Source organism: Pseudomonas sp. GM21 (genome assembly GCF_000282215.1).
In the GTDB taxonomy this organism is placed as follows: Bacteria; Pseudomonadota; Gammaproteobacteria; order Pseudomonadales; family Pseudomonadaceae; genus Aquipseudomonas.
The window spans coordinates 1-52,999 of sequence record NZ_AKJS01000070.1; the positions used below are offsets into that span (position 1 = coordinate 1).

A 52,999-nucleotide genomic window follows, 5' to 3' on the forward strand; every position below is an offset into this window, starting at 1 on the left:
CCAACTGAGCTACGCCCACCATATTGCGCTACTTGTGCCAAAGCTGCCTAATGGCGCACCCGGCAGGACTCGAACCTGCGACCATCCGCTTAGAAGGCGGATGCTCTATCCAGCTGAGCTACGGGCGCCTTGTTAATTTGTACTCTTGGAGGACTACAAACTAAGTGCTTTCCAGCCTCGCAGAACCGTGGTCCCGCTCGACTTTCCTAACCAGTGCTAGGCTGTGCCCGACAAGTGCGACGAATAGTATAGAGCCCCCTGAAGGTCGTCAAATCCTTTTTAAAAAAAATTCATTTAATTAAAGGAGTTAGGGGAATTTGCAGACCAAGCGCCTTTGCCCTCACCTCATGACATGCGAGAATGCGTTCTCTTTTTTTCCCCTCTCGATGGTTAATCACGCGCAATGACTGCACAACTAATCGACGGCAAATCGATCGCCGCCAGCCTGCGCCAGCAGATCGCCAAACGAGTCGCCGAACGTCGCGAGCAAGGCTTGCGCACACCCGGCCTCGCGGTGATTCTGGTCGGCAGCGATCCCGCCTCTCAGGTTTATGTCTCGCACAAGCGTAAAGACTGTGAAGAGGTCGGCTTTATATCCCAAGCCTACGACCTGCCTTCCGAAACCACTCAAGAAGCGCTGACCGATCTGATCGATCGCCTGAACGACGACCCGGCAATCGATGGGGTTCTGCTTCAGCTTCCCTTGCCTGAACACCTGGACGCCTCCAAATTGCTGGAGCGCATTCGTCCGGACAAAGACGTCGACGGCTTCCATCCTTATAACGTCGGTCGTCTGGCCCAGCGTATTCCACTGCTGCGCCCCTGCACCCCTAAAGGCATCATGACCTTGCTGGAAAGCACCGGTGTCGATCTTTACGGGATGGATGCCGTGGTGGTTGGCGCGTCCAACATCGTTGGCCGCCCGATGGCGATGGAATTGTTGCTGGCCGGTTGCACCGTGACCGTGACCCACCGCTTCACCAAGGACCTGGCCGGCCACGTAGGTCGCGCCGATCTGGTGGTGGTTGCCGCTGGCAAACCCGGCCTGGTCAAGGGTGAATGGATCAAGGAAGGCGCAATCGTGGTCGACGTCGGCATCAACCGCCAGGACGACGGCAAACTGGTCGGCGACGTGATTTACGAAACCGCCCTGCCCCGCGCCGGCTGGATCACACCCGTGCCGGGTGGCGTGGGCCCGATGACCCGCGCCTGCCTGTTGGAAAACACGCTGTACGCGGCGGAAACCCTGCACAGCTAAGCGCCAAAGCAGACGCACACAGTGAGTTGAACAACCCCGCCCTCGGCGGGGTTATTTTTTGCCCGAAGAAAAATCCGACCACCCGCCGGAAAATGACGTTTTTTTCACAACCCTGAAGACTTTAATCCCTTACTGGAACAACCATCGACAGTTATTCAGCCATACTCCAGAATGTCGCGCTTTTTACGAAATAGCCCGTTACATAACGGCTTAACAACACATAATGAGTCTGCCAGCGTGAAAATCCTTCTATCTATCCTGAGCCTATTTTTTGCAGTTACAGGAACTTTGATCACGCCAATCGCCAGCGCTGGCGATACGACCGCCGTCCCCCGAGACACGAAAAATCTCAAACTCGCGTCCGGCAGTTCATTGGTCATGGATATGCAGACCAACAAAGTCATCTTCGCCAGCAACCCTGACGTGGTGGTACCGATTGCGTCTGTCAGCAAACTGATGACAGGCCTGGTCGTGGTTGAAGCCAAGCAGAACATGGACGAAATCATCAACATCAACATCAGCGACACGCCGGAAATGAAGGGTGTGTACTCCAGGGTCAAACTCAACAGTGAAATGCCACGCAGGGAGATGCTCCTGATTGCACTGATGTCATCGGAAAACCGCGCAGCGGCGAGCCTGGCCCACCATTATCCGGGTGGCTATGCGGCCTTCATCGCCGCGATGAACGCCAAGGCCAGGGCGCTGGGCATGACCAACACCCACTTCGTTGAGCCCACCGGCCTTTCTCCGCGAAACGTGTCCACCGCCCGCGACTTGAGCAAACTGCTGGTGGCGGCACATAAGCACCCGCTATTGACCGAGCTGAGCACGACCAAGGAAAAAATCGTGTCGTTCCGCAAGCCCAACTACAACTTGCAGTTCCGCAATACCGACCATCTGGTCCGCAAGCAGGACTGGGACATCCAGCTGACAAAAACCGGCTTTACCAACGCGGCGGGTCACTGCCTGGTGCTGGTTACCAGCATGGGTAACCGCAAGGTTGCGTTGGTCATCCTTGACGCCTATGGCAAGTACACCCACTTTGCCGACGCTACCCGTATTCGCAATTGGGTAGAGTCCGGCAAGGCCGCAGATGTGCCTTCGGTAGCCTTGCAGTACAAATCCGATAAAAACCTCAAAAGTCGTCAGACCGGGGTGATTGAAGCCTCGAAATAGACAAGCGCGCACTCAAAACAAAGCCCCGAATATTCGGGGCTTTTTAATTGGGCGGAGGTCAGTCGTTGGGCAGCGGCATTTGATCGTCATCCGGAATGCCGTCCCCCGCGTTCGGGTCCCTCAAGCCCTTGGGATGCTCAGTCGGCACCACCACCGGCCTGGCCAAAGGATCGCGTAGCGGGCTGTCCGGATCCATCACCGGGTCCAGGTCCTTTTCGGGGGTTGTCGGCACACTGTCCGGACGTTTGTCATCGAAACTCGAATCGGTAGACATAAGCACCTCATCAGGCTCAGGGTTTCAGATCAGCGAGAGGGTCGTAAGGCTTCGCTGGCGCCTTTGGGTCGTCACCCGGCTTCACGTCCCTGGGCGCCTTGGCGGGACCGATGGGATCGACCTGAGGGTCGGCAAGATCCGGCGAATCGGGATCGAACCCCAACTCATCGCCCGAAGAATGCTCGGACGAGTGCGGGCCTTCAGGTGTAGTGGAATGTGCCATGGGCGCCTCCTTGGGTGTGGCCCGGATAAATCCGCGCGCTGTCCTTTAGAGAGCGAGTACGCACGGCAGTGCCCTGCGGAATGACGAACGGACATCTACTGCGCGGTCAGGGCCTTCTTCGCCCGCGCAGCCGCTTGCTCCTGGCCGGCCTGCCCCAGATCATTGGCCGCTTTGAGCCAACGCTGCTGATCGACATTGGCCGGAATCTGATTCGGCTTCTGGATCAGCACGGCCCAGCCGCCAGCGTCCTTGAACGAGGATTCAAACGAACTGAAGCTCATCAAATCCCGGCGATCCATCCCCACGCGCAGCAACACGGTCTGCTTCTTACGGTTGTAACCGGCGAGAATGGCGTAGCGCGGCCCAGACCAGAGCGGCGTGCCTTCGGTAAAGCGCACCATCACCGGAAAGCCAGCGGCGACCTGGGTCAGCAGCGCGGGCAATGTGCTGTCGAGGGGGTAGACGACCATCCCGTATTCACGGGCGAGGTTCTGCATGTTCTGCTGCAACTTGTCCTCGGCACCCGGCAAACTCAGGGGTTTTTCGAGCAAGCCCGGGGTAATCACGATGCCCTGTTGTGCCAGCAGGCTGGCCAGCACTTGCGGTCCGCTTTGAAAGGCGTTCCCACGGTAGAAGGTACCGCTAAGCTCCACCCGCTCCGGCAGACGCTGGACTTCAGGCGCAACGCTCCCGGCGCAGCCCGCCAACCCGGCAACACAGCCAACCACCAGCGCCGCCGCTCGAATTCGAGAAAATACCCGCTCCATCTTCACACTCTTGTTCAGACGCCAGGCAACAGGCTCCCGGCTTGGCCGTCGATCATAAGACGCCGCGTGACGGCGGTATAGCCTTAACCGGCAGTTGCGTGCTTCCAATAGAGCGAACTGGTTAGTGACAGGCGACCTTCGGTCAATTGCCTGACACACAGCAGCGGCTAGACTGTTAATTGCAAAACGTGTGTGCCCGATGCAGGGCAAAGAGGAGGCACGATGAGCCTGGCAATGACGATCGTGATGTTGATTTCTGGCTGGCTGGCCGTTGCCGCTGCCATGTTATGGGGAGTCCTGCGCATTACCCGGCGGCACCATCATCACCCGGTTCAATCGACACCTGTGACCGACAGCGAAAAACCGGCGGAACACCACGCCTCCGCGCACTGAATAGCCATTTCAGTCTTCAAAAAAAAGGCCGCCTGAACACATCGTATTCAGGCGGCCTTTTCATTTATCGTCGATCAAGCTTCAGTGGCCATGCGCTTCTGCCTGGCCCGGCGCGACATCATGTTCAAGCCCTCGATCGTTGCCGAGAACACCATGGCCGCATAGACGTAGCCTTTCGGTACGTGGGCGCCGAAGCCTTCGGCGATCAGCGTCATGCCGATCATGATCAGGAAGCCCAGCGCCAGCATGACCACCGTCGGGTTGTCGTTGATGAACTTGGCCAGTGGGTCAGCCGCCAACAACATCACCAGTACCGACACCACCACCGCGATGATCATGATCGGCAAGTGCTCGGTCATGCCGACAGCAGTGATGATGCTGTCGATGGAAAACACCATGTCCAGCATCAGAATCTGACCAATCGCAGCGGCAAAGCCCAGGGTCACGGTCGACGTCGCCGTCTTCGGATCTTCCGGTGCCGGGTCCATGCTGTGATGGATCTCGGTGGTCGCCTTCCACAACAGGAACAGGCCACCGGCAATCAGGATCATGTCCTTCCAGGAGAACGCCTGACCAAGGATTTCAAACACAGGCTCCGTCAACTGGACAATGAATGCGATGGTGCTCAGCAGTGCCAGACGCAGGATCAGCGCCATGCCAATACCGATTCGACGGGCCCTCTGTCGATGCTGCAACGGCAGCTTATTGGTCAGGATCGAGATAAAGATCAGGTTATCGATACCGAGCACGATTTCCATCACCACCAGGGTAGCCAGGGCGACCCAGGCGGCAGGGCTTGCAGCAAGTTCTAAAAGGTATTCCATGGGTCAGTCCTGACTCGTGTTAAACGTTAGATTTCCTGGGACGAGGAATTGGTTTTTTCTTTGTTTTCGCCCGATGGGTCTTTTTTGCTGATCAAGCCGCCAGTGGCGTCACTGAGTGCCTGTTCGGCGGCTTTGTGAGTGTCGTCAATCGCCTGTTTGGCGCTTTCGGCAGCCTTGCCCATCAGTTGTTGAGCGCTTTTTTCGGCCTGGTCGCAACCGGCCAATACCAGTAAAGACGCAAACAGCACCGCTGTGGTTGTGAGCTTCATGATGCTTCCCTCGTTAGAACAAACGGCACCAAAACCATGGCCCGCTGATAGCGACGCATTCTAGGGACGCAAACACTTCAGGAAAATTCGTATTTTCAGCGGTTATACTTCGGTTTTTACGAACTGTAGATCAGCATGCTCAATTATCGGCAATTGCATTACTTCTGGGTGGTGGCCAAGACCGGCAGCATCGTGCGCGCCTGCGAGCAGCTCAACCTGACCCCCCAGACCATCAGCGGGCAGATTTCCCTGCTTGAGCAAACCTACGGCATCGAGTTGTTTCGCAAGGTGGGCCGGCAACTGGAACTCACCGAGGCGGGCCGTCAGGCCCTGCCCTACGCCGAGCAGATGTTTCAGTTGGGAGGTGAACTGGAATTGATGTTGCGAGCACAGCCCAACGAACAGCAGATTCAGTTTCGGGTCGGTGTCGCGGACGTGGTGCCCAAGTCCATCGTTTATCGGCTGATCGCGCCGACCATGGAATTGCACGAGCCGCTACGCATCACCTGTCGCGAAGACAAACTCGAACGCTTGCTCGCCGACCTGGCGATCCAGCGTCTGGACATGGTGATTTCCGACAGCCCGATGCCCTCGCACCTGGACATCAAGGGCTACAGCCAGAAACTCGGGGAATGCGGGATCAGCTTCTTCGCCACGGCTGAATTGGCCGCGCGGTATGGCCAGGATTTCCCCCGCAGCCTGCACGGCGCACCACTATTGATTCCGGGGCCGGAAACCGTGGTGCGCAACCGCTTGCAGCGCTGGTTCGCCGAACAACAGATCCAGCCGCGCATCGTCGGCGAGTTCGATGACAGCGCGTTGATGCAGGCGTTCGGGCAGTCCGGCAGTGGCATTTTCATCGGCCCGAGCGTGATTGCCGATGAAGTGAAACGCCAATACGGCGTGGAAGTGATTGGCCAGACCGACGCCGTGACCGAGTCGTTCTACGCCATTTCCGTGGAGCGCAAGGTCAAGCACCCCGGCATTGTGGCCATTACCGAAGGTGCCAGACGCCAATTGTTTACCGAACTGTAAGCCTCAGGCGCAGACTTCACGCGGCTCGAAGGTCATCAGCGCAATCGCCAGCAGAATCGAGGCGAGGATAAAACCGGCCGCCGCAAAACCGAGGCCTTGCAGACCAACGCTGTCGATCACCCGGCCGCCGACCATGGCGCCCAGGCCGATGCCGAGGTTGGCCCCGGCGATGTTCAGCGACGCAGCGAACGCCGGAGCCTCGGGCGCGGCCTTGATCAGGCGTACATGGCTGACCAGGAACAACGCCGCCTGCGTCACGCCCCAAATCCCCATCGCCGCCGCCAGACCGAGGGGCGAATGAATGTTCGGCACCAGCGCCACCAGGCCGGCAATCATGAACGCGCAGAACATCACCGAAGCGATCAGCGGATGGCGATCCACCGCGCGGCCACCCAGCGAGTTACCGATCAGCCCGACCGCGCCGAAGCCCATCAGGCACCAGCCAACCACCGCGCCGTCGAAACCGGCCAGGCGTTCAAGAATGTCCGCCAAGTAGGTGTACGCGGTAAACATGCCGCTGAAGACCACGATCGACAGCAGCACATGGCCCACCATCAGCGGGCTGCGCAGGATTTTGAATTGCGAACGGAAACTCACTTGATGCTGGTGCAGGTCGGTTTTCGGCAGGTAGATAAACAGCAGCAAGGCTTTGGCAAAGGCAATGACCGCGAGAATGCCAAAGGCGCTGCGCCAGCCGAATGCATCGGAAATCAGCGTGCCCACCGGAATGCCGAACACCGTGGCACACACAATGCCGAAGCCGATCTTGGCGATGGCGCGCCCCGCATAGTCGGGGCCGACAATGTCCACCGCCGTTTCACTGGCCAGGGCCCAGAACACCGGCAACCCGAGTGCGGGAATCAAGCGGGCGAAAGCCATGACCCAGATATTCGGCGCAAATGCCGCAAGGGTGTTGGCCAGACCGAACATGATCAACACCGAGATGAACAGCTTGCGGCGTTCAAAGCGTGCGAAGTACGCGGTCAGGAACGGTCCGAAGGCTGCCACGGTAAAGGCGAACAAGGTCACCAGCAAACCCGCTTGCGGGATGCTGACTTCAAGGTCTCGGGCAATCGCCGGCAACAGGCCGACGATGACGAACTCCGTGGTCAGCACCGTGAAACCGGCGGCAGACAACAGAAGAATGGGCAACAGCATGCACAACTCCAGAAAACGACGACACCAGCGAATAGCCCGAAGGCCCACTGGCAGACTTGAAAAAAAGGATGGCGAATCTTAACAGAGTGTTTCCAAACCGGGTTGCACGAACCTGCTTATCTCGTTGGTTGCGCGGGTGGCAGATCGTCACAGGCCTGAAGGATCAGCCCTACGCTGTGATAAAATCCGCACCCTGAAAAACGTACACCCTGTGGCTCCTTTTCGGTTTCCTGCCTGCAGCCTGCCCTGTTTGTTGCTGCACACCTGCGAAAACCTGCACTTATAAAAAATCAGAGATGCCGTTTTATGAACGCTTCATCCCCTTCGCTATTGAAACGCCTGAAACGCTTGAGTCTGGTCACGCAAATCATCATCGGCCTGCTCGCCGGGATTGCCTTGGCGCTGTTCGCGCCGGACGTGGCCAAGTCCTGCGCCTTCATCGGCAAAGTGTTCGTCTCGGCACTGAAAGCCGTCGCGCCGATTCTGGTGTTCGTGCTGGTCATGGCGTCGATCGCCAACCATAAGCACGGCCAGGAAACTCACATCCGGCCGATTCTGTTTTTGTATTTGCTGGGGACGTTTGCCGCCGCCGTGGTCGCGGTGGTAGCCAGCATGATGTTCCCGTCGAGCCTGGTACTCGCCACCCACGACGTCGCGGTCACCGCGCCGGGTGGTATCAGCGAGGTCCTGCAAAGCCTGTTGCTGAGCGTGGTCGATAACCCGGTGAGCGCGCTGATGAATGCCAACTTTATCGGCATCCTGGCCTGGGCCATCGGCATGGGCATCGCCATTCGCCACGCCGGCGAAACCACCCGTGAAGTGCTGGGCGACCTGTCCAACGGCGTGACGCTGATCGTGCGGCTGGTGATTCGCTTCGCACCGCTGGGGATCTTCGGCCTGGTGGCCTCGACCCTCGCCACCTCCGGCTTTGGGGCCTTGATCGGTTACGCGCATTTGCTGGCGGTGCTGCTCGGCTGCATGCTGTTCGTGGCACTGGTGATGAACCCCGCCATCGTGTTCTGGAAGCTGCGCCGCAACCCGTATCCGCTGGTGCTGACCTGCCTGCGCGAGAGTGGTATTACCGCGTTTTTCACCCGCAGTTCGGCGGCGAACATTCCGGTCAACCTGGAGCTGAGCAAGCGCTTGGGCCTGCATGAAGACACCTACTCGGTGTCGATCCCGCTGGGCGCAACCATCAACATGGCCGGCGCGGCGATCACCATCACCGTGCTAACCCTGGCGGCAGTCCACACCCTGGGCATTGCCGTGGACATTCCGACCGCGATTCTGCTGAGCGTTGTCGCGGCGATCTGCGCGTGTGGTGCTTCAGGCGTGGCGGGTGGTTCGTTGCTCTTGATTCCACTGGCGTGCAGCCTGTTCGGCATCCCGAGCGAGATTGCCATGCAGGTGGTAGCGGTCGGTTTCATCATTGGTGTGTTGCAGGATTCGGCGGAAACCGCGCTGAACTCGTCTACTGACGTGCTGTTCACCGCCGCTGCTTGCCTGGGTGAAGAAGAAAAAGCCCAACGAGTGGCCTAACCCAAATCCCTGTAGGAGCGAGCCTGCTCGCGATAGCGTCGTTACATTCAATATCAATGTTGACTGACACAATGCCATCGCGAGCAGGCTCGCTCCCACATGGAACTGCGGTGTAGGTGAAGAATGCTTACACATGAAAAAGCCCCCGCAACCCAAGGCTGCGGGGGCTTTTTTGTACCCGGACGGTTTAGAACGCGCCCATGTAATCGCGCTTGCCCACTTCCACACCGTTATGACGCAGCAATGCGTAAGTGGTGGTGACGTGGAAGAAGAACTGCGGCAGGCCGTAGCTCAGCAGGTAAGCCTGGCCACTGAAGCGCTTCTCTTTAGGCGTGCCCGGACGGGTCACGATCTCGATGCCTTCCTTGCCGTTGATCTGCTCCGGCTTGATCTCGGCGATGTAGGCCAGAACCTTGCTCAGCAGCGCTTGCAGCTCGGCGAAGGTGGTTTCGGTGTCGTCGTACTTCGGCAATTCAACTTCGGCCAGGCGCGAGGAAACGCCTTTGGCGAAATCAACGGCGATCTGCACCTGACGCACCAGCGGGAACATGTCCGGGTACAGGCGGGCTTGCAGGAACGCGTTCGGGTCGATGTTCTTTTCGGTAGCGTGCGCTTCTGCTTTTTTCAGCACGTCACTCAGGGCGGTGAGCATTTGCTTGAAAACAGGAACGGAAGCGTCGTACAGGGAAATGGTCATGGCAGTCTCGTGTGGTGACAGGAGGGGAAAACGTCGGCCGATTATAGCCATCCCCGCCCCTTCCGGGACGGGTCTTTTTCCGCTGTCGCGCACCTTCCCCGCTGCAACGGCCTTCGTCATCATCGACACCGTGACCGTGGGGCACAACAAATTCTGTTGCCATTGGCGCCCGTCAATCTAAAGTGCATTCACGCAAGTGAACAACATGAACCGGGTAAGGATGCGCCACCATGAGCACTGAGCAAGAAACAACCTTCGACGAGCCGCGGCTTAACAGCACGGAAATCCGCATTCTGGGCTCGCTGATCGAGAAACAGGCCACCAGCCCGGAAACCTATCCCCTGACCCTCAATGCCCTGGTGATCGCCTGCAACCAGAAAACCAGCCGAGAACCGGTGATGAACCTGACTCAGGGCCAGGTCGGCCAGAGCCTGCGGGCGCTGGAAGGACGCGGCTTCACCAAACTGGTGATGGGCAGTCGCGCGGATCGCTGGGAACACAAGGTCGACAAGGCCCTGGAGCTGGTGCCGGCGCAGGTGATACTGACCGGGTTGTTGTTCCTGCGTGGGCCGCAGACGGTCAATGAACTGCTGACCCGCAGCGGCCGCATGCATGAATTTGAAGACACCGAACAGGTGGTTCATCAACTGGAGCGTTTGATTGCTCGGGGGTTGGCGTTGCTGATCCCAAAACAGGCCGGACAGCGAGAAGACCGGTATATGCATGCGCTGGGGGATCCGGCGGATATCGAGGTTATCCTCGCGGCACGGCAGAACCCGGTGGAACGCGGCGCTGCCAGCGGCGTTTCGATTGAACGAATCGAAGAACTTGAAGCGCGCATCGCCGCGCTGGAAGAGCGCCTGGCACGCCTCGAATAACAACCCAACCCCTTGTAGCAGCTGCCGAACAGCGCGAGGCTGCGTTCGGCGGCGCAGCCGTCGTAATCCCGGCAATTGAGTGTTGTCAGGCATACCGCAGAAGCAGCCTCGCGCTGCTCGTCAGCTGCTACAGGATCTGCGTACGCCAGGCTATTACTCACCGTCCCAGTAATCCACCCCATCGCCCGGGCGGGCGATGGCGACAAAGCCTGAAGCATTGCCCTCGGCATCCATCTTGAAATCATCCATCACCGCGTATTTTCCGGAATCGGGGTACTCGCAGATCTCCGGCGATTGCTGGGTGCTCACCGCCAGATAACGCAGCTCAGCGTTGCTGGTGTTGATGATCTGGTGCGCCGCTTCCGGACCACCCGGCGGGCACGCGATCACGTCACCGGCGCGAATCGGGAAACGCTCGGTCCCGAGACGAATCTCCCCTGCCCCGGCCACGACGTAAAACATCTCCTCGTTGACGCGATGACTGTGAAACGGACTGCCTCGCATGCCCGGTTCCAACACATACAACCGATACCCGAGTTTCTGAGCGCCCAGTTGCTGGCCCACGCGGGCTAACCGTTGTTGGTATCGGCCAGCCGTGTCCCCAGTGGGGGCCATCGCTTCGGGCAATGGTTCAAGATCGATCTGATTCAGGTTGAGAATGCGCGGATGCATGGGGCTTCTCCTAGCTGCGGGCAAATTCCACGGCTTTGTGGAACTGCTCATCTGTCGGTCTGACGCCGGTATACAGCACAAATTGCTCCAGGGCCTGGATGGCGACCACTTCCAGCCCGGTAATCACCTGCTTGCCTTCTGCGCGTCCCCGCACAATCAGTGGTGTTTCCGAGGGGATCGCCACCACATCGAAGACCGTCTCGGCAGCGGCAATGGTTTCAGGATCGAACGCCAGTTGATCGGCCTCCGGGCCGCCCGTCATGCCGATCGGTGTGACGTTGATCAGCATGTGCGGGCGCTGTGCGCCCAGTTCCGCTTGCCACTGATAGCCCAGGGAGTCAGCCAATGCACGCCCGGCGCGTGCATTACGGGCGATGATCAAGCCGTTTTTATAGCCTCCGTCGCGCAAGGCGCTGGCCACCGCTTTGGCCATGCCGCCGCTGCCGCGCAGGGCAAAGGTCGAGTCCTTGGGGACTTCGTGGGATTTGAGCAGTTGCGCGACGGCAATGTAATCCGTGTTGTAGGCCTTTAAATGGCCATCCGTGTTGACGATGGTGTTGATCGATTGAATGGCCGCCGCCGAGGCGTCCAGTTCATCCACCAGTGCGATGCAGGCTTCCTTGAACGGCATCGACACGCCGCAGCCACGAATACCCAGGGCCCGAATACCACCCACGGCACCGGGCAAATCCTGGCTGCTGAACGCTTTGTAGTAGAAGTTCAGGCCCAGTTGTTCATACAGATGATTGTGAAACCGCAGGCCAAAGTTGCCGGGGCGCGCGGACAGCGACATGCACAGCTGAGTGTCTCGGTTGGGGTTCATCTGCATGAAACTTTCTCCTTCAATAGCACTTTCAGATGGACGGGATTAGCCATTCCATCGGGTCTGATCGATCATTACTGTACAGGCAGCGCGAGATAGCGCGGGCCGTCAGGAAACCGGTACAGACCTTACACAAAATTTACCTGACGACTGTGCTGATTTTCGAAGAAATGCTGTCTTAGAGGTATCCCCCGCGAGAATCCTTGGGTCTATTGCAGACGCAAGCGCCGGGTCGAGGAGCCGAGGAATTATCATGATTCGTTCAATTCCTGCAGTTGCCTTTCTGATCGGTGCACTCGCAATCACAGCGCCGGCGCAAGCCCATGGCGGTGGTTGTGGTAACTGCTGGCAAGGTCCAGCGATTTATGGCGCGATCGTCGGTTCAGCCCTCGTCGGTTCGGCCCTGATTAACGCCAATCGGCCGGTCTATGTACAACAACAACCGGTCTATTACCAACCGCCACCGGTTTACTACCAACCAGCGCCGGTCTACGTGCAACAACCCGTCTATTACGCCCCTGCACCGGTTTACTACGGTCCACCGCGTTACTACGGCCCGCCGCGTTATTACGGCCCGCCACGCGGTTACTATGGCCGTGGCCACGGTAATGGTCACTGGTAATCACCCGGCCCCGCCTTAGCAACGGGGCTTTTTATGACCTTTTATCAGCGAACGTCCGGATAAATCGCTTCAATGTCGCTGTGGGAACAGCATCGGCGGTTCAAATTGGCAATATTGACTTGAATCACCCCCGTCTTGCGCCAAACGGTCATATTTATGTCATGTCAGGTCCGCAAGCTTGGATCTGTCCGCAAACAACAGGTCAATAACAACAAGGACGACCTCATGCCCACACAAAACCCGCACCGCATTGTCGGTTTGTGCACTTCCAGCAAGGTGTACAACGCTTTGACCGAACTCAAGCACCTGGAAGGCCATCGCAGCGCCAAGTTCCTTTCCCTGCTGGCGGAAAACCTGGTGCGCAAAGGCCTGCTCAATGAGCACGAAGTGGTTCATATGCTCGATCTGGTCGTCGACTGAGGCGAACAGTCATCGGCGTCAATGACGACTATCGAAAGCGTTGATTTTCCGTTTTTGAGCCGGGTCCGTAAGGTAGCCCCATCGATTGATGGAGGTACTTATGTCCCAGGTTCAAATCATGTCCGTAATTGGCAGCGCCGTTCCCGCCCCGCTTAGAGCGCGGGGGCTGCTTGCCTGCTGGTATCTGGTGCAGGACGGCGAGGCCATCAGCGGTCCGCTCACCTCGCTGCCGGACGCCCAGGCCTTGTCACAGCGTATCGACCAAGGTCGGCTCAGCGCCTAAGGCAGCTGCACCTTCGGTTTGGTTTCAAGGAAAATGGCCCAGCTCGATATGAACAAGGCGGCGATCAGTGGCCCGATGACAAAGCCGTTGAGGCCAAAGACTGCCAGCCCGCCCAGGGTCGAGATGAGGATCAGGTAGTCCGGCATCTTGGTGTCCTTGCCCACCAGGATCGGTCGCAGCACGTTATCCACCAGGCCGATCACAAAAATCCCGTACAGCCCCAACACCACGCCCTGCCAGATCGACCCGCCGAGCAGGAAAAACGCCGCCGCCGGCGCCCAGATAATCCCCGCCCCCACCGCTGGCAACAGCGACAAAAACGCCATCAGCACCGCCCAGAGCAACACGCTCGGGATGTCCAGAAACCAGAAAATCAAACCACCCAAGGCGCCCTGTGTGATCGCCACCAATAAGTTACCCTTCACTGTGGCCCGCACTACCCGATTGAACTTGAGTTGCAACCGACGTTTCTGGTGTTCCTGCAACGGCACGGCCGCGCGAACCTGGCGTGCCAGGTCGGCACCGTCGCGCAAAAAGAAATACAACAGGTAGAGCATGATGAAAAAGCTCACCACAAATTCAAATGTTCCCTGGCCGAAACTGAACACCTGAGTGGCAATAAACTCGTTACCCGTTACCGCACTCTTGATGATTTTTTCCCGCAGCCCGCTCAGTTCACCCACCCCCGCCCGATCGAGCAAATGCTGGAAGTACGGAGGGAGGCTGTGTTTGAAGTGGGACACATACCCCGCTATGTCCAACTCCCCACTTTCGATGTTTTTGTACAGTACCGCCCCCTCTTGAACCAGGAAGAAGGCGAGGATGATCACCGGCAGGATCGCAATCACCAGGCAGATACTCAGTGTGAGCAGCGACGTCATGTTGCGCTCCCAACCCAGCTTCAATTGCAGTCGACGCTGCATCGGCGCAAAGAGGATGCCAAGGATCACCGCCCAGAACACCGCGCCGTAGAACGGCAGCAAGATCCAGATGAACGCGACAGTGACCACCCCCAACAAAATCACCAGCGATTTATTTCGTACGGTTTTTTCGTTCATGTCCGATCCGTGTCAGTGCGCAGGTGCTTATAAGTTGAGCTGTCCTAATGCTTAGTCCTCCACGGTTCGCGCGAGTGCCATGCGTTTGTTCACAAAGCCTGGATCCAGATCAATAAACTCCCTGGGCAAGGCGCCTATGCTCTCAGCCTTTTGCGACTGACATTGCCATGACTCCCCTTGCCCCCGAACTGCTCGCCCCCGCCGGCACCTTGAAAAACATGCGTTATGCCTTCGCCTACGGCGCCGATGCGGTGTACGCCGGCCAGCCGCGCTACAGCTTGCGGGTGCGCAATAACGAATTCGATCACGCCAACCTGGCCCTTGGGATCCAGGAAGCCCAGGCGCATGGCAAGCGCTTTTATGTGGTGGTGAACATTGCGCCGCACAACGCCAAGCTCAAGACCTTCCTCAAGGATCTGGCACCGGTGATCGCCATGGCACCGGACGCGCTGATCATGTCCGATCCGGGTCTGATCATGCTGGTGCGGCGGCACTTCCCGCAGATGCCGATTCATCTGTCGGTGCAGGCCAATACCGTCAATTGGGCGAGTGTCGAGTTCTGGCAGCAACAGGGCGTGAGCCGGATCATCCTGTCGCGGGAACTGTCCCTGGAAGAAATCGCAGAAATCCGCCAGCAAGTGCCGGCCATGGAGCTGGAGGTGTTTGTCCACGGCGCGTTGTGCATGGCGTATTCCGGACGTTGCCTGCTGTCGGGTTACATGAACAAGCGCGATGCCAATCAGGGCAGTTGCACCAACGCCTGCCGCTGGAAATATTCGGCGCAAGAGGCCACGGAAAACCAGCTCGGCGAGATCGTCCAGCAGTATCAGCCTGAACCGACCCTCGGTATTGGCGCCCCAACCGATCAGGTGTTCCTGTTGCAGGAAGCCAATCGACCGGACGAACTGATGCCGGCTTTCGAAGACGAGCACGGCACCTACATCATGAATGCCAAGGACCTGCGCGCCGTTCAACATGTCGAGCGTCTGACGCACATGGGCGTGCACTCGCTGAAGATCGAAGGACGGACCAAATCCCATTTCTATTGCGCGCGCACCACGCAGGTGTATCGCCAGGCTATCGACGATGCCGTCGCCGGCCGTGAATTCGACCGTAGCCTGATGACCGATCTGGAGTCATTGGCGCAGCGCGGCTACACCGAAGGTTTTTTGCGTCGGCATGTGCATGACGAATATCAGAACTATCAGCACGGCAGCTCGGTGTCGGAGCGCCAGCAGTTTGTCGGTGAATTGACCGGTGAGCGGCGTGAGGGGCTGGCGGAGGTCAAAGTGAAGAACCGCTTTGGCCTGGGCGATCACATGGAATTGATGACACCCCAGGGCAACTTCCATTTCGACTTACATCAATTGCAAAACATCAAAGGCGAGCCGATTGAAGTCGCTCCGGGGGACGGGCACACGGTGTATTTGCCGATCCCGGACTCGGTGGACCTGAAGTTTGGCTTGTTGATGCGCGATGTCGGTGCTAGCCAGTAATGATCGGCCTGTAACACTGACTTAGTGACGAGGGAGGTTGCCCGCCAGTGTGGCGTTCGCTAATCCATCTCGACTGATTGGACTAGCCAGTCTTTGAACGCCGTCATCGCCGCCGTTTCTGTGCGCGACTGCAAGCGGGTCAGCCAGTAGCTACCGGTGGTGATTCCGATGCCAAAAGGTTGTTCGATGGCACCCGAAGCCAATTGCCGAGAAAACATCAGGGGCGGCGCCAACGCAATGCCGGCGCCTTGGAGTGCGGCTTCCATCATCGCCAGCGAAGAATCGAAAACAATGCTCTTGGCGGACGGCGCATTGGCTGGCAACCCACAGGCCAAAAACCACTCAGGCCATTCGTCTGTGCGATAGGAACGTAACAAGGTCTGTTTCAGCAGATCCTCAGGCGATCGCAATTGCCGGGCGAGTTCGGGAACGCACAACACCGACAACGGCGCATCGATCAACCGCAGCGCTTCAATCCCGTGCCACGCGCCAGCACCAAATCGAATCGCGTAATCCAGACCTTCAGCGGCCACATCCACCCGGTTGTTATTGGTCGACAGTCGTAAATCTATAAATGGATGTTTCGCCTGGAAGTCCGCCAGCCGTGGCAACAGCCAACCGACCGCAAAGGTCCCCACTGCTCCCACCGTCAACACCTCTCGATAGTGTCCACCTTCAAAGCGCTCAAGCGTTTCGGCGATTCGATCGAAAGACTCGCGCAACACCGGCAGCAAGGTTTCACCTTCACTGGTCAGCAGCAGCCCGCGTGGCAAGCGCTTGAACAGCGTCACATTCAACTGGGCTTCAAGACTTTTGACCTGATGACTCACTGCCGCTGGCGTGACGAACAACTCCACTGCCGCGCGTGTGAAACTCAAATGACGTGCGGATGCCTCGAAAGCGCGCAATGCATTCAGTGGCAAGTGAGGACGAATCATGCCGACTCCATAGTTTTTCTAATGGCTAGCCCGAAATATCGTCGTTTGCCGACGCTCGGCAGACTGCCTAGATTTGGCCCGCCTGTTCGCTAGCCCGTTTTGCATGAGCGCATGGAGTGTAGCGGGTTACCATCATCACAACTCATGAAGAGTGGATCAGACATGTACACAGACAAACTGCCAAGGCTTGGGCTCTACAGTGCTTTTGCACTCACCCTCGGCGCAGCGCCGTGCATCGCCGCGACACCGTCCGAGCAGCAGCTCGAAACGCTGGTCAATGCCGCCGTCGTTCCGGTGATGCAGCAACAAAACATTACCGGGCTCGCTGTGGCGATCACCCAAAATGGCCAGCCGCATTACTTTAATTACGGTGTAACGTCCAAAGAGAACCGCAGACCGGTCAGCCAGAACACCCTGTTCGAAATCGGCTCGGTCAGCAAAACCTTCACTGCCACGCTGGCCGCTTACGCGCAGGCCAACGGCAAACTATCCCTGTCCGAACCTGCCAGCGCTGTTTTGCCGATATTGCGAGGCAGTGCATTCGACCACATCAGCGTGCTGCAACTGGGGACCTACACCGCCGGCGGATTACCGCTGCAGTTCCCTAGTGAAGCTGACCATCCAGAGACAATGCTGGGTTACTTCAAGCAGTGGACACCGGTTTATCCGGCGGGCACCCATCGCCAGTATTCGAACCCAAGCATAGGGCTGTCCGGTTACCTCGCCGCCTACAGCATGGGTCAGCCGTTCGATGTCCTGATGGAAAAGACCCTATTACCGAAACTTGGCCTGAAGCACACCTACCTCACGGTCCCCCAAGACCAGATGGGGCTATACGCTCAGGGTTACAACAAGGAAGACAAGCCCGTGCGCGTCGGGCCGGGCGCGCTGGACTCCGAAGCCTACGGCGTGAAAACCAGCACCTCGGACCTGCTGCGTTATGTTGATGCGAACATGAAACCCGGCAAACTGGAAAAGCCGTTGCAGCAAGCCATCGCCACAACCCATACCGGTTATTACACCGTGGGCGACATGACACAGGGGCTGGGTTGGGAGCTCTACCCTTACCCGGTCACGCTGGATCGACTGCTCGCCGGGAACTCGACGGAGATGGCGATGAACGCTCATACCGTCCATTGGCTCAATCCACCGCAAGCTGAACAAGAAAGCGTGTGGATCAACAAAACCGGTTCAACCGGCGGCTTCGGTGCCTACATCGCATTTGTCCCCTCGAAGGACATTGGCATCGTGATTCTGGCGAACAAAAACTACCCGAACCCGGAGCGAATCAAGATCGCCCACACGATATTGAACGCCTTGATGGAGTAATCCACTGCGCTTGACGGTGGCGAGGATTCGGAATCGACGAAAAATGGGCGACCCCTTCAAGGTCGCCCATTGTCGTTATTGCGTTTGCTCAATGCCAGGTCGGCGTCTGGCTGGCAGGTGCATCGTCTCGCGGATAAAGATTGTCTCGCACCTGATTCAGCGACATCTCGGCGACCGTCGCCAACTGCTGGATCGACAGCAGTACATTGAGATTCGGGCCGTCCAGCTTGCTGGCAAAATTGGCGATCAGAACATTCAGGGTGGCGAGCATTTCGCAGGCCTCATTCAGCAGGGTCAGTGTGTCGACGCCGGGGATAATGGCGAATATCTGCCGGGGCGAGGGAATATGCTTGGGATGCGGAGTGACCACCGTTTTCGCGGTATCGCACACTTTCGCAGGGGCAGTATTATCGGCTTGGATTTGGGTTTGCAGTAGTTGAGACTTGTTGAACTTTTTCACAGGCGAGGCTCCTTCTTTCCACGGATGTTTTCGTCCTTAAGTCCCTAAATATCGCGGACTTCCATGAAGGCTAACGGTGTGCGCTGTAGGGCACTAGTTCATCAAGTGCTACGCAACTTGAATGAAACTTCCGAAGCCAGCAAAGACGGATACTTCACGCGCAAAAAAAATGGGCGATTGTTTAGATCGCCCATTGTCGTTACTGAGGCTGCAATCGTCGTCCGATGACATCCATCAAATCACAACCGTCGCGCAGCGGAATCGCCAACACCCGCGCAAAATCCTGTAACAGCAAAGCATCACGGCCCACTCCCTCCGCGACGGACAAGGTTTCCAGCAGTTGGGTCACGCTACGAATGCGATACGCTGCGGTTTCATGTAACACATCCACCGGAGCATCCGTATCAATCAGCAACGAAGCAATTTGGCAATCGATGCCCGTAATCGGCATGTATCTAGCCATCAGTGATCCCCCCCTCTCAATGCCGTACAGGTGGATGAACGACAGGCGCACCTTCGGGTGGGTCAACATTATCCAGCGCCTGGTTCACCAACAACTCGGCGATGACCGCCAATTGCTGTATCGATAGCGCAACATTGCGTTTCGAGCCTTCCAGCTTGCAGGCCAGATCCGTAATCAGGACATTCAGCGATGCCAGGGTTTCGCAGGCATGACATAGAAGGGTTGGTGAGTCGACGTCTGGAGTGATCGTGAAGACGTGGCTAATTGGGTCGGCGTGGCCGGGGTTTCGCAAACGCGCGCTGACGGTGCGCTCTGTGGTTTCTGAAAGTTGGACGGGATCGAGAGTTTCAGCTTCTGCTGAGACTTGGGGGGGATTGGGACTTAGTTTTTTCATGTGCGAAGAACCTCGGTAATTAAATAAACTGCCGATCTCACTTCCACAGAGAGGGTGGCAGCCGTACGCAGGTGTGGAAGTCCGGGATACCGAGAGAAACCCAGTGCACTCAAGAGTGCTCCTGCGCAAAGCTGCCATAAGCAACAATGTTGGCATAAAAAACGCAAACATGTGTTTACAGGTGCATACGCGTTCTCGGCAACCACCGGACTTCCACATCCGGCCGCTGATTTTGCAGCGGCCCGACAGAGGTTATCGATAGTGAGGGAGACGCAACAGTTCATGAAGTACGACGCGTCTTGCAGGAAATGTCCGAAGCCTTCGCAGGCCAGCGCACATGATCCTAGGACGCCCCGATTTTTTAGGAGGGTTCAGTCATCAGGCATTTCCGGCTGCTTGGCGGTTTTACCCGATTTGCCAGGCTTGGCGGCCTTGGTGCCTTTGGCATCTTTGGCCGGTTCGGCTGCAACAGGGGTCGCTACCGTGGGCGGGGGCGCTTCTTTCTCCGCCGCGGGCAACGCGTCGATGGTCTCGAATATCTTCTTCAAATCGACTGACTTTGATTCTTCCCCCGAACTCTCAAGCTTCTTTTCACCGTCCTTGCCGATCAGGATCACTTTGGGCAACGCCCCCGCACCCAGTTTGAGGGCGCGGATCAGTGCCATGGTGTCCTGTTGACCGAGATCCTTGCCGTCGAGCTGCCCGAACATGTTCAGCACGGTGTACACCCTGATATTTCGCTGGGCGATACCCTCCTTGTTGGCGGGATCGTTCAGAGACGTTTTCAGACCCGTCCAGACGGGGTCGACGGTGCTGGTCGCGATGACAATCAGTGGCCGGGACCGGCCTTTGTCCATGTCCAACGGTGAATCGCTTTCGGCTGCGAGCAAGGGACCGGCGAAAGCCAGCAAGGTTGTCAGGGTCAAAAACCTGATGAGCATGCGCATCTCCTTTTGATAACCACGCTCTAATGATTGCGCATCGCGGCGTTCGTTCCGGGTGACGTACCGCAATTGTGTTTCGCCTTGACCCAAGCTTAGGTCAGGGCGGTCATTGCGCAACAGGCTGGGCTAATCTCAAAGCCATAACGATCCACCTGAACCGCCGTGAGGACTTCTCCATGAGCGCTCAGCTGAACCACACCATTGTCTGGTGCCACGACAAGCAGGTATCGGCGAACTTCCTCGCCGATCTCCTCGGGCTGCCCGCACCCACGCCTTTCGGCCCGATGTTGATCGTCACATTCGACAACGGCGTGTCGCTGGATTTCTACAACAACGAGCCGCCGATTGCATCCCAGCACTATGCGTTTTTGATCGGTGACGACGACTTCGACAAAGCCTTCGCGCGCCTGCAAGCACGCGGCCAGCCGTGGTGGGCGGACCCGGGCAAGCAGCGGCTGAAGGAAATCAATGATTACGCAGGAGGACGGCGGGTGTATTTCGATGACCCTGATGGGCATCTGCTGGAGATATTCACCCGCGAGTGACACTGGCGAATCAGTGGGAATCAGAACGCCAGTTTGTAACCGATCAGCACCAACATCGTCGCCAGGCACGGGCGCAACAGTTCATCGGAGATCTTGCCGGTCAGATGACTGCCCAACCAGATACCCGGCAGCGAACCAATCAGCAGGTAACCCAGCACATGCCAGTCCATGTTGCCCATGCTTGCATGGCCAAGCCCGGCGACCAGGGTCAACGGTACGGCGTGGGCGATTTCCGTACCGACGAGGCGACGGGTCGGCAGCAGCGGATACAGGATGAACAGGGCCACGGTGCCAAGGGCGCCCGCACCGATGGACGTCAGTGCAACCATGGTGCCCAGCACCAGGCCGGTGATCACCGTCATCACGTTGAGGCGCTTGCCGCTGGGGTTGTAGTTGCCGCCGGCGCGATTGTGCGCGAACTCAAGCAGGCGCTTCTTGAAGAGAATGGCCAGCGCCGTGGCGAACAGAACGAAGCCCAGCGCCTGTTTGATGATGGCATTCATCGTTTCGGGAGCGGTGTGCAAGCTGCTCAGGAACCACAGCGTCAACGCCACGGCCGGCACGCTGCCCAGGGTCAGCCAGCCGGTAATCGCCCAATCGATGTTGTTGTTTTTCCTGTGAACCAGCACGCCACTGGATTTGGTGATCGCCGCGTACAGCAGATCGGTACCGACCGCCGTCGCCGGGTTGATGCCGAACCACAGCAGAATCGGGGTCATCAACGACCCACCACCGACGCCAGTCATGCCAACAATAAAGCCAACCACCAACCCGGCAACGACCAACCCGATGTTCACTAAATCCATTGATACGTCCACAAAAGCACAGGAGAAATCTGGCCCGCAGCATAGCGATTTTTCTTATAACCACTTATATCGATGCGGACTATCGTTATATCCGAGACGTAACCACCACCCCAATTCCTGTGGGAGCGAGCTTGCTCGCGATAGCGGTGTATCAGGCAACATCGATGGTGGGTGTCAGATTGCAATCGCGAGCAAGCTAGCTCCCACAGGGGAGTGGTGTCAGCCCTATTGCACCGGCAGGAAGTTCAGAAACAGCAGGCTCTGCGCGTAGTTCAAGCCGATGCGTCGGTACCGTTCGTCCAGCATCTGCGTCAGCAAATCCAGGCGCGCAACGATCTTGCCGAACTCCACGGCAAAACTCAGGTTACTGCCCTCCTCCGAGATCTCATTGGAAAACAGCAACGGTTCGCCTTGTTTGTTTTGTCGTTGGCTGAGAATCCACGTGGCGATCTCGATGTTGCGCGCGGCATTGCTGACGAACGTCGGGTTGATCGCATCCGTCATGTAGAACTCCAGACGATTGCCGTGAGCGGTCACCAACATGCTGCCGATGGCATAAATGAAGGCACCGACCCGGTCACCGAGAAACTCCGGACTCATCGCATACCTGAGCGCCGCCAAGTCTTTTTTGCCGCCGAGGGTGGGCAGTGGCTGTTGCTCTTCGATGGCCATGCGTACTTGCTTCCCCGCCGTTCGGGCGTCGAGGAAGCCGGATTTCTTCAGCTCATCGGGATTGCGCAGGTAGAGCTTGCTCATCAGCACGTAGAGGCTGTTGAGGTTGTCACGCATCGCCAGCGTGGCCATGCGGTCAACGCTGGTCTGGAGAAACTCCTGGGGGCGTCCTTCGCGGAACTGGCTGACGATGTCATTGCCCTGCTGCTGGCTGCAACCGGTGACAAAGAGCATCGCCAGGTAAGCCAGGAGCAAGCAACAGCGGTGGATCGCTCGGGTGATTAGGGGTAAAACTTGAGCCATGGGTTCTTGAACTTGGCATGGGCCAACGGAGGGGATCGCCATCGGCTGCCCAAGGATAGAGCCACCAAAAGCAAAAAAGTGCGGTGCCAACGGTCCGCCAATCCAGTATTCACCGAGGCACAGAGAGGAGGTTTACATGCGCACGCTTGAATTGGCCGGCGTCAATGTACCGGTCGTCGGCCAAGGCACTTGGCGTATGGGTGAGGATCCCTCGGCGCAAGCGCGTGAAGTCTCGGCCCTGCGCCTGGGCATCGAGTTGGGCATGACACTGATCGATACCGCTGAGATGTACGCAGAAGGCGGTGCCGAGGAAGTGGTCGCTGAAGCCATTAGCGGCTTGCGCGACAAGGTCTTTCTGGTCAGCAAGGTCTACCCGCACAACGCCAGCTGCCAAGGCATTCCCCTGGCTTGCGAGCGCAGCCTTCGGCGCTTGAAGACCGATTACATCGATTTGTACCTGCTGCACTGGCGCGGCCAGTTTCCCCTGGAGGAAACCGTTGAAGCCTTCGAACGCCTGCGTGAAGACGGCAAGATTGGCCGTTGGGGCGTGTCCAATTTTGATCTGGACGACCTGCACGAACTGAGTTCACCGGCCTGCGCCACCAATCAGGTGATGTATAACCTGGAAGAGCGCGGCATCGAATTTGATTTACTGCCCTGGAGCCAACAGCAGCGGCAGCCATTGATGGCGTATTGTCCCATCGGTCAGGGCGGGGAAATGCTGGCCCATCCTGCGCTTGAAAAAATTGCCGCCCGTCACGGGGTGACACCCGGCCAGGTCGCGCTGGCATGGATTCTGCGGCAGACCGGTGTGATTGCCATCCCCAAGGCGGTCAAACCTGAACATCTACACTTAAATGCACAAGCCCCGCAATTGCAGCTCGATCCCGGGGATCTGGAGGCGCTGGACCACGCGTTTCACGCGCCACAACGCAAACAGCGATTGGCCATGGTCTGAGCCCATCGACGTATTGTCAGAGGGTTTCTGCATGAGAAGCACCGATGCGCTCGATGCTTTTAACCTGCCACGTTTCATCAAGGCTCAAGAGCCGGTATTCGAGTGGGTCCAGGAAGAACTGAGTGCCGGTAAAAAACGTCGTCACTGGATGTGGTTCATCTTTCCGCAACTGGCCGGCCTGGGCGGGAGCGAAATGTCCCGATACTTTGCCATTAGCTCCGACGAGGAAGCCGTGGCGTATCTGGAACATCCGTTGCTGGGTCCACGACTGCGAACCTGCACGGAAATGGTCCTGAACATCAAACAGCGCTCGATCGCCGAGATTTTCGGCCATCCCGATGACCTCAAGTTTCACTCGTCAATGACCCTGTTTGCTCAGGTCACCCCAGAAAACAGCGTTTTTCATCAGGCCCTTGCGCAGTATTTTCACGGCATACCGGATGCCTGGACGCTGTCGTTGCTGGACTTAAAACAGGCCCAATTGCCCACCAATCAGGGTTGAGAAGTCGTCGTCCACGAACGGCAGGATCGCGTCTGCCACCGGTTGCAGTTGCCGGGTGACGTAGTGGTCGTAGTCGATAGGCGCGCTGCGAATCTCCAGTGGTTCGGGCCCGGCGACGGTGATCACGTAGCTGATCCAGCCGCCGTTCTGATACTGACGCGGGCGGCCCTGCCGGTCATTGAAGTCATCGGCGATGCGCGCGGCGCGCACATGGGGTGGCACGTTGCGCTCGTAATCATCGAGGGTGCGCCGCAGACGCTTGCGGTAGATCAGACGCTCGTCGAACTCGCCGGCGAGGGTCTTTTGCACGTAATCGCGTACGTAATCCTGATAAGGCTTGCGATGGAAGATCCGCGAATACAGCTCTTGCTGGAATTGCCGGGCCAGGGGCGACCAGTCGGTGCGTACGGTTTCCAGGCCTTTGTAGACCATTTCATCCGTGCCATCGGCGCGGGTGACCAAGCCAGCGTAACGCTTCTTGCTGCCCTCCTCCGCACCACGAATGGTCGGCATCAGAAAGCGCTTGTAATGGGTTTCGAACTGCAATTCCAACGCGCTTTCCAGCCCGTATTCCTCACGCACATGTTCACTCCACCACTGGTTGACGTGGTCCACCAGCGCGTGGCCGATTCGCGCGGCCTCTTCCTGGCCGTGAGCGCGGCGCAGCCAGACGAACGTGGAGTCGGTGTCGCCGTAAATCACCGTATGGCCCTGGGCTTCGATCAGCTGTCGGGTGCGCAGCATGATCTCGTGGCCGCGCAAGGTGATGGACGATGCCAGGCGTGTGTCGAAGAATCGGCAGCCACTGGAGCCGAGCACGCCGTAGAAGGCATTCATGATGATCTTCAGCGCCTGGGACAGCGGCGCATTGTGTTCGCGCTTGGCGGTTTCGCGGCCTTCGGCGACCCGGGCGACGATGGCCGGCAGGCAATGCCGGGATCTGGAAAAACGCGCCCCGCGAAAACCCGGTACCGAGTCGCTGTCATCAGGATGCTGCAAACCCTCAATCAGCCCGACCGGGTCGATCAGGAAGGTGCGGATGATCGACGGATAAAGGCTTTTGTAGTCGAGTACCAGCACCGATTCGTACAGGCCCGGTTGCGAGTCCATGACAAAACCACCGGGGCTGGCCTGTGGTGACTTGCCGCCCAGGTTCGGCGCCACAAAGCCCTGACGGTGCATCAGCGGCATGTAAAGGTGGGTGAACGCCGCCACCGACCCACCGCTGCGGTCCGCCGGCAAACCGGTGACGCTGGCGCGTTCCAGCAGGAAGGTCAGCAGTTCGGTCTTGGCGAAAATCCGGGTCACCAATTCGCAGTCTTTGAGGTTGTAGGTGGCGAGGGCCGGTTTGTCCTCGGCGAACATGCGGTTGATTTCGTCCATGCGCTGATACGGCGTGCTGATGGCCTTGCCCTCGCCCAGCAGGGTTTGCGCGACGTTTTCCAGACTGAACGAGGGAAAATTCCAGGTCGCCGAACGCAAGGATTCGATGCCGTCGATGATCAATCGTCCCGCCGCTGCCGCGAAGTAATGATTGCGGCTGCCATGCTCACGCCACTGCATCTCTTCGCCACCGCGTCCAAGCTTGAGCGGTACCGCCAGGCGCCGGGCGTGTTCATGCAGTATACGCAGGTCGAACTGCACCACGTTCCAGCCGATGATCGCGTCGGGGTCGTAGCGGGCAAACCACTCGTTGAGTCTTTTCAGCAATACGGTTCGCGAGTCGCAGTATTCGAGCTGGAAATCCACCGCGCTGGCGTCGCCGTTGGGTGGCCCGAGCATGTACACCTGGCGCTCGCCGCAGCCTTCCAGAGCGATGGAATACAACTCGCCTTGAGCGGTGGTTTCGATGTCCAGTGAGACCAGCCGCAACTTGGGCCGGTAGGTCGGGTCAGGTTTCATCTGCGCGTCGAGCAGCAGGCCCTCGCCATCAGGCGTACCGCCAAAGATCACCGGCGCCGTGATGAAGCGCTCCATCATGTAGCGCTCCGCCGGGCGAACGTCGCCCTCGAACATATCGACCCCGGCCTTGCGCAGCGCGGTTTCCAAACGCATCAACTGACCGTGCTGCTGGCAATACAGGCCAAGAACCGGGCGGTGTTCGAAATCCAGCAGGGCCAAGGGCTTTAGCTCGACGTTTTTCTCGCCGTACAGCACCTGTTGCGCTTGCTCGCGCTGGACGGCCGGAATGAACGCCACCGACGGTTGATGAGGCAGGCGGATACGCCGGGGACCCGTATCGGTCGCCAGCCAGAATTCGACTTCCGTGCCGGCCGGGGTGTCGCGCCAATGCCGGGTCAGGACGAAGCCCTGCTGTAAATCCACCACTGCAACCTCACGTATTGATTCAGGCTGCAATTCTACGCGTCATCAAGGGTCAGCGGGTCATGCACGCCACTTTCGACTTCTCTCTGCGGTTTCCACGCGGTTTACCGAAGAAAAACCGCTGAATGGCGTTTTTTGAGTGTTATCTGCCGCTTTCTTCCTTGCCCTGCGCGTCAGGGTCTACGATTCTTCAAGAACAACGACAACACCCGAGAAGCCACCATGAAAACCGTTGCCCAACTGCTCAAGCTCAAAGATCAGAAAAATCAGGAAGTGCACCAGATCAAACCTGATCACATGGTGCTGGAAGCGTTGATGAAGATGGCCGAGAAAAACGTCGGCGCCTTGCTGGTGGTGGAAAATGATGAAGTGCTGGGCATCATCAGTGAACGCGATTACGCACGCAAACTGGTGCTGCATGGCCGCTCTTCGGTGGGCACGCCGGTTCGCGACATCATGGTGTCCCCGGTCATCACCGTAGACACCCACCAAACCGTCGATACGTGCCTGGGCATCATGTCCGATCGCCGCCTGCGCCACCTGCCGGTGGTGGAAAACGGCAAGCTGATTGGCTTGCTGTCCATCGGCGACCTGGTCAAGGAAGCCATTGCTGAACAGGCAGAACTGATTCGCCAGTTGGAGCAATACATCCGCGGCGAATAACTAGTACCCACCGAAAAACCCTGTGGGAGCCGGGCTTGCCCCTGCTCCCACAAAAGCCCCACAGTTTATCTCCTTATCTTCAGTGCTCAGGCGGCCAATGCCGGGCGAAGACCGGTGCCAATGTCGGGTGTCGGTCGATGCGTTCCAGCCACGCGAAAAAACCGGGTCGGGCGCTGCGTAAATGCTCTCGACTGCCGGCCCATCGAGACACTACCGCCGCCAGCACATCCAGCGCGCCCGGCGCTTCATCGCCCAGATACAACTCGCCGGAAAACTGATCGGCAAACACCTCCCAGCTCCAGTGCAATCGCGCGCGGGCGCCGGCCAAGAGGTTTTGCCTGGACGCCTCATCTGTCTCGGCCAACCAGCGTTCGGGGTAATCGATAATGCCGATGGCCACATAACAATTGCTGACGATGTACGCCAGTCCCCGGATCGCCTGATCACGGTCAGCGGGCAGTTTCGGCAATAGATTCGACTTGGGAAACGTCAGCCCCAGATGAATCAGAATCGCCGCACTTTCGGTGAGAACGCTGCCATCGGGCAGTTGCAGGGTCGGAATCTGCTTGAGCCGGTTGAGTTTCTCCAGTGTCTGGGCGGCCTCCGAGGACAGCTCGACGTCGATAAAGCGGTAAGGAATGTCGCACAACTCCAGCGCCGCTTCTATCGCCGCCGCGCCAGAGTTCTGGTGTCCGTAAAGCTGGTACATGGTGCGGCCTCCTGGCGAGACAAGAATGGGGTCATAAGAGGCGTCATCTGCTGGTCACGCTCCCAGTGTAGAAGCGGCGGCTGACCCCATCCGCACCTTCCGTCGACTGAACCATCCCGCCCGCGTGGGGCCACTCACGCCGCCTATCAATACCGTCGATGTTCACCATCACATCAATGAAGTTCTCATAAAAAATCCTCGGCGTAACATCCGCTCCATACCAACCAATAAACACCCCGGAGCACACCATCATGAAACGCCAAACCCTCCTCAGCATCGCTTTCTCGGTCTTTGCAGTTAACGCTTTTGCCGCTACCTCTGCTCAACCTGTAGTCGCTGAAGGCGGCTCGGATCGTCTGATTGAAAGCCGTGTGGCTGAAGGGGGTTCGGATCGTTTGATCGAAAATCGCGTGGCCGCTGACGGTTCCGACCGACTGATCGAAAACCGCGTAGCCGCTGACGGTTCCGACCGCCTGATCGAAAACCGTGTTGCCTCCGATGGTTCCGACCGTCTGATCGAAAACCGTATTGCCGCTGACGGTTCCGACCGCCTGATCGAAAACCGTGTTGCCGCTGATGGCTCCGATCACCTGATGCAGAACCGCGTTGCCGAAGGTGGCTCCGACCGTCTGATCGAAAGCCGCGCGGTGTAAATGAAGGGTTTTACCGCAGTACTCAACGAAAAACCCGGCCTCACCCGCCGGGTTTTTTTATGCCTGTTTTTTGCATCGGGTCACTTGCCAGCCCGCACCATGCAGCGCTGATAACGCCCGTCGACCCGATTGGCAAACCACGCGGTGGTGAGTTTTCGGGTGATTTTCGGGCTCTTCAGCTCGATCCCCGGCAACACCGCGCGGGGCAATGGCCGGCCCTCGGCGTGATCGGCCAACGCGAACACGCGCTGGTAGAGTTCGGTCTCCTCGAAGCTGAGACTTTTGCCCTCCTCCAGTTGATTGCGAATGGTCATATTGCGCATCCCCAATTGCTTGCCGAGGCTGCGCACCGCCAGTTCGGTGGTGCCGGCCATGATCGAGTCATAGCGGACCAGATCGCCATCCAGCGTCAACGGGATGCCTGATGCCCGACTCACCGCATTCTGAAACGCCGCATTGCGGCTGGCGTACCAACCGGCATTGAAGTCCGCGAAGCGATACAGCGGTTCTGTGTAGCTCACCGGATAACCGAGCAAGTGGGCAATGCCGAAGTACATGCCACCGCGTCGAGTGAACACCTCATGCCGGATCGAACCCTTCACCGGATACGGGTAACCCCGCGATTGCTGCTCGGCGAAATCGATGCTGACTTGCATAGGTCCGCCGGTGTGTACCGGGTTGAAGCCACCAAACAGGGTTTTGCCCATGGGCACCATGCCAATGAACTCATCAAAAATCGCGCTGAGTTCCTTTTCGCTGCGCGCTGCGTTGAGACGATCGCTGTAACTCTTGCCATTGGGTGATTTCACCTTGAGCGCAGCGCTGACCAGCAGGTCGGGAATGTGGGCTTTCTCGGCGCGACGGTCGATTTCCTCCCGAGCGATCTTGCCCAGGCCCGGCACAGCTGGGTCGACCTGGAAGGTGGATTCCTGCTCGGTAACGGCGAGCACTGAGCACAGGTTTTGCGTGGACGGATAAATGCTCTGCGCGGCGAATGCGGCGTAGATGTCCGTGGCCCAGCCTTGGCGATCCGTGGTGCTGGCCGGCAGCAGGCGCACGATTTCGGCCTTGACCTCGGCGGGCTTGCGCACTGGCGGTTCCTGTGTCCGCTGAGTGCCGCAACCGGCCAGCAGCAACAGCGCCACAACACCGGTAATCAATCGATTGGCTTGCATGGTGCTCCATCAAATCCGTTGAGCCGGGTTAACCATACGATCAATGGCATGGCGCAGGCTATGACTGCGGCCGTCGCAGCCTGTTCCATCGACACGCCTGTCGGGGCATTTTCCGTTGGGCAGCCAGCCTGCCCGCGCTTTGCGACTGGACCATACTTGAGCCAGGCACCGAGGAGAACAGGCTGATGACTCGTAGCGACGTACTGATCGTCGGCGCCGGTCCGACCGGGCTGGTACTGGCGCTGTGGTTGAGCAAACTGGGGATCCGCGTGCGGATTCTCGACAAGACTTCCGCCCCCGGCACTACGTCCCGGGCACTCGCGGTCCAGGCGCGGACGCTGGAGCTTTATCGCCAGCTCGACCTTAGCGAGGCCGTGGTGCAAAACGGTCATCGGGTGGCGGCGGCGAATTTCTGGGTCAAAGGTGAACCGGTGGCGCGTTTGCCCCTGAGCCGCATTGGCGAAGGCCTGACGCCTTACTCCTTCCTCGAAATCTACCCGCAGGACGAGCACGAACGACTGCTGATAACACGCCTTGAGGCGTTTGGCATCCACGTCGAGCGCAACACTGAGCTGGAGTATTTCGAAGACTCCGGCGCTGGCGTCACCGTCCAACTACGCTTGCCCGACGGTCAACTGGAAATCTGCCAGACCTGCTACCTGGCGGGTTGCGACGGCGCCCGGTCAGTGGTGCGCAAGACACTGGACACGGGGTTCCCGGGCGGGACCTATCAGCAGATTTTCTATGTCGCCGACGTACAAGCCAGCGGGCCGACGTTCAATGGCGAATTGCATGTGGACCTTGATGAAGCGGACTTCCTTGCCGTGTTCCCCCTCGCTGGTACGGGTCGCGCCCGGTTGATCGGCACGGTGCGCGACGAGCGCGCGGACCAGGCTGAAACCCTGCGCTTTGAAGACGTCAGCAGCCGGGCCATCGAACACCTGAACGTGCAGATCGAACAGGTGAACTGGTTCTCGACCTATCGCGTACATCACCGGGTCGCCGACCACTTTCGAACCGGGCATGCGTTTTTGTTGGGCGACGCGGCCCACGTTCACAGCCCGGCCGGTGGCCAGGGCATGAACACCGGGATTGGCGACGCGATAAACCTGGCGTGGAAACTCGCGGCGGTGTTGAGTGGCGGCGCCGAGGCCAATCTGCTCGACACCTACGAAACCGAACGCATCGCCTTTGCGCGCAAGCTGGTCGCCACCACCGACCGGGTGTTCACTTTCGTCACCGCCGAAGGGCGCATGGCCGATGTACTGCGTACACGGCTGGCACCGTTTTTAATCCCCAAAATGGCTTCGTTCGAGACGTCCCGCGAGTTCCTGTTCCGCACTGTCTCGCAGATCACCTTGAACTATCGTGGTATGCCATTAAGCACCGGTGTCGCCGGACACGTTCACGGCGGCGATCGCCTGCCTTGGGCGCATGATGGTGAAGGCGACAACTTTGAATCGCTGAGAAATCCGGTCTGGCAGGTGCATGTTTATGGCGACACCAGCGACGAAATGATCGCTTGGTGCAATGAGCATCATCTGCCGTTGCAGGTGTTCTACTGGCGGCCGGCGTTTGAAGCGGCGGGGTTGGGACGCAACGGGTTTTACCTGTTGCGGCCGGATACGTATGTGGCGATTGCCGAGACGTGTTCCGATCCGAAGGTGATTGAGCGGTATTTTCAGCATCACGGGATTCGGCCTTACTTCGGCGCTACCTGATTCAACTCAAATCAACTGTGGGAGCGAGCCTGCTCGCGAAGGCGTCGTGACAGTCGACATTTCTAACAACTGATACACCGCTATCGCGAGCAGGCTCGCTCCCACAGGGGGAATGTGTTGGGGATCAGATCCCGGCCAGGGCCAGGTCCATCGCGAAGTAAGTGAAGATCAAATCCGCCCCCGCTCGCTTGATCGCGCCAAGGCTTTCTCGCACCACGCGACCCTCATCAATCGCCCCCGCTTGCGCCGCGAATTTGATCATCGCGTACTCGCCGCTGACCTGATACGCCGACAGCGGCAAACGCGAAACCTCACGGATGTCGCGGATGATGTCCAGGTAGGCGCCGGCCGGCTTGACCATCAGCGCGTCAGCGCCTTCCTGTTCGTCCAGCAGCGATTCGCGCACCGCTTCGCGGCGGTTCATCGGGTTCATCTGATAGCTTTTGCGATCGCCCTTGAGCGCGCTGCCGCCGGCTTCACGGAACGGGCCGTAGAGCGCCGAAGCAAACTTGGTCGAATAGGCCATGATCGCTGTCTGACTGAAACCCGCATCATCCAGCGCCCGGCGAATCGCCTGGACCTGCCCGTCCATGGCCGCTGACGGGGCAATCACATCGGCGCCAGCCCGCGCCGCAGCCACGGCTTGTTTGCCGAGGTTGATCAGGGTCTGGTCGTTATCGACTTCGAGGTTGTGCATCACACCGCAATGACCGTGGTCGGTGTATTCGCAGAAGCAAGTGTCGGACATCACAATCATCTCCGGCACGGCATCCTTGGCGATTCGCGACATGCGCGACACCAGCCCGTTGTCGCTCCAGGTGTCACTGCCGCTGCTGTCCAGATGATGCGACACGCCGAACGTCATGACCGACTTGATGCCGGCGCGGGCGTAGCGCTCAATCTCGCCGGCCAGTTTCGACTCCGGAATACGCATCACACCGGGCATGCTGTTGATCGGCACGAAATCGTCGATCTCTTCCTCGACAAAAATCGGCAGCACCAGATCGTTCAGATTGAACTCGGTTTCCTGGAACAGACTGCGCAGGCTCGCGTTGCGGCGCAAGCGACGAGGACGTGCTTCGGGGAACTGACTGGACATGGGCATTCCTGAAAATCGGAGGATGAGACGTTCGTCGTAGGGGGCGAAGCTTATGCCCTGCAAGGCGCAAGGCACAAACCCGGTGCGCGGAAAAAACCCTTACCGCTTCGGCAATAATCCCCACCTGCAATACACATCTTGTAGCAGCTGCCAAGCCCGCGAGGCTGCGTCCGGCCGCGAAGCGGTCGCTAAACCTGCCACCGTATTCTTCAGTCAAGCCGCGGTAACCGGACTGCGACCGCTTCGCGGCCGGACGCAGCCTCGCGGGCTCGGCAGCTGCTACAGGGCGGGTTATAGCGTCAGGGTGCCGCTGATACACGTCACCACCGCACCGCCAATCCAGATTTCATCGCCCACTTGATCCACCTGAATGCGCCCCGCCCGGCCCATCGTCAGGCCCTGGCTGACCACATAAGACGCTGGCGCCAGCCCCTCGGCGAGCAACCATTGCGCAATCCCGGCATTCAAACTGCCGGTAGCCGGGTCTTCCGGCATGCCGTCACCGGAGATGAAGGCCCGTACTTCGAACTGCGCGTCATCGCCATCACGCTCGGGATTCCACGGCGCGATCACGCCGACCGCCAGGCCAAGCATCTGCGAGTGATCCGGTTGCAAATCCAGCACCTGCTGGCGCTCCTCGACCATGACCGCCAACCAGCCAGCACCGTTATCCACCCACTGCGCCCGGACAATCGCGCCGACCTCCAGGCCGAGCCCGCGTCGCACGCGCTCCACCAGATCGGCGTCCACCGGCCCGGCGTTGATCAGGGGCGGCGCGAGAAACGCCAGTTCCGCGCCTTGCCGGCGGACCCGCACCAACCCGACGCCACACTCCTGAATGATCTCCTCGCCCTTGGGCACGCCGCCCGCCTCAAGCCATGCATGGCAGGTGCCCAACGTCGGATGGCCGGCGAAGGGCAATTCGTTCAGGGTGGTGAAGATCCGCATGCGGTAGTCGGCACGTGGATCGCGCGGTTCCAGCACGAAGGTGGTTTCACTGAGGTTGGTCCAGGTCGCGAACGCGGCCATGCGTTCGTCACTGAGCTCGTCCGCACCGAACACCACCGCCAATGGATTGCCCTTGAGGGCGACGCGGCTGAAAACATCTACTTGTTTGAAATCGAATGAGCTCATTGCCTGCCTTGGTCTTGATGAAGTCAAAAGGATCTACTTGGGTATTTCCAGCCCGCGCATCACCGCCGGCCGCGCCAGAAAGCGCTCCAGCACCCGCGTGACGTTCTTGAAGTCCTTGATGCCCACCAGATCGCCAGCCTCATAGAAGCCGATCAGGTTGCGCACCCACGGGAACGTTGCGATGTCGGCGATGGTGTAGCGCTCGCCCATGATCCAGTCGCGACCTTCAAGGCGTGCATCCAGAACCTTTAACAACCGTTTACTTTCATCGACGTAACGGTCGCGGGGCCGTTTGTCTTCATAGTCCTTGCCGGCAAATTTGTTGAAAAAACCGAGCTGGCCAAACATCGGCCCGATGCCGCCCATTTGAAACATCAGCCATTGAATCGTCTCGTACCGCGCTGCCGTTTCCTGGGCCAGCAGTTGCCCGCTCTTGTCGGCGAGGTAAATCAGAATCGCCCCGGACTCGAACAATGGCAGGGGTTTGTCGTCGGGACCGTGGGGGTCGAGGATCGCCGGGATTTTGTTGTTGGGGTTCAGCGAAAGAAATTCGGGGGACATCTGGTCCTGGGTGTCGAAGCCCACGCGGTGCGGTTCGTAGGGCAGTCCGATCTCTTCGAGCATGATCGACACCTTGACGCCGTTGGGGGTCGGCAAGGAGTAAAGCTGGATCCAGTCGGGGTACTGAGCCGGCCATTTTTGAGTAATCGGGAATTTAGACAGATCGGTCATCGGGAGCATCCATCGCCAAAAGAAAGGCTTGAGCATAATCCAGGATCACCGCCCACCGGTTGCGATTTTTTCGCGTTATCGAAACCGCTGATGACCAGGATCAATAGCATTCAGCGTTAGCCAGCCCCTCTAGCGCGTACCCTGTCCATAATTTCGCAACATTCTGTCGATAACCTTTGCTGCAACCCGTTCAAGCTTGTCGATACAGTGCCGCCCCCGCCGGAATCGAACCAAAAGGGCTTCAGAGGACTCTGAGCAATGCCCTTTCGGACACGGACCGGCTCAAAGACATGGAAAACACCCCGAAGCTGGAAGCTCGCGGTGTAAAGGTTTGTCAGCCTTAACTGAATGCGCTGAAGATCACTTATTCACATGATGAACCTTTCAAATTTCGCTAAACGCCTCAAACACCGTGCGTATGTATTTCTGCCAGCAATGCTGGTGACGAGCGCGTTGTTTTTGTCACTGGAGTCCAGCGAAAGCCGCGCCCAACCGGCGGATGGCACCCAAACGCTGGTGTTCCTGCGTCACGCTGAGAAACCCGCCGGCGGTCTGGGCCAACTCAATTGCCAGGGCCTCAACCGCGCCATCGACCTGGCCACCTTGTTGCCGGAAAAATTCGGCAAGGCCAACTACGTGTTTGCCGCCAACCCGACGCGCAATGTCGAGGAAGGTGAACTGGACAATTCCTACAGCTACATCCGTCCACTGATGACCATCAGCCCCAGCGCGATCAAGCTCGGTTTACCGGTGAACATCAAATACTCGGCCAACGACACCAGCGACCTGGCGGACGAATTGCTCAACAACAAGTATCACAACTCCATCATCTACACCGCCTGGTCCCACGGCTACCTGCCAGAGTTGATCAACAAGGTCGCAGCAGAAGCCGTCGGCAAGAAGCAGGACATCACCGAGGACTGGGAGTCCAGTGACTACGATTCGGTGTATGTGCTGACCCTGACCTGGCACAACGGCAAGGCCAGCCTCGACAGCCACAGCTACAAGCAAGGGCTGGATAACGGCTCGCAGACGTGTCCGACCTGAGCGGTCAGGGCTGTTTTGCTTAAGATTTGTAGCGCCTGCAAGGGCGCTATCGCGAGCAGGCTCGCTCCCACAGTGGATCTCGGTCGTACACAAATTCTGTGTTCACTGAAGATCTAATGTGGGAGCGAGCCTGCTCGCGATGGGGCCGGCAAAAACGGCCTTGCTGTTACTGACTCACCCTCGCCCGCAAGTATTCAAGAACCGCCGCCTTCTCCCCCGCAAACTCAATCCGCGCGCCTTTTTTCTCCCGCTGAAACGCATACATCGGGTCGTAGTACTCGCCAAGCAATCCTTCGATCCAGCCTCGGTGCAAGTCCACCGCCCCGCTTCGGCCCTGCTCTGCCAAGGCCTCTTCCATCATGATCAGCATCCGCCGATGGCGTTCACCACCCAGACGTTTCTGCACGTTGTTCAGGCTTTCCAGCAAGCGCTCGGAAAACCGCGCAAACCCTTCCTCGCCATGCACGCCAATGAACTCGGCACACAAGTCCACCACGTAGTCGCGCAATATCCGCTCGACGCGCCCTTCAAGGCTGTCTTCCAGCCAGACCATCGAAAACTGCTGCATGCCCTGATACAGCGGCAACGGCAAGGCGCAACTACCGACCGCCCGACTCTCGTCTTCCAGCACAAACTGCTCGATACCGTGGGCGCGTTTTTTCAGGACATCCACTGCCAGACGGTTTTCGAAATCGATGTTAGACGGTTGCCCGGTCGCGCGTTTGCCAAAGCTGGAGCCACGATGATTGGCGTGGCCTTCAAGGTCGAGTCCGTTGTTCAACTGCGTCAGCACTTCGGTCTTGCCGGTACCGGTCATACCGCCCAGCAAGACGAAATCGCACTGGGCAACGGCCTGATCGAGGGTGTCGAGCAGGAAGGTGCGCATGGCCTTGTAGCCGCCACCGACCCGGGGATAGTCAATGCCGGCTTCGTCCTTGAGCCACTGCTGGACGATCTGCGAACGCAAACCGCCGCGAAAACAATACAAGTAGCCCTCGGGGTTCGCTCGGGCGAAATCGGCCCAGGCCTGGATGCGCTCAGCCTTGATTTCGCCGGACACCAGTTGATGCCCCAGTGTAATGGCCGCCTGCTGACCTTGCTGCTTGTAACAGGTGCCGATGCGCTGGCGCTCGCTGTCATTCATCAGCGGCAGGTTGACCACGCCGGGGAATGAACCCTTGCTGAATTCCACCGGCGCGCGGGCGTCCATCATCGGCCGGTCGTTGAGAAAGATGTCGCGGTAATCGGTGAAGTCGCGTGACATCAAAACACCTCAACCGCGTGTGTCTGTCGCTCAACCAGTTCACCGATGGGTTCCAGGCTCAGACCCAGTTCAGCCGCCACCGCGAGGAACCGTTCGTTGCCCTCGGGTGTGACCGCAATCAGCAGGCCACCGCTGGTCTGCGGATCGCACAGCACGCGTTTGTGCAGCTCCTGAAGTCGTCCCAGTTTGCTGGCGTAGCTGTCGAAGTTGCGCAGCGTCCCGCCTGGCACGCAGCCTTGGTCGAGGTAGTACTCGACACCCGGCAGGCGTGGCACGCGGTTGTATTCGATGCGGGCGGTCAGATGGCTGCCATCGGCCATTTCTACCAAATGCCCCAGTAGACCAAACCCGGTGACGTCGGTCATCGCAGTCACGCCGTCGAGCTTGCCGAAACGGCTGCCGGGTTTGTTCAGGGTGCACATCCAGTCGCGGGCCAGACCGATATCGGCCGTGCGCAACTTGCCCTTTTTCTCGGCGGTGGTGAGGATGCCGATGCCCAGTGGCTTGGTCAGATAGAGCAGGCAACCGGCCGTGGCCGTGTCGTTGCGTTTCATGTGGCGCTTTTCCACCAGACCGGTCACGGCCAGGCCGAAGATCGGCTCCGGTGCATCGATGGAGTGACCACCGGCCAATGGAATCCCGGCCTCATCGCAGACCGAGCGCCCGCCGCGAATCACTTCCCGGGCTACTTCCGGCGCCAGTACATTGACCGGCCAGCCGAGGATCGCAATCGCCATCAGCGGATCGCCGCCCATGGCATAGATGTCGCTGATGGCATTGGTGGCGGCGATGCGGCCGAAATCGAACGGGTCATCGACGATGGGCATGAAGAAGTCTGTGGTGGAGACCACGCCGCGTTCGTCATCAATGGCGTACACCGCCGCGTCGTCGCGCGAAGCATTGCCGACCCAGAGTTTCGGGTCCAGGTTCTGCGCCCCGCTACCGGCCAGAATCACCTCCAGCACCTGGGGGGAAATCTTGCAGCCACAACCTGCGCCGTGGCTGTATTGGGTCAGACGAATCGGCTCGCTCATGGGGTGCACCTAATGGGATCAATGCGGCCGATTCTAGCAGACGAGATTGATGTCGACTGTTAAGCCCTCATCGCCAGCAGGCTGGCTCCCACAGTAGATCTTCAGTGAACACAGCTATTGTGTATGACTGAGATCCACTAATGAAATGGCTACCCCCGCTGCCCCTGTGATCGCCCACTAAGCTTTCACAGGGGGCCTACCGGAGACCGTTGCCATGAACAAAGTAGCTATTGCCGCCATCGATCTTGGAAAACATACCTTCCATCTGCATGCCCAAGATGATCGAGGTCATGAGCTTTACCGAAAAAAGTTTAATCGGGTGGCGCTCGCTCAACATTTGGCGAACCTCGAACCGTGTACGGTCGTAATGGAAGCCTGTGGCGGTGCCCATTTCATGGCGCAGGAAGTCGCCAAACTGGGACATACGCCCAAGCTCATTGCACCTCATCTGGTACGCCCTTACGTGAAAAGCAACAAGAACGACTTCGCCGATGCCGAAGCGATCTGCGAGGCGGCAACTCGCCCCACGATGCGCTTCGTGCCCCCAAAAAACCAGGCTCAACAGGCGTTGGCGATGCTCAATTCGGTGCGTGAGTCCTACATCAAAGACCGTACCGCCACCGTCAACCGGATTCACGCAGCCCTGCTGGAAGTGGGTGTCAGCCTGGCTCCCGGCTTTAAATCCATCAAAGAGCTTCCAGCGTTGCTTGAGATGAGTTCATTTTCCGGCTCCATCAAAAAAATTCTGATGGGGCTGCATGAACACTTCAACTATCTGGATGGGAAGGTCAAGGCGCTGGACAAACACGTGGAATGCCAGGCCGCTGAAGATGATCTGGCGTCTCGCTTGATGACCATGCCCTGCGTCGGCCCGATCACCTCCAGCGCCCTGGCTGCCGAGCTGGGCGATGGCAAACAGTTCAAATGCGGCCGAGGCTATGCGGCGTCGATCGGGCTGGTACCCAAACAACACGGCACGGGTGACAAAACCGTGTTGCTGGGCATCAGTAAGCGCGGCGATCGAAACCAGAGACGCCTGCTCATCCAGTGCGCCCGTGTTTACCTGATACAACTGGACCGACAGAAAGGAGCCCTGGCGGACTGGGTCCGCCAGCTATTAGCGTCCCGCCATCACTCCAATCTCGTGGTCTGCGCGCTGGCCAACAAGCTGGCAAGAATCGCCTGGGCAATTGCGGCCCATCACACTGAATTCGATGCGGGGCCAGCCGCGATGAACGCCTGACCCCGCTGTCACCCGAGCACCACCCACCTGGTTTTGCGATGCTGGATAACTGATGACGTGAACGGCCAACCGGCCTGACGACAACCCTGAGCTCCCACACGGCTGAAAGGCCGTTCCACTAATTAGGATCGTCGGGCATCGATTCTCATCGAGGCGCGGGGCCACAACCCCACTCAGACGCCGGATAGATGAAAGCAAGCCAAACACGGCATCAAAAACAGTATTGCAGAAAAGGGGGTAACCATAGATGTGGGAGCCAGCCTGCTGGCGATGGGGCTATTCGCTTCACCCAATAACCAACTGACTCACCGCCCGACCATCGACCGGGCATGATCCCGCTTGCCCGATTGACGGGTAATACATAAAAGTCCAGTATGGAATTACAAGTACAAAAAACCTGTTCACCGTTTCAGCTCTTCCTTCTGTCTTGCCAAACCAACAACAACCCGCGAGAGAACGAACATGAAGAAATTCCCCCTCATCACCGGTCTGGCCCTGAGCCTGTTGGCGTGCAGCAGCGTGTTTGCCGCCGAAAAAGCGCTGCGCATCGGTATCGAGGCGGCTTACCCGCCGTTCGCCTCCAAAACCGACGAGGGCAAGATTGTCGGTTTCGACTATGACATCGGCAACGCCCTGTGTGCGCAGATGAAGGTCGAGTGCGTGTGGGTCGAAGGCGAATTCGACGGTCTGATTCCTTCCCTTAAAGTGAAGAAAATCGACATGGCCTTGTCCTCCATGACAATCAACGATGACCGCAAGAAGTCGGTGGATTTCTCCCACAAGTACTACTTCACCTCGTCGCGTCTGGTGATGAAGGAAGGCGCGGTGGTCGATGACCAATACGCCAGCCTCAAAGGCAAAACCGTTGGCGTGCAGCGCGCCACCACCACCGACCGTTACGCCACTGAGGTTTTCGAACCCAAGGGCGTCAACGTCAAGCGCTACAGCAACAACGAAGAAATCTACATGGACCTGGCTGCCGGTCGCCTCGATGCGATTTTTGCCGACACCATTCCGTTGAATGACTTCTTGTCGATGCCGCGCGGCAAGGGCTACGCGTTTGTCGGGCCGGAGTTGAAGGACCCGAAATACGTGGGCGAGGGCGCCGGGATTGCGGTGCGCAAGGGCAATGCTGAATTGGTCGGCCAGCTGAACTCGGCCATTGATGGCATTCGTGCCAATGGCGAATATCAGAAAATCTCGGACAAGTACTTCAAGTCAGACATCTACGGCGATTGATAAATCGCCTTCGCCGGCAAGCCGGTCTCGCTCCCACATTTGATCTCCGCATGACGCAGATTCAGTGTGGGAGCGAGCCTGCTCGCGAAGAGGCCAGATCAAGCAACACAAACTTCCGAACCTAGCCCTTCAATTCCTTCAAATGCTTGTAAACCGTCGCCCGTCCCATGTTCAGCACATTGGCCACATAGTTCGACGCGCTCTTGCCCTTGAAAGCGCCTTCGGCATGCAGCGCCAGCACCAGTTCGCGTTTGTGATCGCGTGTCAGCAGGTTCAGGCTCAGTTGACGTTCACGCAGCCAGGCGTGCAGGAAGGTGTTGATCCGCTCCTGCCAGTCATCACGAAACAGTGAGTCCGGTTGCGGAATCAGTTTGCTCGGCGACAGGAACAGGTCGAGCGCCGCTTTGGCATTTTCGAACAACGAAATGTTCAGGTTGACGCACAGGAGGGCCAGCGGATGACCTCCGCTGTCGCGCAATACCGTGCTCAAGCTGCGAATCTTCTGACCATCCCAATTGAGCTTTTCGTACGGCCCAATGTTGGTTTCGCTGACATCGTCGCTGAGCATGTCCTCCAGCGCGGCGTCATCGCCGATTTCCCGTTTCGACAGGTTGTTGGCGATGTAGTCGATCTTTTGCGTGCGCAGGTCGTGCAGCACCACCTCGGCATGGGGGAAGAACAGCGTGGCGATGGCATCGGCAATCGCTCGGTAGTTGTCCAGCGCCGGGTCTTTTTCAGGTGCGTTCATACAGTGGAACTCCAGGCAGCGTCAGCGCCCCGCAAAAGGGGCGCTGGAAGTTTGCCGTAATCGTGTGGGCACGTCACCTGACCAGTCGATCAGCCCAGGCGGGCGGGGGAGAGCATGCCGGCGTCCAGCCCGAATCGCGTGAGCTGCTCGGGCAAGTTTTCACCGCGTACCAGCGCAGCACTGGCCTGGCCCATGGCCGGCGATGTCTGGATGCCATAGCCCCCTTGCGCCGCGACCCAGAACAGGCCGGGCACCTGCGGATCGAAGCCGGACAGTAAATCACCGTCGCTGACAAAGCTGCGCAACCCGGCCCAGGTTCGTGTCGGGCGGCGGATGGTCAGGGTGGTGGCTTCTTCGATCTGGTAAATGCCCATGGCAATGTCCAGTTCTTCTGGCTGTACGTCGTGCGGATCCACCGGGTCGGCGTTGGCCGGTGAGCCGAGGAACATGCCGGCGTCGGGTTTCATGTAGAACGATTCGTCGAGGCTGACCAGCATTGGCCAGTGATGGATATCCACGCCCTCAGGGCCGGCGAAGATGAAAGCCGCGCGGCGTTTCGGTTGCAGGCCCAGCGGCCGGGCGCCGGCCAGTGCACCGATTTTGTCCGCCCAGGCACCGGCGGCGTTGATGATGATGGGGGCGCTGAAGGTCTGGCCGTTGGTGGTTACGTGCCACACACCCTCGGCATCGCGGGTCAGGCCGAGCACTTCTGCGTCGGTGACGACTTCACCTTTGTTGCGACGGATACCGCGCAAATAACCCTGGTGCAGGGCATCGGTGTCGATGTCACTGGCGGTCGGGTCATAGATCGCGCCATGGACTTTTTCCCTGCGCAGGATCGGCATGTGGGCGCAGGCTTCGTCGGCGCTGAGTAGTTGCATCTCGGGCACCGTGGCTTTGGCGCTGAGGTACTGATTGTTCAACTCGGTGGGGTCGCCGGTGAAGTCCACGGTCATCTCGCCGCGTGGCGTCAGCAACGGGTGTTCGCAGAAACCGGCGGGCGGAGCGTCGAAGAAGTCGCGACTGGCCTGGGTCAACGCTCGAACCTGAGGTGTGCCATAAGCAGCGGTGTACAGCGCTGCGGAGCGGCCGGTGGAGTGATAGGCCGGATGCGATTCGCGTTCGAGCACAATCACCCTGGCCTGCTGCGACAGCCAGAAACCGGTGGAAGCCCCGGCAATCCCGCCGCCGATGATGATGAAGTCTGCCTGGCTCATGAACGTCTCCTGATGGGGCGCAAATGCCGTTGATATAGAGGAACCCTGTGGGAGCCGGGCTTGCCCGCGATTGCATCACCGCAGTCTGCCTGACGGAGCGAGGCGCCTGCATCGCGGGCAAGCCCGCTCCCACAGTGAGTTGTGGGGTTAGTGCTGCAGGTGGTAGATGGCATTGGCCAGTGCGATGTCTTCCAGGCCCAGACCGATGGAGCGGAAGAACACCGGCCGGTCGTAGTCAGGGCGTTGTACCTTGCCGCTCAGCAGCTCGGGCAGGTCGCCCAGAATCAAGCGCAGGTCCCAGCCATGTTGTTCGCCTGCGATCAGCATCTCACCTGCGGAGCCCGGCGTGGTCAGGCGATAGTCACAGAACACTTGCATGTCATTGAGGCTCTGCGGTGGCACTTCGTGGGCGCGCGGGGCGTTGGTGCTGATGGAGGTGATCAGCGCCGGTTTGCTCAAGCTTGACGGGTCGATCACCGGGCCTGCGGACGAGGTGCACAGCATGATTACGTCGGCGTCCTGAATTGCCGCTTCGTGACTGTCGACGATGGTCAGGCGTGGATCGAGGCTGTTGATCTGAGCCAATGCTTCAGGATTCTTGTTGCTCAGGCTCGGCGAATACAGGGTGATGCTTTGCCAGTCACGCAGATGCTTGACGTAGTGAAGATGCGCCTGGGCGACTTTGCCGCTGCCGATGATCGCCAGACGCTGCGCTGCCAACGGGGCGAGTGCATCGACAGCTACCGCGGTGGTTGCGGCCGTGCGTGCGGTGGTCAACTCACCTGCATCGCACAGCAGCAATGGCTGGCCGGTCTGCATCGACATCAGCAGGGTCCACGCAGTCACCAGTGGGCCTTGTTCGCGCACGATATACGGCGAGGTTTTAACCCCGTAGACACCATCTTTCGCCAGCACGCCGAGGTAGTTGATGAAGTCGCCAGCGCCCTGAGGGAACTCCACCAGTTGCTGCGCCGGTTGTACGGCCTGGCCGGCGGCCAGGTCGCGGAACAGCTTGCGCAGGATCTGCGGCACGTCGACTTTCTCCAGCAGTTCGCGGGCCTGGGATTGGTTGATTACGTAAGGCGTACTGGACATGGCTGGCTCCGGGCGCTGAACTAAACTAATTTGTCCATTATGGACATTTAGTTGTGTTGGGCAAGCTCTTGTAAAAAATCGGGGAAAAAAAAAGCGCAGTCCGTTTCCGGCTGCGCCTCTTTCTGCAAATTCCCGGTTATGGGCGTTTGCGCTCAACCGCCCGCAGTAGATGCGTCGGTGGTGTTTCACAGCTGATCTTGCGACCCAGCAACGCCTCGATGGACGGTAACTGGTAGGAGTCATCTTCACCGGCGAAGCTGATGGACACGCCATCGGCGCCTGCGCGACCGGTACGACCGATGCGGTGTACGTAGTCGTCCGGGACTTCCGGCAGGGTGAAGTTGATCACGTGGCTGATGCCGTCGATGTGAATGCCGCGACCGGCGACATCGGTGGCGACCAGTACGCGAATCTTGCCTTCGCGGAAACCTTCAAGGGTCTTGATACGCTTGTGCTGCGGCACATCGCCGGACAGTTGCGCGGCGTTGACGCCGTCACGCACCAGGCGTTCTTCAATGCGGCGTACCTCATCCTTGCGGTTGGCGAACACCATCACCCGCTCCCAGCCATTGTCGTTGACCAGGTTGTAGAGCAGTTTGTACTTGTCGGCACCGGCGACGGCGTAAATGTGCTGCTCGACGTTTTCGCTCGCCACGTTCTGCGCTTCGATCTCGACGATCGAAGGCTCGGTGGTCCATTGCTTGGCGAGGTTCATCACGTCTTCGGTGAAGGTCGCGGAGAACAGCAGTGTCTGACGCTCGTTCTTCGGCGGCGTCTGGCGAATGATCTGACGCACTTGTGGGATGAAACCCATGTCGAGCATCCGGTCGGCTTCGTCCAGCACCATGACTTCGACCATGTCCAAATGCACGTCGCCACGCTGGTTGAAGTCGAGTAAACGGCCCGGAGTGGCCACGAGGATGTCGCAGTGACGGGCTTCGAGGTGCTTGAGCTGCTTGTCGAAATCCATGCCGCCGACAAACGTCATGACGTTGAGGCCGGTGTATTTGGTCAGGTCGGCAGCGTCCTTGGCGATCTGCACCACCAGTTCGCGGGTTGGCGCAATGATCAGCGCTCGCGGCTCACCCATGTAGCGCTCTTTCGGCGGCGGGGTTTGCAGCAGCTGGGTGATGATCGAAATCAGGAACGCGGCCGTTTTGCCGGTGCCGGTCTGGGCGCGACCGATGGCGTCTTTGCCCGCCAGGGTAAAGCCAAGCACCTGCGCCTGGATCGGTGTGCAGTACGGGAAGCCCAGGTCCTGGATGGCGTGCATCAGTTCCGGGGCGAGTTTGAAATCGTGGAAGCGGGTTTTGCCTTCCTGGGGTTCGACGACGAAATCTTCGAGTTTCCAGGGAATGACCGGTGCCTTGGGCTTGGGTTCGCGACGCGGTTTTGCCGGTTTCGGCGCTTCGCTACGCGGCTGTTCAGAGGCAACGTCCGGGGCAGGTTGGGTGGCCGGTGTGGTCTTTGGCTCGTGTTTCGGTACCGCTGCGGTTGCGGTCCGGCCAGGCTGATTACCGTCGGTGCGGTGGCTGGGAGTATGAGACGGAGCGCTGGGAACTGGCGCGAGCTGCTCAGTCTCGCTTTTACCGAACATTTTCTTGAGTGCTTTGAGCACGGTCATCTCATCAATTGGTTAAGGAATGTACGCCGGCCAGTGTAATGCAAGAATCGGGCGCGGCGTAGTGGGATGATCAATGGGCTGCGTTTGGCATCACGGTTAACGCAAACGCTCGGCAAGCCAGACGCCGATGTCGCGAATCTCTTCGGGTAACACTTCGTGGCCCATTGGGTATTCTTGCCATGTCACGGTGACACCACGTTGCTTCAAATACTCGTAAGCGCTGCGGCCCATGGAGTTCTGAACCACATCATCGTATTGACCGTGCAAAGACAGCACCGGAATACGCTGCTGGCTGGCTGAAAGTTCGAGTTCATCGCTGAACGTGGGCGCGTAGGTGGAGAGGGCAAGTACGCCACCCAACGGCCCCTGCCATTTCAGGAACGCGGTGTGTAATACCACGGCTCCACCTTGGGAAAAGCCTGCGAGAAAAATTCGCGAAGCGTCTATTTCGCTGGATCGCTGCTCTTCGATCAGCTCTGTGAGCATGTTTGCCGACTCTTCCAGCTGCTCGCGACTGATCGCGCGTGCCGGGCTCATGGCCAATATGTCGTACCAGCTCGGCATCTCGTAACCACCGTTAATGGTGACTGCGCGGGTGGGCGCCTGAGGCAGAACGAAGCGGGTGGTCAGCAGGCTTTCCTGCAAAATTTCCGCCACGGGCAGAAAGTCGTAGCGGTCGGCGCCCAGGCCGTGCAGCCAGATTACGCAGGCGTCTACGGGCTTGCCGGGCTGAAGAATCAGGGGCTGGGTCATGGGTGCTCCATTGTTGTGCGTGCGCGCTCAATCAGTGCGTGATCCGAGTGCGCCGTCAGTTGATCAGTTAATTAGATGTCGCAAGGTTACAAGTTTTGCTATTGACCTGCTTCGCATTTGCTTTGGCGAGCGGTCTGGTACGGGCTTTGCTAATAAGAAGCGGTGCAACCCATCTCGCGCCCTGCGGTAACACTATCAGTGTACTGCTGGTCGCGGGATAGCAAAGAATCCGGTGATGGATGTTCGCCAGTGGCCGTTACGGGCTTCGCGAACGTGAAAGGGCTACAGCCCGTTCGGCCGATTGGTGAGAAGTGAGTTATCCATGATGTGGATGTTCTCCTAACTAGACTCATAGCGCAGGTCCGACGTCGGTTGACCCCAAAAAAAGCCAAAACGGGTTGATTACGCCTCAAAAGGGTGCGACAGGACTCAGCTCCGACACAACAAGAGCAAAACTGGAGGTTTGAATGAAGATGTTGAAATCCACCCTGGCTATCGTGACTGCAGCCGCAGTACTCGGTATCAGCGGGTTCGCTCAGGCGGGTGCAACCCTGGATGCAGTGCAGAAAAAAGGTTTCGTACAGTGTGGTGTGAGTGACGGTCTGCCGGGCTTCTCGGTTCCGGACTCCACGGGCAAGATCGTCGGTATCGATGCTGACTATTGCCGTGCTGTAGCGGCGGCCATTTTCGGCGACGCGACCAAAGTCAAATTCAGTCAGTTGAACGCCAAAGAGCGTTTCACCGCGCTGCAGTCGGGCGAAATCGACATTCTGTCGCGCAACACCACCATGACCAGCTCCCGTGACTCGGGCATGGGCCTGAAGTTTCCTGGCTTTATCACCTACTACGACGGCATCGGCTTCCTGGTTAACAACAAGCTGGGCGTCAAGAGTGCCAAGGAACTGGACGGTGCTACCATCTGCATCCAGGCCGGTACCACCACCGAGCTGAACGTTTCCGACTACTTCCGCGGTAACGGTCTGAAATACACCCCGATCACTTTCGACACCTCCGACGAAAGCGCCAAGTCGCTGGAATCCGGTCGTTGCGACGTTCTGACTTCCGACAAGTCCCAGCTGTTTGCCCAGCGCAGCAAGCTGGCCTCGCCGAAGGATTACGTGGTACTGCCGGAAACCATCTCCAAGGAGCCGCTGGGCCCGGTCGTGCGTAATGGCGACGACGAGTGGCTGGCCATCGCGCGCTGGGTTGGCTACGCCATGCTCAACGCTGAGGAGGCCGGCATCACTTCGAAAAACGTCGAAGCTGAAGCCAAGTCCACCAAGAACCCTGACGTTGCCCGTCTGCTGGGTACCGATGGTGAATACGGCAAAGACCTGAAAGTGAAAAAGGACTGGGTCGTCCAGATCGTCAAACAAGTCGGCAACTATGGCGAAGTGTTCGAGAAAAACCTCGGCAAGAACACTCCGCTGGAAATCGACCGCGGGCTGAACGCCTTGTGGAGCGCTGGCGGCATTCAATACGCACCACCAGTGCGCTGATGGTTCTATCACCCGGCGGGCCAACCGCCGGGTGATGTTCTGTTCCATTACATCCGGGGCACTTCATGCAAAATTCAATCGGCGCACCAAAGCAGAGGCTCAGCCTCAGCGATCCTAAAGTGCGTGCGTGGGTATTTCAGATCATCACCATTGTGGCGGTGGTCTCGATGGGCTGGTATCTGTTCGACAACACACAGACCAACCTTCAACACCGGGGCATTACCTCCGGTTTCGACTTTCTGGAGCGCAGTGCCGGTTTCGGCATCGCTCAAACCCTGATCGACTACACCGAATCGGACAGCTATGCCCGGGTGTTTGTCATCGGCCTGCTCAATACGTTGCTGGTGACCTTCATCGGCGTAATCCTGGCGACGATCCTCGGGTTTATCGTCGGGGTGTCACGACTGTCCAAGAACTGGATCATCGCCAAGCTGGCAACTGTTTATGTGGAAGTCTTCCGCAATATTCCGCCACTGCTGCAAATCCTGTTCTGGTACTTCGCGGTATTCCTGACCATGCCGGGGCCGCGCAACAGCCATAACTTCGGCGACACCTTCTTCGTCAGCAGTCGCGGCCTGAACATGCCCGCAGCATTGATCGCGGACGGTTTCTGGCCGTTTGTGGTCAGCATCGTTGTGGCCATTGTCGCCATCGTGCTGATGAGCCGTTGGGCGACCAAACGCTTCGAAGCGACGGGCGTGCCGTTCCACAAGTTCTGGGTCGGCCTGGCGCTGTTTCTGGTGATTCCTGCGCTGTGCGCTTTGATCTTCGGCGCGCCTGTGCATTGGGAGATGCCGCAGCTCAAGGGTTTCAACTTCGTCGGTGGCTGGGTGCTGATCCCGGAACTGCTGGCATTGACCCTGGCCTTGACGGTGTACACCGCGGCATTCATCGCCGAGATCGTGCGCTCGGGCATCAAGTCGGTCAGCCACGGCCAGACCGAAGCGGCGCACTCGCTCGGCCTGCGCAACGGTCCGACCCTGCGCAAGGTCATCATCCCGCAAGCCCTGCGCGTGATTATTCCACCGCTCACCAGCCAATACCTGAACCTGGCGAAGAACTCCTCGCTGGCGGCCGGTATCGGTTATCCGGAAATGGTTTCGTTGTTTGCCGGTACGGTGCTGAACCAGACCGGGCAGGCGATCGAGGTGATTGCGATCACCATGAGCGTGTACCTGGCGATCAGTATCAGCATTTCCCTGCTGATGAACTGGTACAACAAGCGCATTGCGCTGATCGAGCGGTAAGGAAAAGCGCATGAGCACTCATACTTTCAAACCTGACATGCCGCCACCGAACCGCAGTATCGGTGTCGTGGCGTGGATGCGCGCCAACATGTTCTCCAGCTGGATCAACACCCTGCTGACCCTGTTTGCGTTCTACCTGATTTACCTGGTTATCCCGCCGATCCTGCACTGGGCAATCCTTGATGCCAACTGGGTTGGCACCAGCCAGGCTGACTGCACCAAGGAGGGCGCCTGCTGGGTGTTCATCCAGCAGCGTTTTGGTCAGTTCATGTACGGCTACTACCCGCCGGAACTACGCTGGCGCGTGGACCTGACCGTGTGGCTGGCAGTCATTGGCGTGGCGCCCCTGTTCATCTCGCGTTTTCACCATAAAGCGGTGTATGGCCTGAGCTTCCTGGTGCTGTACCCGATCATTTCGTGGTGCCTGCTGCACGGTGGCGTATTGGGCTTGAGCACCGTGGCGACCAGCCAATGGGGCGGCCTGATGCTGACCCTGGTGATCGCGACGGTCGGTATCGCTGGCGCTCTGCCGCTGGGTATTGTCTTGGCATTGGGCCGTCGTTCGAACATGCCGGCTATTCGTGTGGTCTGCGTGACCTTTATCGAATTCTGGCGCGGCGTGCCGTTGATCACGGTGCTGTTCATGTCTTCGGTGATGTTGCCGTTGTTCCTGCCCGAAGGCATGAACTTCGACAAATTGTTGCGGGCGCTGATCGGCGTGATCCTGTTCCAGTCGGCCTACGTGGCCGAAGTGGTGCGCGGTGGTCTGCAAGCGATTCCGAAAGGTCAATACGAAGCCGCAGCCGCGATGGGCCTCGGTTACTGGCGCAGCATGGGCCTGGTGATTCTGCCGCAAGCCCTGAAGCTGGTGATCCCAGGCATCGTCAACACCTTCATTGCGCTGTTCAAGGACACAAGCCTGGTGATCATCATCGGCCTGTTCGACCTGCTCAACAGCGTCAAACAAGCCGCCGCCGACCCGAAATGGTTGGGCATGGCCACTGAAGGCTACGTGTTCGCGGCCCTGGTGTTCTGGATTTTCTGTTTTGGTATGTCCCGCTATTCCATGCATTTGGAACGCAAGCTGGATACTGGCCACAAGCGTTAGGAGTTTTGTGATGAGTGAAGCAATCAAAAAGCCTGTGAGCCCTGAAGGCATTATTCAGATGCAGGGCGTCAACAAGTGGTACGGCCAGTTCCACGTCTTGAAAGACATCAACCTGAACGTCAAGCAGGGCGAGCGTATCGTGTTGTGCGGCCCGTCGGGTTCCGGCAAGTCCACCACCATCCGTTGCCTCAACCGGCTGGAAGAACACCAGCAGGGGCGCATCGTGGTCGACGGCGTGGAGCTGACCAACGACCTCAAGCAGATCGAATCGGTCCGCCGTGAAGTCGGCATGGTGTTCCAGCACTTCAACCTGTTCCCGCACCTGACCATCCTGCAGAACTGCACACTGGCGCCGATGTGGGTACGCAAAATGCCCAAGCGTCAGGCTGAGGAAATCGCCATGCACTACCTGGAGCGCGTACGCATTCCGGAGCAGGCGCATAAATTCCCGGGGCAACTGTCCGGTGGTCAGCAGCAGCGTGTGGCGATTGCCCGCGCGCTGTGCATGAAGCCGAAAATCATGCTGTTCGACGAACCGACTTCGGCGCTCGACCCCGAGATGGTGAAAGAGGTGCTGGACACCATGATCGGCTTGGCGGAAGACGGCATGACCATGCTCTGCGTGACGCACGAAATGGGCTTTGCCCGCACCGTGGCCAACCGTGTGATCTTCATGGACAAGGGTGAAATCGTCGAACAAGCGGCGCCGAACGACTTCTTCGATAACCCGCAGAACGAGCGGACCAAGATGTTCCTGAGCCAGATTCTGCATTGATCGAAGCTTGGCGGTGAAATAAACCCGGACAATGTTCCGGGTTTATTTTTGGCTGAGATTTGAGGTCAGGACGCTAGTACAGTTTCCTGCTCCGGGAAGCGTGCCGCCAGCAATCTCTTCAAGTCGGAACCTTCGTTCATGGCTTGTATTTCAGCCAGCAGGTGAGGATGCCGATCCAGCAGGCACATCAGCGTAAACAACGCTTGAGGAGGTGGAATTTCGCCGCGCTCGTAGCGGGAAAAAGCGTTGTGACCCGCGCCCGACAGCAATTTAACAGCGTCTTTTTGTGTGAGATGCAGTTTACGGCGGATACGTTTCATCTCCGCAGCCATCACTTGGAAGTAGTTTTCAAGCAATTGATCGCTGGCGTCGGAGTAGCGCTCGGCGCTGTCGGTGTCGTGATCAAATTCGATTTCTCCGCAGACCTGGCATTCCCATCCGACGATGTCGTGCACCAGCCGAGCTACCTGTTTGTAGTCGACAGTGAGCGTGCGTCCTTCAAAGTGATGCATACCGTTGTGAGTGCCACAACTGACGCATTGTTGAGTTTTCATTGATTCTTCTCCTTGAAGGAGATCACCGGATGCCCACCGCCGGGGCGGTAAGTCACTTTGATGTAAATCTCCCGATGCTGGAATGTTGTGTGGTACACGTCCTGCCAAACCCGATGATCGCCATAGGTAGTCATCGACTTGTGCAGCATCCGGTACTCCAGCAGGTAAATAATTTGAAGCATCTGACGGATGCTCAAGGACATTTTTCGGCCGCCTTCCCGAGCGGTCATTGTGAATGCTTTGCTTCCCATCCTGCGGACTTCTGCCTTGACCACCGCCAAGTCGTAATGGGGTGTGTTCTTTTCCATAAGAAGCCAAAAACCCTATCCCTTAAATTACCCTTAAAGGGTAATTTTGACCAATCGAAAATCCCGCTCCTTTTCCTGCCCTTAGACGGTAGGTGGTTGCCGTCCTACATGAAGCTGACTAACATGTCAGAAAATTCATCCTATGATTGGATGAAAGGGCGAATCCTATGTCAGACATTTCTCCATTGACCAAGCGATCCTTGGTCGACCAGGCGCTTGACCAACTGCGCCGGCGCATTAACGACGGCGTCTGGGTCGTCGGCCAGCGCTTGCCTACCGAGCCGGAACTGGCGACCGAGTTGGGCATCAGCCGCAACACCGTGCGCGAAGCCATGCGGGTGTTGGCATTTTCCGGGTTGATCGACATCCGTCAGGGCGACGGCAGCTACCTGCGAGCCGTGATTGATCCGCTGGACACCCTGAAAGCGTTGTCCCGGTGTTCCCACGAGCAGGCCCGTGAGACACGGCACATCCTTGAAGTCGAAGCCATCGGACTTGCGGCGTTGCGCCGAACCGAGGAAGACCTGGTGGCCTTGCGCGAAGCGCTCGGGGTCAGCGGCAGCCACTATCACGGCGATCTCGACAGTTACATCGCCTGCGACCTGGTGTTCCACCGTCGTCTGGTGGATGCCGCGCACAACCCGACGCTCAGCGAGCTGTATCGCTATTTCTCCAGCGTCGTCGGCGCGCAATTGCGCCAGACCTTGAATATCACCCCGCGACGCCAGGAAGTATTCGACCTGCACATCGAACTGCTGGATGCCGTCGAGCAACGGGACCCGGAACGGGCCAAAGCCCTGTCGAGGCAATTGATCAATGAACCTTGAAACCGAGAAGTCCATGCCCAGTAGCGATCGCGACCTCATTCACCCCAAGCGCACGGCGGAACTCGAAGAGCTGCTGATCGATGCCGAGGCCGATGACGAACAGGTCCAGCAGAGCCACCCGATCCTGCGTCGGCCATGGCTGTTGTTACTGGGGCTGATCCTCGTGGCGTTGAACCTGCGCCCGGCACTGTCGAGCATGGCGCCGATGCTCAGCGAGATCTCGAAGACCCTCGGTCTGTCGGCTGCGCAAGCCGGTTTGCTGACGACATTGCCGGTCTTGTGCCTTGGCTTGTTCGCGCCATTGGCGCCGGTGCTGGCGCGCCGTTTTGGCGCAGAGCGGGTGGTGTTGGGGATTCTGCTGACGCTGGCGGGCGGAATCATTTTGCGCAGCTCGTTTGGCGAGGTCGGCTTGTTTGCCGGTAGCGTGCTGGCGGGTGCGAGCATCGGTGTGATCGGTGTGTTGTTGCCGGGCATCGTCAAGCGCGACTTCCCGAAGCAGGCCGGCACCATGACTGGTGTCTACACCATGGCGTTGTGTTTGGGGGCCGCGATGGCAGCCGGCGCAACCGTGCCGTTGAGTGAACATTTCGACAAGAGCTGGGCTATGGGCCTGGGCTTCTGGGTACTGCCGGCGCTGGTCGCGGCGATCTTCTGGTTGCCGCAAGTGGGTGGACAGAAGCACGGCACACACAACGTCGCTTACCGCGTTCGCGGACTGCTGCGCGATCCGCTGGCCTGGCAAGTGACCTTGTACATGGGCCTGCAATCGTCCCTGGCCTACATCGTATTTGGCTGGTTGCCGTCGATCCTGATTGGTCGCGGTCTGACACCGACTCAGGCTGGTCTGGTGTTGTCCGGTTCGGTGATCGTCCAGTTGGCCAGTTCGCTCGTGGCGCCTTGGCTGGCGACACGCGGCAAGGATCAGCGGTTGGCCATTGTCGTGGTCATGGTGTTGACCCTCGGCGGTCTGTTCGGCTGTCTTTATGCGCCGATTGAAGGCCTGTGGGGCTGGGCGATTCTGCTGGGT

General features: G+C 58.6%; 58 protein-coding genes, 1 tRNA gene and 1 pseudogene (1 of these 60 cut by a window edge). 26 read left to right on the top strand and 34 right to left on the bottom strand.

The window, feature by feature from the left end:
* Positions 1-51: 51 nt before the first annotated feature.
* Positions 52-128: transfer RNA gene (locus PMI22_RS19360), tRNA-Arg, on the bottom strand.
* A 275-nt stretch (positions 129-403) separates the two neighbouring features.
* Here PMI22_RS19360 and folD point away from each other — a divergent pair.
* Entirely contained in the window at positions 404-1,258 is an 855-nt protein-coding gene (folD, locus tag PMI22_RS19355) for a bifunctional methylenetetrahydrofolate dehydrogenase/methenyltetrahydrofolate cyclohydrolase FolD (protein WP_007944755.1), read from the top strand.
* 155 nt (positions 1,259-1,413) lie between these two features.
* Here the strand turns inward: folD and PMI22_RS31975 are convergent, their stop codons facing one another.
* The gene (locus PMI22_RS31975; RefSeq protein WP_224790214.1) at positions 1,414-1,638 is read right to left on the bottom strand and encodes a hypothetical protein; all 225 of its coding nucleotides are present in this window, start codon (positions 1,636-1,638) and stop codon (positions 1,414-1,416) included.
* Between PMI22_RS31975 and pbpG the strand changes: the two genes are divergently transcribed.
* Positions 1,547-2,434 (top strand): D-alanyl-D-alanine endopeptidase, encoded by an 888-nt coding sequence (gene pbpG, locus PMI22_RS19350; RefSeq protein WP_224790207.1) that lies wholly within the window; start codon positions 1,547-1,549, stop codon positions 2,432-2,434. The two genes, PMI22_RS31975 and pbpG, sit on opposite strands and share 92 nt — an antisense overlap.
* A 58-nt stretch (positions 2,435-2,492) precedes the next feature.
* On the opposite strand, the gene PMI22_RS19345 is transcribed toward pbpG, so the two are convergent.
* From PMI22_RS19345 to PMI22_RS19335, 3 genes and pseudogenes are all read right to left on the bottom strand, one after another.
* A complete protein-coding gene (locus tag PMI22_RS19345; RefSeq protein ID WP_007944758.1) occupies positions 2,493-2,708 on the bottom strand; it encodes a hypothetical protein in 216 nt (71 codons plus the stop codon).
* Between the two features lie 16 nt (positions 2,709-2,724).
* Positions 2,725-2,931, bottom strand: coding sequence for a DUF6021 family protein (locus PMI22_RS19340; RefSeq protein WP_007944759.1), 207 nt, complete (start codon positions 2,929-2,931; stop codon positions 2,725-2,727).
* Positions 2,932-3,026: 95 nt separating this feature from the next.
* Positions 3,027-3,754, bottom strand: a pseudogene (locus tag PMI22_RS19335) (peptidase C39 family protein).
* 166 nt (positions 3,755-3,920) lie between these two features.
* Between PMI22_RS19335 and PMI22_RS31590 the strand changes: the two are divergent.
* The gene (locus tag PMI22_RS31590) at positions 3,921-4,091 is read left to right on the top strand and encodes a hypothetical protein (RefSeq protein WP_007944761.1); all 171 of its coding nucleotides are present in this window, start codon (positions 3,921-3,923) and stop codon (positions 4,089-4,091) included.
* Positions 4,092-4,165: 74 nt separating this feature from the next.
* Here PMI22_RS31590 and PMI22_RS19330 read toward each other — a convergent pair whose 3' ends face one another.
* Together PMI22_RS19330 and PMI22_RS19325 are read right to left on the bottom strand one after the other, a co-directional pair.
* Positions 4,166-4,915 carry a TerC family protein gene (locus tag PMI22_RS19330; RefSeq protein ID WP_007944762.1) on the bottom strand — a complete coding sequence of 250 codons (750 nt, stop codon included), beginning with the start codon at positions 4,913-4,915 and terminating at the stop codon, positions 4,166-4,168.
* A gap of 26 nt (positions 4,916-4,941) precedes the next feature.
* Complete coding sequence (locus PMI22_RS19325) at positions 4,942-5,184, bottom strand: hypothetical protein (RefSeq protein WP_007944763.1); 243 nt, start codon at positions 5,182-5,184, stop codon at positions 4,942-4,944.
* Positions 5,185-5,319: 135 nt separating this feature from the next.
* On the opposite strand from PMI22_RS19325, the gene nhaR reads away from it, so the two are divergent.
* Positions 5,320-6,219, top strand: a complete 900-nt coding sequence (gene nhaR / locus PMI22_RS19320; RefSeq protein ID WP_007944764.1) for a transcriptional activator NhaR — start codon at positions 5,320-5,322, stop codon at positions 6,217-6,219.
* Positions 6,220-6,222: 3 nt separating this feature from the next.
* Here nhaR and PMI22_RS19315 read toward each other — a convergent pair whose 3' ends face one another.
* Complete coding sequence (locus PMI22_RS19315; RefSeq protein ID WP_007944765.1) at positions 6,223-7,377, bottom strand: MFS transporter; 1,155 nt, start codon at positions 7,375-7,377, stop codon at positions 6,223-6,225.
* 306 nt (positions 7,378-7,683) lie between these two features.
* On the opposite strand from PMI22_RS19315, the gene sstT reads away from it, so the two are divergent.
* The gene (gene sstT / locus PMI22_RS19310; RefSeq protein WP_007944766.1) at positions 7,684-8,916 is read left to right on the top strand and encodes a serine/threonine transporter SstT; all 1,233 of its coding nucleotides are present in this window, start codon (positions 7,684-7,686) and stop codon (positions 8,914-8,916) included.
* Between the two features lie 187 nt (positions 8,917-9,103).
* On the opposite strand, the gene PMI22_RS19305 is transcribed toward sstT, so the two are convergent.
* Complete coding sequence (locus tag PMI22_RS19305) at positions 9,104-9,613, bottom strand: DUF1993 domain-containing protein (RefSeq protein WP_007944767.1); 510 nt, start codon at positions 9,611-9,613, stop codon at positions 9,104-9,106.
* Between the two features lie 230 nt (positions 9,614-9,843).
* Here PMI22_RS19305 and PMI22_RS19300 point away from each other — a divergent pair, with 230 nt between their 5' ends.
* Positions 9,844-10,491, top strand: a complete 648-nt coding sequence (locus PMI22_RS19300; protein ID WP_007944768.1) for a YceH family protein — start codon at positions 9,844-9,846, stop codon at positions 10,489-10,491.
* Positions 10,492-10,644: 153 nt separating this feature from the next.
* Here the strand turns inward: PMI22_RS19300 and PMI22_RS19295 are convergent, their stop codons facing one another.
* The gene (locus tag PMI22_RS19295) at positions 10,645-11,163 is read right to left on the bottom strand and encodes a cupin domain-containing protein (RefSeq protein ID WP_007944769.1); all 519 of its coding nucleotides are present in this window, start codon (positions 11,161-11,163) and stop codon (positions 10,645-10,647) included.
* A gap of 10 nt (positions 11,164-11,173) precedes the next feature.
* A complete protein-coding gene (locus PMI22_RS19290; protein ID WP_007944771.1) occupies positions 11,174-11,992 on the bottom strand; it encodes a shikimate 5-dehydrogenase in 819 nt (272 codons plus the stop codon).
* Between the two features lie 247 nt (positions 11,993-12,239).
* Here PMI22_RS19290 and PMI22_RS19285 point away from each other — a divergent pair, with 247 nt between their 5' ends.
* From PMI22_RS19285 to PMI22_RS19275, 3 genes are all read left to right on the top strand, one after another.
* Entirely contained in the window at positions 12,240-12,608 is a 369-nt protein-coding gene (locus tag PMI22_RS19285; protein ID WP_007944772.1) for a hypothetical protein, read from the top strand.
* Positions 12,609-12,833: 225 nt separating this feature from the next.
* A complete protein-coding gene (locus PMI22_RS19280; RefSeq protein ID WP_007944773.1) occupies positions 12,834-13,028 on the top strand; it encodes a hypothetical protein in 195 nt (64 codons plus the stop codon).
* 100 nt (positions 13,029-13,128) lie between these two features.
* Positions 13,129-13,311, top strand: coding sequence for a hypothetical protein (locus PMI22_RS19275; protein ID WP_007944774.1), 183 nt, complete (start codon positions 13,129-13,131; stop codon positions 13,309-13,311).
* Here PMI22_RS19275 and PMI22_RS19270 read toward each other — a convergent pair.
* On the bottom strand, positions 13,308-14,369 hold the full coding sequence (locus PMI22_RS19270; RefSeq protein WP_007944777.1) for an AI-2E family transporter: 1,062 nt from the start codon (positions 14,367-14,369) through the stop codon (positions 13,308-13,310). The genes PMI22_RS19275 and PMI22_RS19270 overlap by 4 nt on opposite strands.
* Before the next feature lie 167 nt (positions 14,370-14,536).
* Between PMI22_RS19270 and trhP the strand changes: the two genes are divergently transcribed.
* Entirely contained in the window at positions 14,537-15,865 is a 1,329-nt protein-coding gene (trhP, locus tag PMI22_RS19265) for a prephenate-dependent tRNA uridine(34) hydroxylase TrhP (protein ID WP_007944778.1), read from the top strand.
* 59 nt (positions 15,866-15,924) lie between these two features.
* Here trhP and PMI22_RS19260 read toward each other — a convergent pair whose 3' ends face one another.
* Complete coding sequence (locus PMI22_RS19260; protein ID WP_007944779.1) at positions 15,925-16,803, bottom strand: LysR family transcriptional regulator; 879 nt, start codon at positions 16,801-16,803, stop codon at positions 15,925-15,927.
* 162 nt (positions 16,804-16,965) lie between these two features.
* Here PMI22_RS19260 and ampC point away from each other — a divergent pair, with 162 nt between their 5' ends.
* Positions 16,966-18,132: a class C beta-lactamase gene (ampC, locus tag PMI22_RS19255; protein WP_007944781.1), complete on the top strand. Its 1,167-nt coding sequence runs from the start codon at positions 16,966-16,968 to the stop codon at positions 18,130-18,132.
* Between the two features lie 88 nt (positions 18,133-18,220).
* Here ampC and PMI22_RS19250 read toward each other — a convergent pair whose 3' ends face one another.
* The 4 genes from PMI22_RS19250 to PMI22_RS19245 form a co-directional block, all read right to left on the bottom strand.
* Positions 18,221-18,592 carry a DUF6124 family protein gene (locus PMI22_RS19250; RefSeq protein ID WP_007944782.1) on the bottom strand — a complete coding sequence of 124 codons (372 nt, stop codon included), beginning with the start codon at positions 18,590-18,592 and terminating at the stop codon, positions 18,221-18,223.
* Between the two features lie 199 nt (positions 18,593-18,791).
* Positions 18,792-19,055 (bottom strand): hypothetical protein, encoded by a 264-nt coding sequence (locus tag PMI22_RS0129295; RefSeq protein WP_033049088.1) that lies wholly within the window; start codon positions 19,053-19,055, stop codon positions 18,792-18,794.
* 16 nt (positions 19,056-19,071) lie between these two features.
* A complete protein-coding gene (locus tag PMI22_RS30455; protein WP_007944784.1) occupies positions 19,072-19,449 on the bottom strand; it encodes a DUF6124 family protein in 378 nt (125 codons plus the stop codon).
* A gap of 371 nt (positions 19,450-19,820) precedes the next feature.
* A complete protein-coding gene (locus PMI22_RS19245) occupies positions 19,821-20,390 on the bottom strand; it encodes a DUF4174 domain-containing protein (protein ID WP_007944785.1) in 570 nt (189 codons plus the stop codon).
* 179 nt (positions 20,391-20,569) lie between these two features.
* On the opposite strand from PMI22_RS19245, the gene PMI22_RS19240 reads away from it, so the two are divergent.
* Positions 20,570-20,938: a VOC family protein gene (locus PMI22_RS19240; protein WP_007944786.1), complete on the top strand. Its 369-nt coding sequence runs from the start codon at positions 20,570-20,572 to the stop codon at positions 20,936-20,938.
* A gap of 20 nt (positions 20,939-20,958) precedes the next feature.
* On the opposite strand, the gene PMI22_RS19235 is transcribed toward PMI22_RS19240, so the two are convergent.
* Together PMI22_RS19235 and PMI22_RS19230 are read right to left on the bottom strand one after the other, a co-directional pair.
* Positions 20,959-21,744: a sulfite exporter TauE/SafE family protein gene (locus PMI22_RS19235; RefSeq protein WP_007944787.1), complete on the bottom strand. Its 786-nt coding sequence runs from the start codon at positions 21,742-21,744 to the stop codon at positions 20,959-20,961.
* 225 nt (positions 21,745-21,969) lie between these two features.
* A complete protein-coding gene (locus PMI22_RS19230; RefSeq protein WP_007944791.1) occupies positions 21,970-22,719 on the bottom strand; it encodes a hypothetical protein in 750 nt (249 codons plus the stop codon).
* Positions 22,720-22,855: 136 nt separating this feature from the next.
* Between PMI22_RS19230 and PMI22_RS19225 the strand changes: the two genes are divergently transcribed.
* Together PMI22_RS19225 and PMI22_RS19220 are read left to right on the top strand one after the other, a co-directional pair.
* The gene (locus tag PMI22_RS19225; RefSeq protein WP_007944792.1) at positions 22,856-23,677 is read left to right on the top strand and encodes an aldo/keto reductase; all 822 of its coding nucleotides are present in this window, start codon (positions 22,856-22,858) and stop codon (positions 23,675-23,677) included.
* A gap of 31 nt (positions 23,678-23,708) precedes the next feature.
* On the top strand, positions 23,709-24,179 hold the full coding sequence (locus PMI22_RS19220; RefSeq protein WP_007944795.1) for a DUF1810 domain-containing protein: 471 nt from the start codon (positions 23,709-23,711) through the stop codon (positions 24,177-24,179).
* On the opposite strand, the gene PMI22_RS19215 is transcribed toward PMI22_RS19220, so the two are convergent.
* Positions 24,144-26,504 carry a DNA polymerase II gene (locus PMI22_RS19215; RefSeq protein ID WP_162131641.1) on the bottom strand — a complete coding sequence of 787 codons (2,361 nt, stop codon included), beginning with the start codon at positions 26,502-26,504 and terminating at the stop codon, positions 24,144-24,146. The genes PMI22_RS19220 and PMI22_RS19215 overlap by 36 nt on opposite strands.
* Positions 26,505-26,726: 222 nt before the next feature.
* Between PMI22_RS19215 and PMI22_RS19210 the strand changes: the two genes are divergently transcribed.
* A complete protein-coding gene (locus tag PMI22_RS19210) occupies positions 26,727-27,167 on the top strand; it encodes a CBS domain-containing protein (protein ID WP_007944798.1) in 441 nt (146 codons plus the stop codon).
* A 79-nt stretch (positions 27,168-27,246) separates the two neighbouring features.
* On the opposite strand, the gene PMI22_RS19205 is transcribed toward PMI22_RS19210, so the two are convergent.
* Complete coding sequence (locus PMI22_RS19205; RefSeq protein WP_007944799.1) at positions 27,247-27,876, bottom strand: glutathione S-transferase N-terminal domain-containing protein; 630 nt, start codon at positions 27,874-27,876, stop codon at positions 27,247-27,249.
* A gap of 251 nt (positions 27,877-28,127) precedes the next feature.
* Here PMI22_RS19205 and PMI22_RS19200 point away from each other — a divergent pair, with 251 nt between their 5' ends.
* Positions 28,128-28,529, top strand: a complete 402-nt coding sequence (locus PMI22_RS19200) for a hypothetical protein (RefSeq protein WP_007944800.1) — start codon at positions 28,128-28,130, stop codon at positions 28,527-28,529.
* Positions 28,530-28,609: 80 nt separating this feature from the next.
* Here PMI22_RS19200 and PMI22_RS19195 read toward each other — a convergent pair whose 3' ends face one another.
* Entirely contained in the window at positions 28,610-29,704 is a 1,095-nt protein-coding gene (locus PMI22_RS19195) for a DUF1615 domain-containing protein (RefSeq protein WP_007944801.1), read from the bottom strand.
* A 185-nt stretch (positions 29,705-29,889) separates the two neighbouring features.
* Between PMI22_RS19195 and PMI22_RS19190 the strand changes: the two genes are divergently transcribed.
* Positions 29,890-31,425, top strand: a complete 1,536-nt coding sequence (locus PMI22_RS19190) for an FAD-dependent oxidoreductase (protein WP_007944802.1) — start codon at positions 29,890-29,892, stop codon at positions 31,423-31,425.
* 124 nt (positions 31,426-31,549) lie between these two features.
* On the opposite strand, the gene hemB is transcribed toward PMI22_RS19190, so the two are convergent.
* From hemB to PMI22_RS19175, 3 genes are all read right to left on the bottom strand, one after another.
* Positions 31,550-32,524: a porphobilinogen synthase gene (hemB, locus tag PMI22_RS19185; RefSeq protein ID WP_007944803.1), complete on the bottom strand. Its 975-nt coding sequence runs from the start codon at positions 32,522-32,524 to the stop codon at positions 31,550-31,552.
* A gap of 291 nt (positions 32,525-32,815) precedes the next feature.
* Complete coding sequence (locus PMI22_RS19180) at positions 32,816-33,658, bottom strand: PhzF family phenazine biosynthesis protein (protein WP_007944804.1); 843 nt, start codon at positions 33,656-33,658, stop codon at positions 32,816-32,818.
* A gap of 33 nt (positions 33,659-33,691) precedes the next feature.
* Positions 33,692-34,390 carry a glutathione binding-like protein gene (locus PMI22_RS19175; RefSeq protein WP_007944806.1) on the bottom strand — a complete coding sequence of 233 codons (699 nt, stop codon included), beginning with the start codon at positions 34,388-34,390 and terminating at the stop codon, positions 33,692-33,694.
* 375 nt (positions 34,391-34,765) lie between these two features.
* Here PMI22_RS19175 and PMI22_RS19170 point away from each other — a divergent pair, with 375 nt between their 5' ends.
* Entirely contained in the window at positions 34,766-35,437 is a 672-nt protein-coding gene (locus PMI22_RS19170) for a histidine phosphatase family protein (RefSeq protein WP_405046847.1), read from the top strand.
* 166 nt (positions 35,438-35,603) lie between these two features.
* On the opposite strand, the gene mnmH is transcribed toward PMI22_RS19170, so the two are convergent.
* Together mnmH and selD are read right to left on the bottom strand one after the other, a co-directional pair.
* Entirely contained in the window at positions 35,604-36,701 is a 1,098-nt protein-coding gene (gene mnmH / locus PMI22_RS19165) for a tRNA 2-selenouridine(34) synthase MnmH (RefSeq protein WP_007944809.1), read from the bottom strand.
* Entirely contained in the window at positions 36,701-37,735 is a 1,035-nt protein-coding gene (selD, locus tag PMI22_RS19160; RefSeq protein WP_007944810.1) for a selenide, water dikinase SelD, read from the bottom strand. Before selD ends, mnmH begins: the two co-directional genes overlap by 1 nt.
* Positions 37,736-37,949: 214 nt before the next feature.
* Here selD and PMI22_RS19155 point away from each other — a divergent pair, with 214 nt between their 5' ends.
* Positions 37,950-38,978 (top strand): IS110 family transposase, encoded by a 1,029-nt coding sequence (locus tag PMI22_RS19155; protein ID WP_007944811.1) that lies wholly within the window; start codon positions 37,950-37,952, stop codon positions 38,976-38,978.
* A 462-nt stretch (positions 38,979-39,440) separates the two neighbouring features.
* Positions 39,441-40,217 carry an ABC transporter substrate-binding protein gene (locus tag PMI22_RS19150; protein ID WP_007944812.1) on the top strand — a complete coding sequence of 259 codons (777 nt, stop codon included), beginning with the start codon at positions 39,441-39,443 and terminating at the stop codon, positions 40,215-40,217.
* A 121-nt stretch (positions 40,218-40,338) separates the two neighbouring features.
* Here PMI22_RS19150 and PMI22_RS19145 read toward each other — a convergent pair whose 3' ends face one another.
* The 5 genes from PMI22_RS19145 to PMI22_RS19125 form a co-directional block, all read right to left on the bottom strand.
* Positions 40,339-40,965, bottom strand: coding sequence for a helix-turn-helix transcriptional regulator (locus tag PMI22_RS19145; protein WP_007944813.1), 627 nt, complete (start codon positions 40,963-40,965; stop codon positions 40,339-40,341).
* A gap of 89 nt (positions 40,966-41,054) precedes the next feature.
* Complete coding sequence (locus tag PMI22_RS19140; RefSeq protein WP_007944814.1) at positions 41,055-42,182, bottom strand: NAD(P)/FAD-dependent oxidoreductase; 1,128 nt, start codon at positions 42,180-42,182, stop codon at positions 41,055-41,057.
* Between the two features lie 147 nt (positions 42,183-42,329).
* Entirely contained in the window at positions 42,330-43,277 is a 948-nt protein-coding gene (locus PMI22_RS19135; RefSeq protein WP_007944815.1) for an ornithine cyclodeaminase family protein, read from the bottom strand.
* Between the two features lie 136 nt (positions 43,278-43,413).
* On the bottom strand, positions 43,414-44,901 hold the full coding sequence (rhlB, locus tag PMI22_RS19130; RefSeq protein WP_007944817.1) for an ATP-dependent RNA helicase RhlB: 1,488 nt from the start codon (positions 44,899-44,901) through the stop codon (positions 43,414-43,416).
* A gap of 96 nt (positions 44,902-44,997) precedes the next feature.
* A complete protein-coding gene (locus tag PMI22_RS19125; RefSeq protein WP_007944819.1) occupies positions 44,998-45,654 on the bottom strand; it encodes an alpha/beta hydrolase in 657 nt (218 codons plus the stop codon).
* A 467-nt stretch (positions 45,655-46,121) separates the two neighbouring features.
* Here PMI22_RS19125 and PMI22_RS19120 point away from each other — a divergent pair, with 467 nt between their 5' ends.
* The 4 genes from PMI22_RS19120 (at position 46,122) to PMI22_RS19105 (ending at position 50,283) form a co-directional block, all read left to right on the top strand.
* Entirely contained in the window at positions 46,122-47,153 is a 1,032-nt protein-coding gene (locus tag PMI22_RS19120; RefSeq protein WP_007944820.1) for an amino acid ABC transporter substrate-binding protein, read from the top strand.
* Positions 47,154-47,218: 65 nt separating this feature from the next.
* Positions 47,219-48,400, top strand: a complete 1,182-nt coding sequence (locus PMI22_RS19115; protein WP_007944821.1) for an amino acid ABC transporter permease — start codon at positions 47,219-47,221, stop codon at positions 48,398-48,400.
* 10 nt (positions 48,401-48,410) lie between these two features.
* The gene (locus tag PMI22_RS19110; RefSeq protein ID WP_007944822.1) at positions 48,411-49,508 is read left to right on the top strand and encodes an amino acid ABC transporter permease; all 1,098 of its coding nucleotides are present in this window, start codon (positions 48,411-48,413) and stop codon (positions 49,506-49,508) included.
* A 10-nt stretch (positions 49,509-49,518) separates the two neighbouring features.
* Positions 49,519-50,283: an amino acid ABC transporter ATP-binding protein gene (locus PMI22_RS19105; protein ID WP_007944823.1), complete on the top strand. Its 765-nt coding sequence runs from the start codon at positions 49,519-49,521 to the stop codon at positions 50,281-50,283.
* Between the two features lie 65 nt (positions 50,284-50,348).
* Here the strand turns inward: PMI22_RS19105 and PMI22_RS19100 are convergent, their stop codons facing one another.
* Positions 50,349-50,837 carry a type II toxin-antitoxin system MqsA family antitoxin gene (locus tag PMI22_RS19100; protein WP_007944824.1) on the bottom strand — a complete coding sequence of 163 codons (489 nt, stop codon included), beginning with the start codon at positions 50,835-50,837 and terminating at the stop codon, positions 50,349-50,351.
* Positions 50,834-51,145 carry a type II toxin-antitoxin system MqsR family toxin gene (locus PMI22_RS19095; RefSeq protein ID WP_007944825.1) on the bottom strand — a complete coding sequence of 104 codons (312 nt, stop codon included), beginning with the start codon at positions 51,143-51,145 and terminating at the stop codon, positions 50,834-50,836. Before PMI22_RS19095 ends, PMI22_RS19100 begins: the two co-directional genes overlap by 4 nt.
* Positions 51,146-51,312: 167 nt before the next feature.
* On the opposite strand from PMI22_RS19095, the gene PMI22_RS19090 reads away from it, so the two are divergent.
* A complete protein-coding gene (locus tag PMI22_RS19090) occupies positions 51,313-51,972 on the top strand; it encodes a FadR/GntR family transcriptional regulator (protein WP_007944826.1) in 660 nt (219 codons plus the stop codon).
* A protein-coding gene (locus PMI22_RS19085; RefSeq protein WP_007944827.1) for a CynX/NimT family MFS transporter crosses the window boundary here: on the top strand, positions 51,962-52,999 show its 5' portion. 273 nt of this gene lie beyond the right edge of the window; the window shows 1,038 of its 1,311 coding nt (coding positions 1-1,038); its start codon is at positions 51,962-51,964; its stop codon lies beyond the right edge, outside the window. Before PMI22_RS19090 ends, PMI22_RS19085 begins: the two co-directional genes overlap by 11 nt.

What these genes read in the sequence shown, in the direction of transcription:
- folD (WP_007944755.1), top strand. Translation starts at nt 404, where the DNA reads ATGACTGCACAACTAATCGACGGCAAATCGATCGCCGCCAGCCTGCGC.
- PMI22_RS31975 (WP_224790214.1), bottom strand. Translation starts at nt 1,638, where the DNA reads ATGACCAATGAACTGCCGGACGCGAGTTTGAGATTTTTCGTGTCTCGG.
- PMI22_RS19345 (WP_007944758.1), bottom strand. Translation starts at nt 2,708, where the DNA reads ATGTCTACCGATTCGAGTTTCGATGACAAACGTCCGGACAGTGTGCCG.
- PMI22_RS19340 (WP_007944759.1), bottom strand. Translation starts at nt 2,931, where the DNA reads ATGGCACATTCCACTACACCTGAAGGCCCGCACTCGTCCGAGCATTCT.
- PMI22_RS31590 (WP_007944761.1), top strand. Translation starts at nt 3,921, where the DNA reads ATGAGCCTGGCAATGACGATCGTGATGTTGATTTCTGGCTGGCTGGCC.
- PMI22_RS19330 (WP_007944762.1), bottom strand. Translation starts at nt 4,915, where the DNA reads ATGGAATACCTTTTAGAACTTGCTGCAAGCCCTGCCGCCTGGGTCGCC.
- PMI22_RS19325 (WP_007944763.1), bottom strand. Translation starts at nt 5,184, where the DNA reads ATGAAGCTCACAACCACAGCGGTGCTGTTTGCGTCTTTACTGGTATTG.
- nhaR (WP_007944764.1), top strand. Translation starts at nt 5,320, where the DNA reads ATGCTCAATTATCGGCAATTGCATTACTTCTGGGTGGTGGCCAAGACC.
- PMI22_RS19315 (WP_007944765.1), bottom strand. Translation starts at nt 7,377, where the DNA reads ATGCTGTTGCCCATTCTTCTGTTGTCTGCCGCCGGTTTCACGGTGCTG.
- sstT (WP_007944766.1), top strand. Translation starts at nt 7,684, where the DNA reads ATGAACGCTTCATCCCCTTCGCTATTGAAACGCCTGAAACGCTTGAGT.
- PMI22_RS19305 (WP_007944767.1), bottom strand. Translation starts at nt 9,613, where the DNA reads ATGACCATTTCCCTGTACGACGCTTCCGTTCCTGTTTTCAAGCAAATG.
- PMI22_RS19300 (WP_007944768.1), top strand. Translation starts at nt 9,844, where the DNA reads ATGAGCACTGAGCAAGAAACAACCTTCGACGAGCCGCGGCTTAACAGC.
- PMI22_RS19295 (WP_007944769.1), bottom strand. Translation starts at nt 11,163, where the DNA reads ATGCATCCGCGCATTCTCAACCTGAATCAGATCGATCTTGAACCATTG.
- PMI22_RS19290 (WP_007944771.1), bottom strand. Translation starts at nt 11,992, where the DNA reads ATGCAGATGAACCCCAACCGAGACACTCAGCTGTGCATGTCGCTGTCC.
- PMI22_RS19285 (WP_007944772.1), top strand. Translation starts at nt 12,240, where the DNA reads ATGATTCGTTCAATTCCTGCAGTTGCCTTTCTGATCGGTGCACTCGCA.
- PMI22_RS19280 (WP_007944773.1), top strand. Translation starts at nt 12,834, where the DNA reads ATGCCCACACAAAACCCGCACCGCATTGTCGGTTTGTGCACTTCCAGC.
- PMI22_RS19275 (WP_007944774.1), top strand. Translation starts at nt 13,129, where the DNA reads ATGTCCCAGGTTCAAATCATGTCCGTAATTGGCAGCGCCGTTCCCGCC.
- PMI22_RS19270 (WP_007944777.1), bottom strand. Translation starts at nt 14,369, where the DNA reads ATGAACGAAAAAACCGTACGAAATAAATCGCTGGTGATTTTGTTGGGG.
- trhP (WP_007944778.1), top strand. Translation starts at nt 14,537, where the DNA reads ATGACTCCCCTTGCCCCCGAACTGCTCGCCCCCGCCGGCACCTTGAAA.
- PMI22_RS19260 (WP_007944779.1), bottom strand. Translation starts at nt 16,803, where the DNA reads ATGATTCGTCCTCACTTGCCACTGAATGCATTGCGCGCTTTCGAGGCA.
- ampC (WP_007944781.1), top strand. Translation starts at nt 16,966, where the DNA reads ATGTACACAGACAAACTGCCAAGGCTTGGGCTCTACAGTGCTTTTGCA.
- PMI22_RS0129295 (WP_033049088.1), bottom strand. Translation starts at nt 19,055, where the DNA reads ATGGCTAGATACATGCCGATTACGGGCATCGATTGCCAAATTGCTTCG.
- PMI22_RS30455 (WP_007944784.1), bottom strand. Translation starts at nt 19,449, where the DNA reads ATGAAAAAACTAAGTCCCAATCCCCCCCAAGTCTCAGCAGAAGCTGAA.
- PMI22_RS19245 (WP_007944785.1), bottom strand. Translation starts at nt 20,390, where the DNA reads ATGCTCATCAGGTTTTTGACCCTGACAACCTTGCTGGCTTTCGCCGGT.
- PMI22_RS19240 (WP_007944786.1), top strand. Translation starts at nt 20,570, where the DNA reads ATGAGCGCTCAGCTGAACCACACCATTGTCTGGTGCCACGACAAGCAG.
- PMI22_RS19235 (WP_007944787.1), bottom strand. Translation starts at nt 21,744, where the DNA reads ATGGATTTAGTGAACATCGGGTTGGTCGTTGCCGGGTTGGTGGTTGGC.
- PMI22_RS19230 (WP_007944791.1), bottom strand. Translation starts at nt 22,719, where the DNA reads ATGGCTCAAGTTTTACCCCTAATCACCCGAGCGATCCACCGCTGTTGC.
- PMI22_RS19225 (WP_007944792.1), top strand. Translation starts at nt 22,856, where the DNA reads ATGCGCACGCTTGAATTGGCCGGCGTCAATGTACCGGTCGTCGGCCAA.
- PMI22_RS19220 (WP_007944795.1), top strand. Translation starts at nt 23,709, where the DNA reads ATGAGAAGCACCGATGCGCTCGATGCTTTTAACCTGCCACGTTTCATC.
- PMI22_RS19210 (WP_007944798.1), top strand. Translation starts at nt 26,727, where the DNA reads ATGAAAACCGTTGCCCAACTGCTCAAGCTCAAAGATCAGAAAAATCAG.
- PMI22_RS19205 (WP_007944799.1), bottom strand. Translation starts at nt 27,876, where the DNA reads ATGTACCAGCTTTACGGACACCAGAACTCTGGCGCGGCGGCGATAGAA.
- PMI22_RS19200 (WP_007944800.1), top strand. Translation starts at nt 28,128, where the DNA reads ATGAAACGCCAAACCCTCCTCAGCATCGCTTTCTCGGTCTTTGCAGTT.
- PMI22_RS19195 (WP_007944801.1), bottom strand. Translation starts at nt 29,704, where the DNA reads ATGCAAGCCAATCGATTGATTACCGGTGTTGTGGCGCTGTTGCTGCTG.
- PMI22_RS19190 (WP_007944802.1), top strand. Translation starts at nt 29,890, where the DNA reads ATGACTCGTAGCGACGTACTGATCGTCGGCGCCGGTCCGACCGGGCTG.
- hemB (WP_007944803.1), bottom strand. Translation starts at nt 32,524, where the DNA reads ATGTCCAGTCAGTTCCCCGAAGCACGTCCTCGTCGCTTGCGCCGCAAC.
- PMI22_RS19180 (WP_007944804.1), bottom strand. Translation starts at nt 33,658, where the DNA reads ATGAGCTCATTCGATTTCAAACAAGTAGATGTTTTCAGCCGCGTCGCC.
- PMI22_RS19175 (WP_007944806.1), bottom strand. Translation starts at nt 34,390, where the DNA reads ATGACCGATCTGTCTAAATTCCCGATTACTCAAAAATGGCCGGCTCAG.
- PMI22_RS19170 (WP_405046847.1), top strand. Translation starts at nt 34,766, where the DNA reads ATGAACCTTTCAAATTTCGCTAAACGCCTCAAACACCGTGCGTATGTA.
- mnmH (WP_007944809.1), bottom strand. Translation starts at nt 36,701, where the DNA reads ATGTCACGCGACTTCACCGATTACCGCGACATCTTTCTCAACGACCGG.
- selD (WP_007944810.1), bottom strand. Translation starts at nt 37,735, where the DNA reads ATGAGCGAGCCGATTCGTCTGACCCAATACAGCCACGGCGCAGGTTGT.
- PMI22_RS19155 (WP_007944811.1), top strand. Translation starts at nt 37,950, where the DNA reads ATGAACAAAGTAGCTATTGCCGCCATCGATCTTGGAAAACATACCTTC.
- PMI22_RS19150 (WP_007944812.1), top strand. Translation starts at nt 39,441, where the DNA reads ATGAAGAAATTCCCCCTCATCACCGGTCTGGCCCTGAGCCTGTTGGCG.
- PMI22_RS19145 (WP_007944813.1), bottom strand. Translation starts at nt 40,965, where the DNA reads ATGAACGCACCTGAAAAAGACCCGGCGCTGGACAACTACCGAGCGATT.
- PMI22_RS19140 (WP_007944814.1), bottom strand. Translation starts at nt 42,182, where the DNA reads ATGAGCCAGGCAGACTTCATCATCATCGGCGGCGGGATTGCCGGGGCT.
- PMI22_RS19135 (WP_007944815.1), bottom strand. Translation starts at nt 43,277, where the DNA reads ATGTCCAGTACGCCTTACGTAATCAACCAATCCCAGGCCCGCGAACTG.
- rhlB (WP_007944817.1), bottom strand. Translation starts at nt 44,901, where the DNA reads ATGACCGTGCTCAAAGCACTCAAGAAAATGTTCGGTAAAAGCGAGACT.
- PMI22_RS19125 (WP_007944819.1), bottom strand. Translation starts at nt 45,654, where the DNA reads ATGACCCAGCCCCTGATTCTTCAGCCCGGCAAGCCCGTAGACGCCTGC.
- PMI22_RS19120 (WP_007944820.1), top strand. Translation starts at nt 46,122, where the DNA reads ATGAAGATGTTGAAATCCACCCTGGCTATCGTGACTGCAGCCGCAGTA.
- PMI22_RS19115 (WP_007944821.1), top strand. Translation starts at nt 47,219, where the DNA reads ATGCAAAATTCAATCGGCGCACCAAAGCAGAGGCTCAGCCTCAGCGAT.
- PMI22_RS19110 (WP_007944822.1), top strand. Translation starts at nt 48,411, where the DNA reads ATGAGCACTCATACTTTCAAACCTGACATGCCGCCACCGAACCGCAGT.
- PMI22_RS19105 (WP_007944823.1), top strand. Translation starts at nt 49,519, where the DNA reads ATGAGTGAAGCAATCAAAAAGCCTGTGAGCCCTGAAGGCATTATTCAG.
- PMI22_RS19100 (WP_007944824.1), bottom strand. Translation starts at nt 50,837, where the DNA reads ATGAAAACTCAACAATGCGTCAGTTGTGGCACTCACAACGGTATGCAT.
- PMI22_RS19095 (WP_007944825.1), bottom strand. Translation starts at nt 51,145, where the DNA reads ATGGAAAAGAACACACCCCATTACGACTTGGCGGTGGTCAAGGCAGAA.
- PMI22_RS19090 (WP_007944826.1), top strand. Translation starts at nt 51,313, where the DNA reads ATGTCAGACATTTCTCCATTGACCAAGCGATCCTTGGTCGACCAGGCG.